Raw genomic sequence first — 55640 nt, forward strand, 5'->3', positions numbered from 1 at the left:
GCCGTCGCACGGTAAACCTGAACTATAAGAGCGGCAACGTTGCCGATTTTCTTCGCCGCTGGGGCCGGCGTTGCAAATACATGATCGTGCTGGATGCCGACAGCTTGCTCAGCGGGCGCACCCTGGTAAAGATGGTTCAGCTCATGCAGCGTGAGCCGGGTACAGGCATTCTCCAGACCAACCCCAACGTGATCAATGGCCGCTCGCTGTTTGCCCGCCTCCAGCAGTTCGCCAATCGGGTCTATTCACCTCTATTCTCAACCGGACTGGCGGCCATACAGATGGGCGACGCCGCTTTCTGGGGCCATAATGCAATCATTCGCGTGGATGCATTTATGGCCCACTGTGGCCTGCGCAAGCTGCCCGGGTTCGGGCTCTTCAGTGGACCGATCATGAGCCACGACTTCGTCGAAGCCGCCTACATGGGTCGGGCCGGTTACGAAGTCTGGCTCGAGCCCGGCCTGGGTGAAAGTTATGAGGAGTCGCCGCCATCGCTGGCGGATGAACTGACCCGGGACGAACGCTGGTCCAAGGGCAACCTGCAACACCTCTGGATCATGCTGTTTGGCCGGGGCATCCGGTTCGCTCACCGGCTTGCCTTTTTCAACGGCATCATGGCTTACGTGGCTTCCCCACTGTGGCTCGCGTTCCTGGTGCTGACGACTGTAGAGGCAGCCCAAATGGCGCTGGCGCCCATCAACTATTTCCCTGAGGGTTATCATGGGCTATTCCCGTTGTGGCCGGAATGGCGACCGATATGGGCCGTGACCCTGGCCCTCAGTACCCTTGCACTGCTGTTCCTGCCCAAGTTCATGGCGATACTGGACGTTGTCGTGAAACGGCAAACCGCTGCGTTTGGCGGTTTCCTCCGGCTCATAGCCAGTGTGTTCGTCGAGATTGGCATCTCTGTGCTACTGGCCCCCATCCGTATGCTGGCCCACAGCCGTTACGTGCTTGGGGCATTGTTTAACCTGTCGCTGCACTGGGGCGGGCAGAATCGTACCGAAGCCACTTCCTGGCGTCAGGCTTTCATGACCCAGCTACCAGGCACCATTGCCGGGCTGGCATGGTCGGCCTTTGCCTGGAATCTGGACATCATGTTTTTCTTCTGGTCGCTACCTGTTGCGATTCCTCTTGTGCTGGCGGCGCCCACCTCGGTTCTGCTGAGTCGGAACCGGCCCGGTGATGCACTTCGGCGGCGCAAGCTGCTGCTGATTCCGGAGGAACTCAGGCCGCCGGTTTTGCTCAATGACACCACGGATGAGCATCAGCTGTTGCCCCCGATAAAGGGGCTGACCCGATTTGAGGAAGCCGTGCTCGCCCCCCGGGTCAATCACATGCACCAGAGTTTTGCCCGCACACACCGGGGCCAACTGCGCCGGGAGACGTTGGGCAAACTGGTCAGGCGCTGCCTGAAGGATGGGCCTGCAGCCCTTACCCGAAGTGAACTGAGTCACCTGTGTCGCGACCGGGATTCGTTACTTGATTTGCACAAAGGCGCCTGGCGGTCCAACCCCGATTCTTTCTGGGGCCGCCGCCTGGCGGTGCTGGCGGATGAGAGCTGAATCCGGGGCTTAACAAATCCGGGGTTTACAAATAAGGACAGGGAGATGCTCTGCAATGGAACGACGTGAGCTATTGAAAATGGCGGCCGCCCTGGGAGCCTGGGGGCTTCCGGTGCCGGCTCTGCTGACCGGGCAACTTGCCTGGGCCAAGCCTTCAGGTGAAGCGGAACCGTTTGATTTCGCCTGGCTCAAGGGGCATGCCCGTGACCTGTCGTCACGACCCCATCAATCCCATGAAGGTGAATTGCCGGAAACTCTCAAGTCCATTTCATGGGACGACTACCAGAAAATCCAGTTTCGGCCCGAAAAAGCTCTCTGGCGGGAGGATGACCTGGCGTTTCAGGCCCAGCTTTTCCACCTTGGTCTGTTCTTCCAGACCCCGGTTCGTATTTACGAAGTGACCGATGGCGAGGCCCGGAAGATTCCCTACAATCCGGATTTTTTCAAATACAGCGGCGAAAATCCGCTCGGGGATCTGCCGGAAGACCTGGGCTACGCCGGGTTCCGGATCCAGTTCCATACCAATTTCAAGCTGGATCTGGCTGCTTTTCTGGGAGCCAGCTATTTTCGGGCGGTAGGGGAGGAGTTGCAGTACGGCCTCTCCGCCCGGGGTCTCGCTATTGATACAGGGCTGCCTGGAGAGGAGGAGTTTCCGGTTTTTACCGCTTTCTGGCTGGAGAAGCCCGAGCCCGGGTCCGGAAAACTGACGGTCTATGCCCTGATGGAATCGCCCAGCGTGACCGGGGCCTACGCTTTTGATCTGTTCCCGGGACGGGACATGGTGATGGACATCAGTGCGGCACTCTACCCCCGAACCAGCATTGAGCGGGTAGGTATTGCGCCTCTTACCAGCATGTATCAGGTCGGCGAAAATGACCGCAGGATGGGTTATGACTGGCGGCCCGAGATCCATGATTCCGATGGGCTCAGTCTCTGGACGGGCGCTGGCGAGTGGCTATGGCGGCCCCTGGTGAATCCGAGATCGGTGATGGTCAATAGCTTCGTCGATCGGAACCCCAGGGGTTTCGGCTTGCTTCAGCGGGACCGGAATTTCGATCACTACCAGGACGACGGCGTGTACTACGACCGCCGGCCCAGTGCCTGGGTTGAGCCTGGTGAAGACTGGGGCCGTGGTCAGGTGATGCTGGTCGAGATTCCCACCACCGACGAGACATTTGATAATATTGTGGCGTTCTGGAATCCGCAAGAGCCCCTGGCGCCAGACCAGGAGCATCTGGTGTCCTACCGCCTGACCTGGGGTGCCGAACCGCCACAGGCGCCTCATAGTCTGGCCAGAACGGTGGCCACCCGAACCGGGCTGGGGGGAGTGGTGGGTCAGGAACGAACCAAGTTTTCATGGCGGTTCGCCATAGACTTCGCGGGCGGGCCATTAACGATGTTGGGGCCGGATGCAGAGGTAGAAGCCGTCATCAACGCAAGCCGAGGAGGGGTGGAGATAACCTCAGCCAGGCCTCTTGAGGAGATCAACGGTTATCGCGCCATGTTCGATCTGGTACCCGGTGATTCAGAAGAGCCCATCGACCTGAGGGTTTATCTGCGCCTGGGTGACCAGCCGCTGACCGAAACCTGGGTCTATCAGTATACGCCGCCCCCGGAAGACGAGCGGACCCTTTACTGAAGCTCAAAGGGTAAACGAAAGCCACCGCCGGCACGGGCTTCATCCTGTGCCGGCCGGGCCTGGTTTAGCCATACTGTCGCTTGGCTTACTGCCTATTTCTGGTAATGACGAGCAGCACTGACAAGCTTTTTCGCCAGGTCGGCATCGTCGCAATGGTCAGCAATATCACTCAGGGTGATAATCCCCGTCAGGTCCTTGTTGCTGTCGTTGTTTAGCACAAGCAAACGCTGAACCTGCTGGTCAACCATGTTCTGGACCACATCGGTTACGTCGTCATTTTCGAAGGTGTACAGCACCCGTTCCGTGGCGATACTGCTGGCTTTGTCATTGGGGTTCTTGCCTTCGGAAAAGGCGCGTAAGGCGATGTCCCGGTCGGTGACCACTCCAACCACCTTGTCGTTGTTAACCAGGGGCTCAAACCCTGTGTTGTTGTCGCGCATGGTCTGCACGACCTCCTGGATGGTGACGTCCGAATCCAGATAATGGGGCCGTTTGGTCATTACATCTCTTACTTTCATGGTTAAGCCTCCTTTCTGCCTGAACCAATGGGGGCGAGAGACACGCAGCCTTGGCCGGCTGCATACTATGAAACTGATGGTTATCTCCGGAATTTCAACCGCCCCAGGCCGGTTTTTTTAACAGGCAGCGGAAGTCTTTTAGGTTAGAATCTGAGCCCGAACTTCGTCAGGACGACTTATCAATGGCCCTTCAGGCAACACCCTACAAGGTAAATCTCAACCTCTCGGATGTAGATCGGGACGTCTACGACAACCTGCGCATGACGGTTGCCCGACACCCTTCAGAAACCGAGCAGCGCCTGGCCTCAAGGGTGTTGGCCTATGGCCTCTGGTATCACGAGCGTCTTGAGTTTGGCCGGGGCCTGTCCGATGTGGACGAAGCTGCCTTGTGGCAGAAAAGCCTGGACGGGCGCACGGAGCACTGGATTGAAGTGGGCCAGCCCGATGCTGACCGCCTTGTCTGGTGCTCCCGTCGTGCCGAGAAAGTCTCCCTTCTGGTCTATGGCAGTACCCGGGTATGGGGCCCGAAAGTGCTCTCTTCAGTAAACACGCTGTCGAATCTGAATATAGCGGTTTTGCCAACTGAGCCGCTGGCGGCGTTGTGCTCCAAGCTCAACCGGACCATAGACTGGGGAGTGATGATTGCAGATGATGTGCTTTATGTAAGTAATGCTGAAGAACAGCACGAACTGCCCATTGAATGGCTGCAGGGAAACCGGCGCTGAGCTGGGGGTACAGGTAGTGAAGCTGGGGTTAATCGCTGGAATTGATAGCTGGAACCGAAATAAGGCATTTGCGGTGGCTTCCGGGTCCTGCTCATGAAGCCGGAAGCCACGCCTGGGTCAGGGACCGCTACAACTTGGGTCCGCCTCCCTTCCTTGAGTTCATGATCAAAGAAACCACGAAAAGAATGAGGAAGATAACGAACAGTATTTTAGCGATTCCTGCCGCGGTGCCAGCGATACCGCCAAAACCGAGTACACCCGCAATTATTGCGATAATAAGACATACGACTGCCCAATAGAGCATAGTTCCCTCTCCTCAGGTCTTCGGTCGCCTGGCGATCCTCGACCTATCCTTTGTGTTTGGTATGCATATTCACCATCGTAAAACCTGCTCGATAACGCAAGCACAAGCTGGGATTCTGACTACCTTTTAATGTGTTATCCATTTACATGTGCGTGCTGCTGGCGCTCAGCCACAGCAACAATACCAGCTCGCAGAACACGACGCTGGCGCCCAGGGCATCGCCGGTATAACCCCCAAGATCGGCTTTCAGGGCGCGACCCCAGGCCAGGAAGACCAACCCAACGCTGACCAATGCCGCCAGCGGCAGTGACGGCGCCCAGGGGGTCAGTGCGATACAGACCATTACGACAAAGGCGATGGCGGCGATCAATCGGGTCGTCGAGAAATGCTCGGCCACCGGCCTGCTCTTGCTGGTGTCCGGGTCTGTTACATACCTTAAGCCCCGCATCAACACCAGGGGCGCCAGACGGGCGATGCAAGGGGAAACCAGCAGAGCCAGCCAGATATGCTCAACCGCAACCAGAAGCGCCACCTTCAGGCCCAGGGCAAGAAACAGAGCTACACTGCCATAGGTGCCTATCCGGCTATCTTTCATGATGCGCAGACGGTCGGCGACGGTGTAGCCTCCGCCCAGGGCGTCGACACTGTCTGCGAGGCCGTCTTCATGGAAGGTACCGGTTAGCCAGAGGTGGAAACAGAGCACAAGCAGCAGGCAGACCAGCGTCGGCCAGAGGGCCGACACCAGGCTGAACAGCGCCGCATAACTGGCGCCCAGCAACAGGCCCACCAGCGGAAAGTAGACGCTGCTCTGGCTCATGAGAGCCGGTGTATAGTCAATACGGACAAGCATGGGAACGCGGGTCAGAAAGCCGACCGCAAGCCAGAAGGCCTGCCATTCTCGCTGCCAGACTGAAGACGGTTGCGTCGGCACTGGATCTACTGCTCCCGAATCTGCAAAAACGGCAGTTTAGTCGAAATGAACCGCTCCTGCTTGCGCGGGCCGGTCTCGGCTCCGTATTAACCCCTGGACAATGACAGTGTAGGATGGCCTGAACAGCGACGTAGAACACCTGGCTGGCATCCGAACTAGCCGGCAGGCAGAGGAATGATTATGGGGCTGGCCGATAACTTGCTGACCGGATTGCAGATTTTTTTCACCACCCTGCTGTTTCTGGCCGGCCTCTGGTTTGCTGTTCGCAACACAGACTGGCGCCGGTTGCGTTCCGATCAGACCCTACAGCATATGTTCTTCGGTTCAGCCGTTGTCCTGGGTTTTCTCTGGCAGTTGCGTGCCGGCATCTCCCCTGGCCTGACCATCCACATATTCGGTATGACCGTGGTGACGCTGATGATGGGCTGGGGCCTGGCGGTCTTTGCGGGTCTTCTGGCTTCCTTGATCGTGGTCATTACAGGGCGCGAGCCCTGGCACCTGTTTGCCGTCAACGGTTTTTTTACCGTTATGGTGCCGGCACTGGTGAGCCACGGCATCATGCTGTGGGAGCGCCGGCGGGATTTCCGTAATTTCTTTGCCTACATCTTTTTCTGCGGCTTCTTCGGGGCTGGCGCCGCCGTCGCGATCGCCGGTTGCGCCATGGTGGTGATGTTGTGGCTCGGCGGAGCCTATACCTGGGAGCACCTGGTCCACGAATACCTGCGTTACCTGCCCCTGATACTGATACCCGAAGGCTTTGTGAACGGCGCCATTGTGACCGGCCTGATGGTGTTCCATCCGGACCGTCTGCTCACCCTCGACCAGCGCCGTTACCGACCACACTGATAGTGCGCAAGTCTGGCTCGTGCCAAGGGGACGGAATCAGACACCCTGCCAGGTTGGGTTGGAGGCAGGGTGTTGTCGGGGTACTGGCAGGGACTTTCCAGGCAAGCCTGGGCCTAGGATGGCTGTGATTCAGCCTCCTGGCGGTGCTTCCAGTCCTGGTAGGCCTGGAGGTCATTTTCCACAACGCCCAGGCAGACAGCGATCACAGCGGCATCGTCCATCAGGCCTACGCCTAGGATCATATCAGGGATCAGGTCGAGAGGGTTGAACACGTAGAGTAGGGCCCCGGCAATGGCTGCAATGCTCAGCCACGGCACGGCCCGGTAGTTTCCTTTCCAGTAGTCTCCCACCATGTCAAACATTAAACGGATGTCGGTGAGAAAACGGTTCAGCCGGCTGCTTTTGCGGGCCTTGCGCTCGACATTCTCCCGGGCCGCCATCACCGCTTCCAGATCTTTGCGGTCTATTTTCGCTGACTCTTGCTCCAGAGCTTCATTGGCTGCGTGGTCGGGGATAGCCATAATCTTTATCCTCCTGATATCAGTGTGCGACTGTGCGCTATCAGGATGATGCCATAGAAGCCGGCTTAGTTCAGTGAAGATTGGCAAGGGTCAGGCCGGACCTTCTGCTCAATGGGGCTTTTTCGGGTCGCTCTTGTGGGAGTCCCGGTAAACGAAGTAGCCAACGCCTCCGAGGAACGCAAACATGAGTAAAACCGTGCCAATGCCTGCCAGAACAACAGTATCCAAATACATGGGTATCTCCTCAGAACATGTGTCTGAGGCCAGATTACGACGCCTGCCGGGGCTGCTTCTTGATCCGGGTCAAGGAATGCCGTCAAATGAAATGACCCTAGACCCCGGCGGGCTCGTCTTCCCGGGTCCTGGCCCGTTTCCGTCCACTGCCGGGCTTGATCAGAGAGCCGATAACACGGTTCCTGCCCTCAGCCTTGCCACGGTATAGTCGCGTATCGGCAGCAGCCAGCAGCGATCTTAGGGAGACGCCGTCGAAGCCATACTCGGCGACACCGACACTCATGGTGAGCTCGATACACCGCCCCTGATTATGGAACGGTGAGTGTTCCAGCGTGTGGCGGAGATCTTCGGCCACCTCCATGGCCAATTGGCCGGAGGTGTCCACCAGGATGATGCCGAACTCTTCGCCGCCGAGGCGGCAGGCGAGATCGGTGGCGCGGAGCCGACGTGACAGCAGGTTGGCAACGTAAACCAGGGCAGCATCGCCCGCTTCATGACCAAAGCGGTCGTTAACCTCCTTGAAGTAGTCCAGGTCAATCACCAGCACTGATAGGGGTGTCTTGTCCCGCTGGGCCCGACTTTTTCCCGCTCGAAAATGTCCTTGAAGCGGGCCCGGTTGGCGAGCCCTGTCAGAAAGTCAGTTTGCGCCATGAGCAAAAGGCGGAGCTCGGAGCGTTCCCGGCTGACTTCGTAGACGTGGGAGAAGGCCAGAATGGCAAACGAGACGATGGTGATATTGGCAATCGCCAGCTCCTCCATCAGGGCCGGGTCGTCGCCATGCTTGAAAAAGAAAATGACGCCGGCGGTAGCCATAAAGAAGAGGGATACGGCAAAGCCGAGCTGGCGCCCCAGTAGGAGGTGGGAAACAATGGGGATCAGCAGGACCCAGGCAAAGACCGTAGCAGACGACCGAGGTACCCACATGGCGAACATCATCGCTATGAAAAAGGGTATGACAAAGGCCAGTATCCAGCGCTCAAGGTGCTGGACGTGCCGGGTTTCGACCAACAGGAAAATGGCATAAGCCGCCATGACAAGCTCGACCATAGCCAGTTCGAATGAGCCAAACAGGATATTGAGCCCGGCAAAGAAAATGCCGGCACAGAGGGTTATCCAGAGGAGCGTCGTGAAAACCGCTTTTCGATGCGGCTGCGCAAGACGAATTGCGGTATCCGGCATGGCATCCACACCCTTTGCTCACTGATTCTTGGCGGTCAAGAGGCTAAGCTAAAGCAGTGCACCTGGCCTGACAAGGGGATAAAACCGGTGCCTCGGCTAAGTCTTTGACTGTCGCTATGAGCGACATAAAATATGACATTTTTTTAGACTAAAGTATTAATCGCATGGGGAAGGTGAACAAGGGCGAGCAGGTAACGGGCTTCAGGGTGAGGGGGTTCATGGTTGACCCGGCCGACTTTTTGCTCAGGGCGCTGGTGATAGCCCTGTTTGGCCTTTTGGTGGCCTGCAGCTCTGCTCCGGACAAGGAACAGCCCGGCGCTTCAGAGGACGCGCCCTTGACCAACACCTACTGGAAGCTGATGGAAATCGGCGGTGATGAGGTACCAGCACTGGAAAAAGCCCGGGAGCCCCACCTGATCTTTCTTGACGATGGCCGGGTCCTGGGCCATACCGGCTGCAATACGTTGAACGGGCAGTACGGGGTCCAGGAGGGTCAGGTGCGGTTTCTGGCCATGGGCGCCACCCGTATGGCCTGTCCTGACTATAGATCAGCCGAGTCGGCTTTTATCCAGGCCCTGGAGCAGACCCGGGCCATGGGGATAGAAGGCCGGCACCTGAAACTGATGGGCAAGGACAACGCTGTACTTGCGGTTCTGGTGGCCACTCATCTGAAGTAGTGTGATCGGGGCTCTGACGGCGGCTTCTGGAAACTCTGTACCGTTCAGTTAGCTGACTGGCTGTATCTGCCGGCAAAGGCTCCGATCTGCAATTATCTCATGGTGAGCAATGCGTCGGGCAGGCTGGCCCTGCGGCGTAGCGCTTCAGTCAACCAGGAGAGTGACACCATGAGTACCGTTAATGGCAGGCTGAAAGCCACCCTAGTAGTCTGGCGGCAGCGTGCCTCGAACCGCAGAAGCCTGCGGGCGAGGCTTCAATGGGGCAATGCAGTACAGATAGAGCGCGACATCGGTGTGGTGCCTGGAACGCTCATCCGCGAGGCCTACAAACCGTTCTGGCAACCATGAGCTGCGTGGGGAAATCAGGGCGGCTCGCTGATTCCTAAATCACCAGGGTTGCGCACTTGGCCGTACTGGCGACCCGATGCGCCACACTGCCAAGGAACATACCGTCCCGATCGCTGTTGGTGCCACGCGTACCCACAACGATGAGATCCACGCCTTTGGACTCTGCAAGCTCGACAATGGTTCTGGAAGGCTTTCCGCTTTTCACAAATCCCCGAACGCCGGTTGCGCCCTTTTCCGTGGCGTGGGTCTTGGCCTGTTCAACCACACTTTCCGCAAACTCTGAAAGTGCTTCGTCGGGAATCTGTATCTGGCTGGGCCGGCCCATCGATAGGGACGCCTCGAACAGGCTGTGATGCTTATAGACACAGAGCAGCAACAGCTCGGCCCCGGTCAGTTTTTGAAGCTCGACAGCCTTGTCCAGCGCCCGGGTGGCGGACTCGGAGCCGTCGATTGCAACCAGTATCTTCTTGAACATCGGTTACTCTCCGTAGACGCTATGGGTGCTTTAACGGAATGCCATGTCACGCAGGAAAAGCGCGATTTGCGGGAATGCGATCAGCAAGCCAGCCGCAGCAACCAGCATGAAGATGAACGGCGGCGTGCCCCGTATCACTTCCCAGTAAGGCCGTTTGAAGATGGCAATGGCAGTGAATATATCGCAGCCAAAGGGCGGTGTTGCCGATCCTATGGCCACCTGAAGCGTAATCAGTACACCCACAAGCACCGGGTCCAGTCCGGTGGCCTGGATAGCCGGCGCAAAGATGGGCGTTAACACCAGAATGACCACGATGGGATCAACAAACATACAAGCCACAAAAAAGGCGATACAGATGGCGATAAGCACACCCGTAGGTCCGGCTTCATTAACGCCGACGGTTTCCAGTATGGCCTGGGGAATCTGAGCAAACGAAATAATCCATGAAAAGCCGTTGCCGACCGCCACCAGAATGAACACCACCGCCGTGATTAAGCCGGTCGATTTGGCGATTCGGTAGATGTCGGGCAATTTCAGAGAGCGGAATACCACGAACTCCAGAAAGAATGCGTAAAGAACGCAGACAGCCGCTGCCTCGGTGGGACTGAAGATACCGCCATAGATACCGCCGACAATGATGACCGGGAAAAACAGCGGCCAGGTAGCGCCCTGAACGGAACGGGCCCGCTCACCCCAGGTGGATTTTTTTTCGGTGGGCACGTTGTGGCGGTACGCATAAATCAGGCAATAGATGGAAAACATCAGCAGGATCATCAGGCCTGGGCCGATACCGGCAATAAACAGCTCGGCAATGGAGGTCTCGGAAATGACCCCGTAGATAATCATCCCGATGCTGGGCGGAATGAGAAACGCAATATCACTGGCGTTGATGATCAAGGCCAGAGTGAAGGAGTCCGAGTAACCTGCTTTGAGCATTTTTGGCCGAAGCGGAGAGCCTACGGCGACCACTGTTGCTTGGGTTGAGCCGGACACCGCGCCGAACAGGGTGCATGAGGTGGCGGTGCTGATGGCCAAGCCTCCTTTTACATGGCCAATGAACGACATGACCATGTTGATCAGCCGGTCTGCCGACTGACCCCGGGTCATAATATCTGCGGCGAGTATGAACATGGGTACGGCGATCAGGGAGGCGGGTCGAATACCCCCCATCATCTGCTGGATAAACGTGCCTGTCTGACCAAAGCCATCGAACATCATCACGAAGCCCACAAGGGCAGCTGTAATGAGAGGGACCATCATCGGGAAGCCTAGCAGCAGCAGCCCGATCATGATGAGCATGAGAGTCGTCGCCATGAATACGTCCTTCCTGTTTACTGGGGCTGAGCGTTCACACTTCTTTTTCTGTATCGGCGTAACCATCCACCACACCGGTGGAGAGGTATACATCCTTGGCCGTGAAATTCTTAATGGCTGTCAGAAAATACTGGATACCGGTAACGGCGAAGCCTATCGGAACCCATACATAGATAGTCCAGATCGGGATTCCCAGGGCAGGCAGAATTCGGCCACGGCCGTACAGGGTCTCTACGTAGGCATAAGACCAGTAGCAGAGGAAAAACATGATGCCGGCGGTAAAGAGCGCAATGAAAATCATCAGAATTTTTCGCCCCAGTGCGGGCAATGCGTCATAAATGGCTGACATACGGATATGACGGCCGTGTCTGGCCGCGTAACCAATACCCGCGAAGGTAATCAGGATAATCAGGATGCGGTTGATTTCACCGGCAAAGAAAAAGCCTTCACCAAACACAAAACGAGCAACGACGTTGACGCAGGTATTGATCGCCATCGCCAGGACACCGGCGGCAAGCATGACTGCCTCGATCTTGCTGATAACTACATCGATGGTACCCAGGATGCCGGGCAGGCCCGACTCGAAGGTTCCCGTATCGTCGTCGGTGGCGGGATTTTCACTCATGGATTCTGCTCCGTGGAATGGCACCCGGCCGTCAGGTTACGGCCGGGCCCCGAAGCACCACTGGGCAAGCTGGTGCCGGGGAATGCGCCGCTTACTTGTCCTGAACTTCTTTCAGATCTTCCTTGAACTGGTTGAGAAGCTCCTTGCCGCTTTCACCAGTCATTTCGATGAACTTCTCTTCGACCTGAGGCGCGCGCTCCTTGAAGGCTTTGATCTGTTCTTCATCAAGACGGGTCACGGTGACTTCGTCGCTGGCTTCCTTGATCTTCTCAAGGGATTCGTCGGCCAGACCGTCGATATGATCGATGATTTCCTCAAAGGCGTAGTCGGCTGCGTCCTGGATCAGCTTCTGGTCTTCCTCAGACAGGCCGTCGTAGAAATCCTTGTTGGCCATGGAAGCGGTGGTGAACCAGCCATGACCGGTGAAAACCAGGTTCGGCGACACCTCGTAAAGACCGCCTGACTCGATCCAGAAGATCGGGTTTTCCTGGCCCTGGATCATGTTGGTCTGCAGAGCACCGTAGACCTCGCCCCAGGGCAGAGGGGTTGGGGTGGCACCAAAGGCACTGTAGGTTTCAGAAAGAAGCGGGTTGGTCATGACCCGTATCTTCTTGTTATTAAAGTCTTCAGGCTTGGTCACCTTCTCATCTACGGTTACAACCATTTCGCCTTCCGGATACATCTTCAGAAGCTCAAGCCCTGCTTCTGCATAGAGCTCGGGGAAATCTTCATTGATCGCTTCGCTCTCACGGAAGAACTCGATCACCGTGTCCATGTCCGTGGGCATCAGATAGGGAATGAAGAAGATCTGGGCTTCGGGAATCAGTGAGCCGGTGAAGCCGGGTGACTGATTGACGAACTGCAGGATCCCGGACTGGGTCTGCTCCATGATGTCATCGGACTCGCCCAGCTGGCCAAAACGGTAGACTTCCAGCGTGTGGTCGGAATTTTCCTCGATGTATTCCTTGAATTTATAGGCGTACACATCCTGAACGTCGCCCTCGTATTCTTCGTGGGCATAGCGCCAGTTGGCAGCGTTAACGGAATTGGCAGCACTGACGGCTGCAAACGCAAACGCCGAAATCCCCGCGAGTTTCTTCAGTTTCGTTAGGTTACTCATCTGATTTTTCTCCGCTGGTTATTAGTAAAGTTACCCCATACATTTGTTAAGAGTGGTAAAAAAATGACGTTTCCGCAAGAAAACTGTGAAATTCATTAACAGAACGTCAGACTTCGACTCATCAAAAATCCTGATTTCGGCTTTAACGTCCGGCTGCTGACCGACACCCATTCTCTGGCTGGCATTCACCAGGTAACTCGGCTTAAGCTAGGGCAGGGGCAGATCACAGCGTTCCTGTCTTACTCGACTCGCAAGCGGATGTCGTCGACCATGACCACCAATACGATCGAAATTAACCGGCTTCGCTACCCCATGGACGATGGCAAGCCGGTGTGGCTGTTCGGCTACGGGTCGCTGATTTTCAAAGCCGACTTTCCTTACCTGGAGCGCCGCGAAGCGCGCATTGAAGGCTGGTCCCGCCGCTTCTGGCAGGGCTCCTATGATCACAGGGGCACGCCAGAAGCCCCGGGCCGGGTAGTAACCCTGATTGAAGAAGAAGGCGCCTGCTGTCGTGGCATGGCCTACCGGGTATCGCCTGAAGTTTTCACTCATCTGGATTTTCGGGAAAAGAACGGTTATCTCCGCTTCATGGTTGCCATGCATTTTGCCGACAACCGACAGACCCAGGGCTTGCTTTATATTGCTGCCCCGGACAATGCGGCTTTTCTGGGCCAGGCCCATGAGAGCGAGATTGCGGCCCAGATTGCCCGCTCACGGGGGCCCAGCGGCCCCAATGACGAATATGTGCTGAAACTGGCTGAAGCCCTGCGGGAGCTGGGGGATCACGACTCCCATGTGTTCGAAATAGAGCGCCATCTGCTGGGTGAGGAGTAACTCTGGCTCTGGGTCGAAAAGTGGGTGCACCCCGGGCGCCTTTTTTCGCTATGATCCATGGCTAAGAGCCGGATGCCCCCGAAACGGGCAGGGCCCTGAACATCTGAAACAAAACCCAAAACGGATGTCATCATGAAACGCATAACAACTCTGGCAATGCTCGGGGCCATGCTCTGGGCGACGGCAACCTTCAGTACCTCGGTGCTGGCACAAGAAACCTACACGCTGAAACTGGCTGAAACCTGGGGACCGAATTACCCGATTCTGGGCGAGGCTTCGCGCAGTATGGCCCAGATGGCCGAAAAAATGTCCGGCGGCCGTTTGAAGATCCGGATTGATTCATCCAACAAGCACAAGGCGCCTTTCGGTATTTTCGACATGGTGAAAGCCGGTCAATACGACATGGGGCATACCGCGTCCTATTACTACAAAGGCAAGATCCCCAACGCGATGTACTTCACTACCGTCCCCTTCGGGATGCTGGCCCAGGAACAATATGCCTGGTTCTACTATGGCGACGGCATGGACCTGATGCGCAAGGTCTACGAGCCCCATGGCATGCTGTCGTTTCCTGGTGGCAACACCGGCAATCAGATGGGCGGCTGGTTCCGTGAAGAAATCAAGGGCCTCGACGACCTCAAGGGCCTGAAAATGCGTACGCCCGGTTTTGCGGGCGAAGTCATGTCAGAACTGGGCGTGGCCGTGACCAATATACCCCCCGGCGAACTCTATACTGCCCTTGAGCGTGGCACCATCGATGCCCTCGAGTGGGTAGGTCCGGCGCTAGACCTGGATATGGGCTTCCATCAGATAGCCGACTACTATTATTCCGGCTGGCAGGAACCGGGTGCTGAGGTGCAATTCCTGATCAGCGAGAAGAGCTGGGCGAAGCTGCCGGAAGAGCTGCAGGAAATACTCCGGGTGGCCATGCGCACAGCTGCTTACGATATGTATGCCCAGAGCATGCACGTCAGTGGCCAGAACTGGAGCAAGATGCGGGAGGACTACCCTAGCGTCCAGGCCAAAACGTTCCCGCCCGAGGTGATTGATGCCCTGAGGGAAGCGACCGCGAAGCTGCTGGCGGAAGCAGCAGAAAAAGATCCTCTGGCCAAGGAAATCATCGACTCCCAGCGGGAGTATCTCCAGAGTATCCGCAAGTGGACCAATATCTCCGATCGCGCCTACCTGAACACCATCTCCATTATTGAATAGCCCGGCCCGTTGCTTGACCTGAGCAACAGCTAAAGTCGGGCCTTCTCCACCCATTCCGGTTCTGGAATGGGTGGAATTCTACCCATTTTCCCTCCCGGTCTGCCTGCCTCCCACGTCGGCCCCGTTGTCCTGTAAGGTTTTTTGGCATCTGGCCCAGCCATTGCTTTGGTAGGGACACGAACGTCTCGTCGACGTCGGTTCATCCAAAACAATGACAATCTCTGGAGCCAGATATGAACAGGACCCTCGCCTTTACCACTGCTGCACTCGTAGCCTCTGTTACTACCTCCGGACTGGCTAACGCCCAGGACCGCTCCGGTTGGCCTGATAATTTCACCGTTGGCACCGCTAGCCAGGGCGGAACCTATTTCGCCTATGGTTCAGGCTGGGCCAACTTCGTGGCCGAGAACCTGGATGTGTCCGGCGGCGCCGAGATAACCGGGGGCCCTGTGCAGAACATGGCATTGGTACACACCGGCGACGTGGGTTTTGGCCTGACCACCATGGGCCCGGCCCGGGAAGCCCTGGAGGGCAACAGCCCGCTGGCTCCGGGCATGAAAATGGACAATGTTTGCGCCATGTTCCCCATGTACCAGACCCCCTTCTCGGTAACGGCACTGAAGGACTCCGGCATTACCTCTATCTCTGAGATTCCGGATGGCTCGACCATTGGCTTCGGCCCGTCAGGGTCCACATCAGACAGTTACTTTCCCCGCATGATGGGCACCCTGGGTGTGGAATATGAACGCCGTAACGGCAGCTGGTCTGATCTGGGCGCCCAGTTGCAGGATGGCCTTATCGATGTGGTTGCCTTCGCCGCCGGCATTCCCATTCCCGCCGTCAGCCAGCTCGAGGTCCAGACGGACATCAACATCATCGAGTTCACCGAAGAGGAGATGGAGAAGATCACCGCTGAATTCCCGGTATCGGAATTCACTATACCTGCCAGTACCTACAGTTCGCTGGAAGAGCCGGCCCGTGCCGTCTCCATGTGGAACTTCGCCATTGCCAACTGTGATCTGCCGGAAAGCTTTGTCTATGAAGTCACCAAGCTGACCATGGAGAACAACGACAAGATGATGTCCATCCATAAAGCCGCGCGGTCGACGGTGCCAGAGAACGTGGACAAGAACACCGTGCTACCGTTTCACCCGGGCGCTGCCCGCTGGTTTAACGAGAATGGCCACGAAATCGAAGACAGCATGATCAAGTAAATTCTTGGGCAAGTCACGGGGCCACAGCGGTGGCCCCTGGATTTTATTCTGACCGGCAAAGACCGGTGAGCCGTCATTTCTGTCAAGCCAGGTGAGCCATGACATCCGAAAAACAAGATCTGCCTCCAGCAGCCACCGCAGACGACCTGGTTATTGTGCAGGGGGTAGATGAAGAGCCAATAGAGCCCAACCGCCGCCTGTACAGTGGCTGGCAGCTCAAGGCGGTTGCCTTTCTGGCCATCGTCTATTCCTCGTTCCACCTGTACACGCTCAATGTGTCGCCCTTGGAGACCTGGTCGTTCCGGATCATCCACGTGTGCGGCGCCCTGATTCTCGGCTACATTCTGTTCTCCGGGGCGCGCTTCACCGAGGAGGGTGTGAAACGCCGCAATGCCTGGACCACCCCTGCCGGCCTGGTTCTGCTCCTGCCCGCACTCTATGCCCTGTGGCAGACGGGGGTCATGTACCGGATGATTCTGGAAGGCACCATGCGGCTGCCGCCAGAGCTTGAAACCTGGCATTTCGGCTGGCCCCTGCTGGCGGCTACGGGCCTCGGCATCATCGTGAGCTGGTTCCACCAGCGCGACCGTTCCCTGTTCAGCTACCCGGACCTGGTGCTGATCGTCTGCTCCATCGCAACCGCGGCCTATTTCCTGGTGGTGTATAACACCTCCATGCGCATGACCACCGGTACCTCCTTTGCGCCCATTGGTATCTCCTTTGCAGCCATAGCTGGCACCGCCCTGATCATGGAGCTGACCCGGCGCCTGACCGGCCTTGCACTGGTAATTATATCCCTGGTGTTTCTGGTGTATGTGTTCGCAGGCCCCTACCTTCCGGGCTTCCTGGGCTATCCGGGGCTGTCGGTGCAGCGCTTTTTCAGTCAGGTGTATACCGACGCCGGTGTCCTCGGGCCAACCACGGCGGTGTCCTCGACCTACATTATCCTGTTCATTATCTTTGCGGCGTTTCTGCAGGCATCGAAGGTGGGCGATTATTTCGTGAACTTTGCCTTTGCTACCGCGGGCCGCTCCCGGGGCGGGCCAGCCAAGGTCTCCATCTTTGCCTCCGGCCTGATGGGCATGATCAACGGCACCAGTGCCGGTAACGTGGTCTCAACCGGGTCCCTGACCATTCCGCTGATGAAAAAGGTGGGTTACAGCCGCAAGTCGGCAGGTGCTGTCGAGGCGGCAGCCTCCACCGGCGGGCAGATCATGCCGCCGATTATGGGCGCGGGCGCGTTCATCATGGCGGAGATCACCGGCATTCCTTACACCGAGATTGCCATTGCCGCAATCATACCGGCGATACTCTATTTCGCCTCGGTATACTTCATGGTGGACTTTGAGGCCGCCCGTACAGGGATGCGCGGCATGCGCAAGGACGAGTTGCCACAGCTGCGCAAGCTGATCAAACAGGTGTACCTGTTCATCCCGATCATCATCCTGATCTACGCCCTGTTCCAGGGTTATTCAGTGATACGCGCCGGTACCCTGGCGACGGTTTCTGCTGCGGTGGTGAGCTGGCTGTCGCCCAACAAGATGGGCATAAGGGCCATTCTGCGCGCCCTTGATCTCGCCAGCATCATGGCGATCCAGATCATCGTGGTATGCGCGGCGGCCGGGGTGATCGTCGGCGTGATTTCACTGACTGGCGTGGGCGCCCGGTTCTCATCCCTCCTCCTGGGCGTGGCCGAAACCAGTCAGCTGCTGGCGCTGTTCTTCGCCATGTGCATTTCCATCCTGCTCGGCATGGGGATGCCAACCACAGCCGCATACGCGGTGGCAGCCTCGGTGGTGGCGCCCGGCCTGGTGCAGTTGGGGATTGATCCGCTGACCGCCCACTTCTTTGTGTTCTACTTTGCTGTGGTGTCTGCCATTACGCCCCCGGTGGCCCTGGCGTCCTACGCCGCAGCAGGGATATCCGGTGCCAATGCCATGGAAACCTCGGTGGCGTCGTTCCGGATCGGGCTGGCGGCGTTTATCGTGCCCTTCATGTTCTTCTACAACAGTGCGCTATTGATGGATGGCACCTTCATGGAAATCGCCCGGGCCCTGGTAACCGCCACTTTCGGAGTCTACCTGTTGTCCGGTGCGGTGCAGGCCTGGTTCATGAGCCAGCTTGCGGCCTGGTATACCCGTATCCTTCTGCTGGTCGCCGCCCTGCTCATGATTGAGGGCGGGCTGGTGACGGATCTGGTCGGCATCGGCGCCGCTGTTGCCGCGTTCCTGCTCCAGAAACAGCGAGGGAGGCAGCAGCCGCTTACCCAGGCATAGCAACAGACTGCCTGCAGGTCAGCCCTGCAGGCAGGCTCCGCTACTGGTCGTGATGCCGCCCGCCTTGTGCCATATTTGCGCAGTGACTAGTCTATCGGCTGTTCCTGACCACTGAGCATTCATGAACTATCGAATCTGGGCATTGCTTTTTTTGTGTCTTACTGCGGTGCTGGCCTGGCAGCTTGGGGCCTGGGTCGGCTACCGTCTGGTGGAGCAGGAGGCCCTGGAAGAATCTTTCCGCTACCGGCAACTGGTCGCCAACGAACTGAATCGTTACCGGCCAATGCCGGAACTGATGGCAGAACATCCGCTGTTGCAAAGGCTGCTGGAACGCCCGTCAGACCAGCGGCTGATCCTCCAGGCCAATGAAGAAATGAAGCGTATGGCAACCATCGTGGACAGTTCCGACGTTTACCTGATGGATCGGACGGGGCTCACCATCGCGGCCCACAACTACGACCAGAGCAACAGTTTTATCGGCCGGCGTTTTGACTACCGTCCCTATTTCAGTGAGGCCATGGCGACCGGCGAGTCGGCCGTGTACTTTGCGCTTGGCGTAACCTCCGACCTCCGGGGGTTGTACTTCTCTCATCCGGTCAAGAACGACGCGGGGGAGATTCTCGGTGTGGTGGCGGTCAAGATCCAGGTGGATGAGCTTGAGTCCCAGTGGCTGCGTCCGGCCTCGTCGGCCAATGCCGAAATGGTGGTGCTGGACGGGGATGGCATCAGTTTCCTGGCAAGCCGGGCGGAGTGGCTCTACCGGGACTTCACCCCGGACACCTCCAGTGCCGATAATCCCGCCCTGCAGCAGCGTTACCCGGGCCGCGAGCTGACCAATATGGACGTGCTTGAGGTGAACAGGAAGCTGACCATGACATCAGGAAGCTCCAGTCTGGTACTGCTCAATCTGGACGGGGTCAGGCGGGAATATCTGAGTACCCAGACGCCGCTGCCCAGGCTGGACTGGAATCTGCGGGTCCTGATTGGTACCGGTCCGGTGCTCTGGACCCAGATTCAGTTCCTCACCGGCGGCCTGATGCTGTTCCTGGGTGGTTTCCTGACCTGGTTGTATGTTCGGGAGCGTTACCGCCGGGAAGCTGAACTCGCCCAGCGGGGCGAGCAGCTGGAGAAGCGGGTCACAGAGCGTACGGCGGACCTGGAAGCCTCAAACAGGCGGCTGCTGGCCGAGATCCGTCAGCGGGAGGCGACCCAGAATGAGTTGAAGGCAACCCAGCAGGAGTTGATCCAGGCAGCCAAGCTGGCGGTGCTGGGGCAGATGTCCGCGGGCCTTAACCATGAAATGAACCAGCCCCTCACTGCCATCCAGGCGTACGCCCGCAACAGCCGGCGCTTCCTGGAAAGGGGCAATGCCGAGATGGTGGACGCCAACCTCGCTGAAATCGTCACCCTGTGCAATAAAATGGCGGAGCTTACCCGGCAGTTCAAGGTGTTCGCCCGCAAATCCGAAGGCCCGCCTGCCACCGTAGACCTGCGCCTGGCAGTGGATGCCGCACTCAAGATCATCACCGCCCAGGATAGCAGTGAGGGTGTCCGTATCCGCTGGCGCCGACCCGACCACGGGGTTATGTGCCACGGGGACCTGATACGGATAGAACAGGTATTGGTCAACCTGATGGCCAACGCCATCCAGGCGGTTGAAACCGTGCCGGAGCCAGGTATAACGATCAGCATCCACGACGGCGGCGACCACTGGCAGTGTTGTGTGGAAGATAACGGTTCGGGGTTGCCGGCAGACAGCGACCAGGTATTCGAGCCGTTCTTCACCACCAAATCCGTGAAGCAGGGCCTGGGCCTGGGTCTGTCGATATCCCGCCAGATCGTGGACGCCCTGGGGGGCACACTCACCGGTCATAACCGCGCCGACGGACCCGGTGCAGTGTTTGTCCTGACGCTGGCCAAACCAAGGAAAACCCCATGACACGAGCGACGGTAATTTTCATTGATGACGACCCCGACATCCGCCAGGTCATGGCCCAGACCCTTGCCCTGGAAGACCTGGCGGTGGCCTGTTATGCCGCAGGCGCCGATGCCCTGCCGGAGATCACAGCGGACTTTGAGGGCGTGGTGCTGTGCGACTACAACATGCCCGGTATGGACGGGCTGGCGGTTCTGGCGGCGGTACGCAGGGTGGACGACGCCATTCCGGTTATCATCCTCACCGGGCAGGGGGATATCAGCACCGCTGTGAATGCCATGCAGTCAGGGGCCTACGATTTCATCGAGAAACCGTTCGAGCATGATGAGCTGATCGAACTGCTGGCCAGGGCCCGGGAAAAGCGCCAGCTGGCCCTGGAAAACCGACGCCTGAAAGCCCAGTTGCGCATGCTTGCCCGGCCTGGGCCACGGTTGTTGGGGGACTCGCCAGTCATGCGCAAGCTGATGGCGACCATAGATCCCCTGCTGGGCATTTCCGCAGATATCCTGCTGCGCGGGGAAACCGGCGTGGGCAAGGATGCCGTCGCCCGTTATATCCACGAAAACAGCCCGCGGCGGGATCATAACTTTGTCGCCATAAACTGCGGTGCAGTGCCGGAGAACCTGATCGAGAGTGAGCTTTTCGGCCATGAGCACGGAGCCTTTACCGGGGCGGACAAGCGCCGCATCGGCAAGTTCGAGCACGCCCATAAAGGCACCCTGTTTCTGGATGAAGTCGAGAGTATGCCGATGCCCCTGCAGATCAAACTGCTAAGGGTAATTGAGGAACGCAAGGTCGAGCGCCTGGGCAGCAATACGCCGCTGGCGGTGGATGTGCGGATTCTGGCGGCCACCAAGACGGATCTGAAGATCCTGAGTGATGAGGGCGATTTCCGGGCTGACCTTTACTACCGGCTGAACGTGGTCCAGCTGGATATTCCGCCGTTACGGGAGCGCAAAGAGGACATTCCTGTCCTGTTTCACCACTTTGTGCTCATTGCCGCGGCCCGGTACGATCGTGAAAGCGTGCCTCTGAATGCCAGCCAGGCGGCCCGGCTGATGCAGCACAGCTGGCCGGGCAATGTCCGGGAGCTGCGTAACCTGGCTGAGCGTTACGTACTGCTGGGCCCTGCGGCGCTCATTGAAGACCAGAGGCTCCCGGCCCGGGATCTGACAGGCCTGCAGACCCTGGCGGAAATGACTGACAGCTTCGAGCGTGCTGCCCTGATGAGTGCGCTGAACATCGCCCAGGGCAGCATCAAGGACACCATGCTGCAACTGGGCCTGGCCCGCAAAACCCTGTACGACAAGATGAAAAAGCATGGTCTGGATAAAGCCGATTTCAAGGACTAATAATGACCGATTTCGATACGCCCCTGTCCCGGAACAATACCCAGGCGGTGAAATTTGATGCCCGCAAGGCGGTGTTCGGTACCGACGAGGTGATTCCCCTGTGGGTCGCCGATATGGACTTCCCCGCCCCGGCGGCGGTGACCGAAGCCCTGGTCAACCGGGCCCGGCACCCGGCTTACGGCTATACCCTGTTCCACGAAAGTCTCTATCAGTCGTTGATGGGCTGGTTCGAACACCGCCACAACTGGTCCATAGACCGGAGCTGGCTGATGATGGCGCCGGGCGTGGTGCCGTCGCTGCATGCGGCGGCGCTGGCCTTTGCGCAACCCGGGGAGGGCGTAATCGTGCAACCGCCGGTGTACTTCCCTTTCTTCTCGGCGGTGACCCAGACCGGGCGACGGGTGATTGAAAACCCCTTGCGCGAGCGTCCCGGCGGCGGCTATGAAATGGATCTCGAGCATCTTGAGGTCTGTGCCCGGGACGGCGCTCGCGTGCTTTTCCTGTGTTCACCCCACAACCCGGTGGGCCGTGTCTGGACCAAAGACGAGCTCCAGTCTGTACTGGCAATCGCCCGACGCCATGGGCTGGTGGTCATTTCCGACGAAATTCACTGCGATCTGGTTTATCCGGACAAGCCCAGGCATACCGTTCTGGCCACTCTGGCGAGCGAGCAGGATCAGCTGATAACAACCGTTGCGCCCAGCAAGACTTTCAATATTCCCGGTCTGGGGCTGTCCAGCCTGGTGGCTCCAGACCCTGCCCACCGGGCGGCCCTTAAAAAGGTGTTTGACAGCCTGCACATAGGCCAGTGCAATCCGTTCAGTGTCGCCGGCTTCGAGGCCGCCTACCGGCAGGGCGAAGCCTGGCTGGACGAGCTGATGCACTACCTGAAAGGCAATCGTGACTTTGTGGCGGCGTTCGTTGCGGAGTATCTGCCGGATATCCGACTGGTGGAGCCTGAGGGGACCTATCTGCTCTGGCTCGACTGCCGCGCCCTGGGGTTAACCGATGACGGGCTCAAGGCCTTTTTTGTACACGACGCGGGGGTTGGCATGAACCCCGGGTTACAGTTCGGTACCGGTGGCTCGGGCCATATGAGGATGAACATCGGAGCACCGCAGGCCTTGCTTGAACAGGCGCTGGTTCAGATCAGGGAGGCCTATGGCAGGCTCTAGGGCTCTACGGCTTGGCACGCCACTTAATCGCCCATGGGCTTCTGTAATGCATAAGGCCCGGCATCTGTACTGCCGTAATGCCGGTGATCTCTGGCATGATGGGCGGATGCCTACTCTACTCAATACTAGCGGACGAGACCTGTGACGCTGGCCAGCGATAGTATCTGGCTCAGGCTGATGCCGGTCACCTTTGTGCTGCTGTGGAGCACCGGCTTTATCGGTGCCAAGTTCGGCCTGCCTTATGCCGAGCCGTTTACCCTGTTGTTCTACCGCATGCTGCTGACGCTCACCTGTCTGGCAGTACTGATGGCATTTCTCAAACCGAGCTGGCCGGCAAGCCTGCGCCAGGCTCTTCACCTTGGGGTGACCGGGCTGCTGGTGCACGGGGTGTATCTCGGCGGCGTGTTTTCGGCCATTGAGGCCGGTATGCCCGCCGGACTGACGGCGCTGGTGGTTGGCCTGCAGCCTCTTCTTACCGGCGTGCTGGCGGTGCTGGTGTTCCGGGAACAGATAGGCGCAAGAGTCTGGCTGGGTTTGTTGATGGGCCTTGCCGGTGTGGTCATGGTGCTCGGGGAAAAAGTGGCACCGGACTCCGCCGGCCTGTTTGATGGCTTCCCGTTATGGGCGGTATTCTTTGCCCTGGGGTCCCTGGTGGGTATCTCGGCGGGCACCCTTTACCAGAAACGATATTGCGGCAATACCGATCTGATCACCGGCGCTTTTGTGCAGTACTGTGCGGCGGCCATGGCCTTCGGGCTGCTGGCGGTTACTCTGGAAACCATGGAAGTGCAATGGACTCCCCAGCTGTTTTTCGCCCTGGGCTGGCTGGTGCTGGTGCTGTCCCTGGGGGCCATCGGCCTGTTGCTGGCCCTGATTCGCCGCGGCGCTTCAGCCCAGGTGGCCAGTCTGTTCTATCTGGTCACGCCGGTTACGGCACTGGAAGCCTGGCTCCTGTTCGATGAACAGCTGGGCTGGCTGGCCCTGTTCGGCACAGCCATAACGGTGGCCGGCGTCTACCTGGTCATGACCCCCCGAGCATTGCCCCGGGCGGCATCGCCGGCGAAAACCGAATAGCCACAACCTGGAAACAGGCCTGATCAGGTCTCGGTATTTGACGAGGCTTCGTTCAGCAACTCCGGCTTCTTGAGGGCCCGGGCAAAAAGGTCTTTCTCTTCAGCAATGGCCAGAGCACATTGCTCGGCCAGTTCTTCGGACAGACCACTGACGCGTTTCTGCAAAAACACGGTCACTTCCTCCGACAGCTCCAGGATGCGGTCACGGGCATCGGCCTCGGCCTTGGAGGAAAACAGCATCTTGTCGGCATTTTTCAGCGCCATTTCCAGCCCGTCCCTTTCCGAGTAATAAAGTGCTTTAACTGCCATGCATTGAATCTCCGGTGGGTTACCGGACACAGGCGTGCCGGTAAGACAGTTCATTCAGGACGGCAGTGTATCATACTGTTTTTATATACAGCATCCCCAGAACAAGCCTGAGCGAACTCAGGGCCCCCGGGGGTCACTCTGCCTGGCCACGCTCCGCCCCGGCCTTCTTCTTGAGTTTCTCTATACACTCGGCAAAGGTCCGGCTGATGCGGATCTGATCCCGAATCATGGGAATACGAGGCCAGGTGGCCTGTTCGCCCAGGCGGATGTACATGGCCAGATCCTCCATGCTCGGATTGGACAGGATCTTGCGGTACAGGGCAGGTCGAAACGGAAAGTGAATGTTGATGTCACCGAGGTAACTCTGGGTGGTCATGGCATGGGCCTGCTCCAGATACGGCCTGACCAGGGTGGAGGACCAGGTATTGCGGGTCAGCTCCAGTGCGACCGATACCTGCGAATGGAGCAGCGACAGGCCTGCCTGTTTGAGTGACGCCTTTACACCACGCTCATGGTGATGGCTGATAAACGGTACCACGTGGGGGTTGGCCTGGCTTACGATGGTCTTGTTGATATTGTGCAGTCGTGCCATGCGCATCAATGGCAGATCGCCATGGACGCTACCATCCATCCAGCGTTCTGTCGGCATGTAAGGGCGGACGGCGTCGCCGCCCTTGAGCCGGTCCCGGGCCTTGAGCATGACCGAGGGATAGATGCCCGGCACGGCACAGGACGCCAGCACGGCGGAGTCCACCAGCACTTCAGGCGATGCCAATTCGTTTAGCAGCCTGGGCTTTTGCCGGGTCCGAGTGGGAGAGACAGATATGTTAAGCGTACGTCCGCTTCGTTCCGAGGCCTCCCCGAAACTCCGGCTGCCCAGGTTGGTAAGGATATGCTTATGAAGGTGCGACTGGTCCATGATCGCGCCTTTATTCCAGATCTTTCTCGGGGATAGCCAGTCAAAGGCATCCCGATGAAGCGTCTCGGGATCTTCGAAAAAGTCCTCGAGCTCGTCTTCGGTCCGGTTGCAGATGGCGCCTGCGATGATCGCTCCCATGCTGGAGCCGGCAATAACCCGCGGTAGCAGATCCTGGCGCCAGAGTGCCCGCGTGACTCCCAGGTGATAGATGCCGAACGCAGCGCCGCCGCTGAGCATCAGGGCCGGCCTGCCATACACTCGTTCAGCAGCGCGGAACAGGCGGAGGCTTTGCTCTGAGGACATGCCTGGCATCGGGTTGTCGCAGATAAAGCGCATCGACCGTTCCACTTCCAACAGAAACTCGGTCGCCAGATACTTGGTGCCGGTGCGGGCAACCGCGTAGAGGTCCGGATTGGACAGCTCGCCCAGGTGCCGGTACAGGCTCTCCTGCAGAACCCGGGTCAGGGTCCGGGTCTCGCCGTTTTTCCGGTGCCGCCGCATGGCCTTCATGTGATCACGGATGAGTTCTTCGTGAAGTAACTCGGTGCCAGTCTCCTCCCGCCAGGCGAGGTGCCCGTCCAGCTCATCCAGAGCCTCGGCGGCAAAGAACCATTCTTCATATGTCTGGGCGTCATCAAGCTGACGTTGAAGCCTTTTGTAGCGTTTATCTGTGTTAGCCATGACGCCACCTTAACCCACCAGGGTGTTGACTGGTATGTCGTCAAAAAGATCCTACCGCTGTGGCCCTGCCCGGGCTCCGACAACACCTGGTTACCCGGAGTTAACACAAACCACACAGCGATTTCGGAACGCTTGTGCATAAAATCCCGATAATTGTCCTTAAGGAGCATTATTAATGAATTTTCTAAGCCGCCTGCGTATCCGGTCCCGGCTACTCCTCGGAGTCCTGGTCCCTGTTATTATTACAGCGGCAGCCCTGGCGTGGATCGCTGTTGCCCAGATTCAGGCCAATGGTCAGGCTGAGCTTGAGCGCCTAGGCAGTGAGTTGCTCGAAGCCCGCAAGGAAGGCCTGAAGAACGTGGTCGAAAGTGCCCGGGCGGTGGTCTATGACGCGATAAACAACCCTTCGCTGACCGAGGCCGAGGCCAAAGAGGAAGTCCGTGACCGGATCCGGGCCATGACCTTTGGTGATGAAAACTATGTATTTGCCTATGACCGGGAACTGATTAATCTAGCCTACCGGCCCAATCCGGCAGCGGAAGGCCCGACCACCAAGCCGGTGGTGCGCGACCTTGTCACCAATATCTTCGCCGCCGCGCGCAAGGACGGTTTCTACGGTTACAACTGGCCTAACCCCGGTTCCGGTGCAGAGGAGCCCAAGGTGTCCTATTCCATCGAAATCCCGGAATGGGACTGGATGATGGGCGCAGGCATCTACACTACCGACATCGAGCGCGTTCTCGCTGTGGTGCAGGAAGATATCGATAATCAGACCGAGGCAGCTCTGGGCTTCTTTGTCATGGCAGCCCTGGTGATTGGCCTGGTTGCCATAGCGATTGGCGTTCTAGTGGGCCGCTCGGTCACGGTGCCGCTGAACAGGGTAAGTAACCTGATGCAGGGGATAGCCGCAGGCGAAGGCGACCTGCGCCAGCGTCTGCCGGCTGAGGGCAATGACGAGCTTGCCGAGCTTGGCCGCCGCTTCAATGCCTTTGTGATCAAGATCCAGGACACCATCCGCGAAGTGGGCGCCACCACCGAGCAGGTGGCTTCCGCGGCGGAAGAACTGAGCCGCGTGGCTACCGAAACCCGGCAGTCTGTTCAGGTGCAGGGATCGGAAACGGATCAGATTGCCGCTGCCATCAACGAGATGGCTGCCACTGTCCAGCAGATTGCCGCCAACGCCAACGAAGTGGAAGGCGCCGCCTCAGACGCGGACCGACTGGCACGGGAAGGCGGGGCAACCATCACCAACGCCCAGGCTTCGGTCAATAAACTGTCTGAGGAGATCGCCAGCACTGCCAAGAGCATTGATGCCCTGGCGGCCAAATCCGATGATATTCAGCAGGTGCTGGACGTCATTCACGCGGTGACCGACCAGACCAACCTGCTGGCGCTGAACGCTGCCATCGAAGCGGCCCGCGCCGGGGAACATGGCAGGGGCTTCGCGGTGGTTGCCGATGAGGTGCGTCAACTGGCCCGTCGCAGCGCCGAGTCGGCCACCCAGATCCGCGACATGATCGATGGCTTTGTCACCGAAACCCGCAGCGCCGTTGAGCGAATGAAAGGGTCCAGAAGCCGGTCTGACGAAACCGTGGAGCGTATCAATCACGCTACCGACGCCTTGCGTACTATAGAGCGCTCTGTCGGCACCATTCACGAGCAAGTGACCCAGATAGCCACGGCTGCCGAGCAGCAGGGCCAGGTAAGTGAAGAGATCAACCAGAGCGTAGTGCGCATTGTGGATGCAGGCCAGCAGAGCGATACCGGTGTCACCCAGACCAACGATGCCAGTCTGGAACTGGCTCGCCTGGGCGAGAACCTGCGCCATCTGGTCACCCGCTTCAAGGTTTAAAGATACCGTGGGAGAGCGGGCCAGAGTCGTCTCTGGCCCGGCTCAAAAATCGATTACGACGGGTGGGTTCAGGGGCTTTAAACTGGCCAGACAGGTGCTGGCGTTGATAAAAGCCGTGGCCTCTGTCTCATGGCGGCCATAGCCTTCGTGAATATGGCCGAAGACATGCAGTCTCGGTCTTACCCGCTCAACAGCTGCAAGCAGGTCGGCGCAGCCAACGCTCTCGTCGTGGCTGCCGTTTGAAACCTTGTCCAGGATGCCCGCGGGCGGCCCGTGGGTGATCAGTACCTCGGTATCGTCCGGTATCCGGGCCCAACGTTCGGCCAGGGCATCGCCCCGCTCAAGGTTGAAGGCCCAATCAAAGAATACCGGTGTCCACGGGCTGCCCCAGAGTTTCAGACCTTCAATGGTTGTGCCGCTGTCTTCCAGGTAGACCGCCTCGGTCAAACGTTGCCTGGCGGCTTCGGGATCCGTCTGGAAACACCAGTCATGGTTGCCGGCAATCACCACTTTGTGGCGGTGGGGTAGCGTCCCGAGCCAGTCATTCAGATCCTCCACTTCTTCCAGTGTGCCCACGCCCAGGCAGTCGCCGGCGTGAATGAGCAGATCGCCATCAGGCACCTTCACTTGCCGGTGCATGCTATGGGTGTCGGAGATCATGACAATTCTCATGAGTACCTCATGTCGCACAATCATGGGTTCAGGTTGATCTGTGAGTCTATCATCCCCGGCTAAGGCTCTTAAGTGGCCAACTGCTACCGGAGTAGGGGGTAAATACCCCGGAAGTAGCGTTGTGAGTCGCTCGGGGGGTGTTGAGACTGAAAGGCGAAAAGAATAAAAGCCTGGAGCCTGGCCGTGCACCTCTCTAACCTGAACGCCCTGTTGATTATGGTGCTGATCGCGCTCCTGGGCATGCCTGCCAGTGCCGAAGTGCCTGACGGGCAGCAGGCTCTGATCATGGAGCTGTTCCCCAAGGCTACCCGCATCGATCCCAGGCGGGACGATTACCCCGTATATCCTGTCTATCAGCTCAACGAATTGCTGGGCTATGCCTATGAGTCCCGGGATGTCACCAATCTGGCCGGCTACTCCGGCAAGCCCATCAACCTGTTGATCGGCATCAGTGTGGATGGGCTGTTCGCCGGTGTGCATGTGCTGAACCATCATGAGCCGGTGTTCCTCCACGGCCTGGGCGAGGAGCCCCTGTTTGGTTTTGTGGATCAGTACACTGGCCGGTCTCTTACCGAGCACATTGTGGTCAACAGCAAAAAAGCCGGCACCGACGCAGCAGGGGAAGGCGGCGTGGTCTACTTCGATGGTGTCACTTCGGCGACCATCTCCGTCATTATCATCAACGATACCATTCTGTCCTCGGCTCTCAAGGTGGCCCGCAACACCCTGGAGGCTTTCGCCCAGGCACCTGCTGCCCGCCCCAAAGCAGACCTGTATGAGAAGCTGAGCTGGCAGGAGTTGCTCGACCGCCATTACATCGGTCACTGGCGGCTATCTGTCGAGGAGGCGGAAGATAGTATCGGCAGCGGGCTGGACCGATACCCGGCTGTGCCACAGCCAGAGCCGGGCGAGCCATTTACCGAGATCTTTTTCGGCTACGCCAACGCCCCCATGGTGGGGCGTAACCTGCTGGGGGATGAAGCCTATGGGCGCCTGATGGCTGATCTGAAGCCCGGTGAGCAGATGCTGGCCGTGATGTCCCGCGGGCTGTTTACCCATGTGCCTGACGACTTCCAGCCTGGCACCTCGGCCGGACGTCTGTTTCTGGAGCAGGGCCAGCTGGTGGTAGAGCTTCGGGACATGAACCGGCTCGACAGTGATACCCGCTTTCAGGCCGGCGGCATGCCCGCTTTTGACAAGGCTCACCTGTTCAAGATGGGCGGCAGCGGCGGGTTCAACCCCGGCGCTGAGGCCTCCCTTGTGCTGAGCCTGGCCTTGCCCCGGAACCACCTGGTGGTTGACCGGGCCTCGTTCCGAACTGGGCTTGACTTGCCCCAGGAGCTGTTCGAGCCGGTTGAGGCCACCCCAGAGGTGGTGCGTCAGGCGGCCTGGGTGGGCCTGTGGCAGGACCGTTGGGTCCAGATAACCATCCTGGTGGTCAGCCTGGTGGTACTGACCGTGTTTTTTGCGCGCCAGCAGTATTTCAGCCGCTATCCCAGGCTTCTTCACCGGTTCCGCTGGGCCTTCCTGTTTTTCACCCTGTTCTTCATCGGTTTCTACGCCCAGGGCCAGCTGTCCGTGGTCAATATATTCACGCTCTTCCTGTCGATCTACGATGGTTTTGACATTGGCGTGTTCCTGCTGGACCCGGTCATTTTCCTGTTGTGGATCTACACCTTTGTTACCCTGTTTATTTGGGGCCGAGGCCTGTTCTGTGGCTGGCTTTGTCCCTTTGGAGCCCTTCAGGAAATGGCCTCCTGGCTGGGCAAGAAGCTGTCCATCCGGCAACGACGGGTGCCGGAACGCTGGCATCGGCGACTGATCGGCCTCAAATATCTGATCCTCATAGGTCTGGTCGGCACCTCTTTCTATTCCCTGACACTGGCAGAGCAGCTGGCGGAAGTGGAACCCTTCAAAACCAGCATCACACTCTTTTTCTGGCGCTACTGGCCCTTCGTGCTCTACGCAGTGGGGCTCTTGGTGGTGGGGATGTTCGTGCACAAGTTCTTCTGTCGCTATTTGTGTCCGCTGGGTGCGGGCCTGGCGGTGCTGGGCCGGTTACGCCTGTTCAGCTGGCTGGAACGGGTGGACCTGTGCGGGTCGCCCTGTCAGATGTGCAAGCGCAAATGCGAAATCAACGCCATCCGCAGCGATGGCCGGATTGACTACGATGAGTGCATTCAATGCCTCGAATGCGTGGTTATTCTGCGTGATGACACCCAGTGCGTGGACAGCCTGCTCAAGGCCAAGCAGCAGCGGCCCCGGATCCAGGCCGTAAACGTTGGCTGAGCCGGGCCAACGCAAAGAGCCAAACGTCGCGCTAGAAAAACAGGCCTTTCACCACCAGGCCTGCGCCGGACACAAGTAACAGCACACGGCAGATCCGGGTAAAGGTGGCACCGTCTACCCGGCCCTGAATGCTGTGCCCCAGCTTTACCCCGACCCAGGCTGCCGGCAGCAGCAACAGTGAGATGAACAGCAGGCGCCACTGCCAGAAGCCGTTGAGGCTGTAAGGCACGATTTTCACCAGGTTCATCACCCCGAACAGAACGGCCGCTGTTCCCAGCCACGCTAGTTTCGGCAATTGCCTGCCCAGAAAATAGACGTTGATGGGGGGCCCGCCTGCGTGTATTAAGGTACTGGTGAGGCCGGATACCGTGCCCCAGAACCAGCCGGCTTGCTGAAAGCGCTGCAGGGAGCTGGAAATGCTCTGCCAGCTGGCGAACAGGATGGAAATAACCCCGGTGATCAGCTCCAGAGCCGACGTCGCCAGAACGCCCATGGCCAGGCCACCTAGCACGATGCCCACAAGCGCCGCCGGCACAATGCGTTTGAGTGTTTCCAGGCTGGCATGCCGACGGTACAGCTGTATGGTTTTGGCATCCATGAACAACAGCACCGGCAGCATGATGACCGTCGCCATGGGCAGGGGAATGACCAGCGCCAGCAGCGGCACAGCCAGTACCCCGGCTCCGCCGGCGAATCCGGATTTGGATATGCCGGTAAGAATGACGCCCACCACTGCCAGCAGCCAGAATAGGAGGGTATCGAAGGGAGCGGGCATGTCGACAACCTCGTGGCATTTTCGAAAGAGGGCTGGTCAAGCGCCTATACTGATAGTTAGCCTGCAACCTGTCCAGGCGAACACTCCCGCCTGCCCGTAGAGATTGAGCCAGGAGGTTGAATGAATACGTCGAAATCACTGTTTGAGGCGACGATGAAAAATCCGATGATCAGGAATCTGCTGTGCGTACTGGCGGGCTGTATTGCGGCGGCGGTGGCCTACTGGATCATTTCGCGTCCGGCCTTTGCTGAGCTATTGCCCTCTGCGGCACCCTGGATGGCGGCAGCCCTGCACTTTGTCCTTGGCATTCTCTGGGCCCACCAGAAACTGTCCCCCCCGGTTGAAGAAAAGCATCAGACCTGAAAAAGCCTGCTTTCGATTGGACGCTTGCGCTCCGGCTATTCTAGGATAGCAGGACGTTGGTGGGATTCTGCAGTTACCACTGTAACTCCACGTGAACAGGATGATCACGATGCCGACAAATCATATTGCCCATGAGTTTTCCAACCAGCCCCGAAAAACCTGCCTTGCCACGTTGATACTTGGTATCTCATTAGCCGTATCTGCCCCCGTCCAGGCCCAGTCTGAAGACAAAGAGCCACCTAACGAGGTGGGTATGCAGGGGGGCACTATCGAAATCGAGGAACTTGCGACCCTGGAATTTCCCTGGGGCATGGCGATACTGCCCGGTAACCGGATGCTGATTACCGAGAAACCCGGGAACCTGAGGGTATGGAGCGATGGCGAGTTGTCCGACCCGGTCAAGGGCGTTCCAGAGGTGCACTACGAGGGCTCCGGGGACCAGGGCGGCCTGCTGGATGTGATTCTGGATCCGGAGTTCGACAGCAATAACCGAATCTACCTCTCTTACACTGAAGCGGCCGACAAACAGCCTGAGGACCTTCGGGATACCAAAGACGTGCGGTTTGCTGATTACATCGACACCTCCCGGTCCACCCTTCGCGGCGGTGCGGTTGCCCGGGCCACGCTTGACGGCAACCAGCTGAAGGATGTTGAGGTGATCTGGCGCCAGGAGCCCAAGACCATCGGCCGTGGTCACTTTGGCCATCGCATGGTGTTCGGACCCGATGACAAGCTCTTCATCATGTCCGGTGATCGCATGCGATTTGAACCGGCACAGAATCTGAACACCAACCTTGGCAAGGTCATACGGATCAACCGGGACGGCTCGAACCCGGAGGACAATCCCTCCTTTGATGAAGAAGACGCCCGGGGTGATATCTGGTCCTATGGCCATCGAAACATATTGGCGGCCGCCTTTGACCCGGAGACAGACAAGCTCTGGACATTCGAGATGGGACCGCTCGGCGGCGACGAGGTCAACCTGATAGAAAAGGGCAAGAATTACGGCTGGCCAACGGTCAGTAATGGCGCCCAGTACAACCGCGACCCCATTCCGGGCCATCCTGGCACCGATGAGTTTGAAGATCCGATACGCACCTGGACACCGGTGGTTTCGCCCTCTGGTGCCATGTTCTACGACGGCACGCTGATTCCCGAATGGCAGGGCAGCCTCTTAGTGGGAGGTCTGTCGTCCAAGTCTATTGTCCGTTTGGAACTGGACGACGAGCGCATCGCAGTTGAGGAACGCATCGACATGCAACGCCGGATACGGGATCTGAAGCAGGCCCCCGATGGCTCCATCTATGCGCTTGTGGACGCAGAAGAAGGCAAGCTGCTGCGGCTTATCCCGGAGCGGACCGATGCCGGTCGCCCGGTAGCGGCTCCTGAAGCTGAAGAAGACGCGCAAAACTGAAGACCAGAGGTGTAACCGACTAAAGGGCTGTGTAAACAGCCAAGCCCACTTCCACAGTGGGCTTTTTTACGACTTCTCTTCGGAAAGCATCCAGCCAGCAGCCTTCTCGGCAATCATCAGGGTGGGTGAGTTGGTGTTGCCACTGGTAATGGTGGGCATGATGCTGGCATCGGCCACCCGCAAGCCGGTGACACCGTGAACCCGAAGGTGCGAGTCCACGACCGCCAGCGGGTCGTCCTCCCTGCCCATCTTTGCCGTACCGACCGGGTGGAAGATCGTTGTGCCAATGTCCCCGGCCAGCCGCCAGAGATCTGCGTCGGTCTGATACTGAACCCCGGGTTTGATCTCCTCCGGCTCGTAGCGGGCAAAAGCCGGCTGCTGGGCGATGCGGCGGGTCAGGCGGAGGGAATCTGCAGCGACCTGCCGGTCTTCATCGGTACTCAGGTAATTGGGTGAGATGGCCGGTGCCTGGGTCGGGTCGGCGCTCCGGATCCGCACATGGCCGCGACTGGTCGGGTTGAGATTGCACACGCTAGCGGTGATGGCCGGGTAGTCGTGCAGGGGCTGGCCAAAGGCTTCCAGGCTCAGGGGCTGGACGTGGTATTCCACGTTGGGAAACTCGTGCTCGGGCGAGCTGCGGGTGAAGGCACCCAGTTGCGACGGTGCCATGCTCATGGGCCCGGTTCGCCTGGCGAGATACTCCAGGCCGATGCCCAGCTTGCCCCACAGGGTAGACACCATGGTGTTAAGGGTCTTGGCATTGCTCACTTTATAGACTGACCGTATCTGCAGATGATCCTGCAGGTTTTCGCCCACCCCGGGCAGTAGGTTCACCGGCTCGATGCCATGCTGGCGAAGGAGCTCTTCCGGTCCGATACCCGAGAGCTGGAGCAACTGGGGTGTACCGATGGCCCCGGCGCTGAGCACGGTTTCCCGGGTTGCCGACACCCTCAGGGTTTCACCTTGGTGAACGAGCTCGAGACCAGTGCAGCGTGGTTTCTGGCCTTCAGAGTGACTGAACAGGAGCCGCCGTACTGGAGTGCTGTGCCACAGGGTGAGGTTGGGGCGCGAGTTGAGCACCGGCCGCAGGAAAGCCTTGGCGGTATTCCAGCGCCAGCCACTGCGCTGGTTCACATCGAAATAGGCCACGCCTTCATTACTGCCGCGATTGAAATCGTCAGTGGCCGGAATACCCTCCTGCTGGGCCGCTTTGGCGAAATCATCGAGCACCGCCCACTTCAGCCGCTGGCGCTCGACCCGCCATTCACCGCCATGACCATGGAAGGGCTCGAAATCTTTCGAGGTGGTCGGGTCGTCCAGCCGGTAATGGTCTTCGTGACGAATAAAATCCGGCAGGCAGTTCTGCCAGCGCCACGCCTCGTCGCCGCACATCTCAGCCCAGTGGTCATAGTCCCGGGCCTGGCCGCGCATGTAGATCATGCCATTAATGCTTGAGCAGCCACCGAGGACCTTGCCCCGGGGGTAGATCAGCGATCGGCCGTTGAGTCCGGGTTCCGGCTCGGTCTTGTAGAGCCAGTCGGTGCGGGGGTTGTTGATGCAGTAGAGGTAACCTACAGGAACATGGATCCAGTAGTAGTTGTCCCGGCCGCCGGCTTCCACGAGCAACACCCGGTTGGCGGGGTTCTCGCTCAAGCGGTTGGCGAGCAGGCAGCCCGCGGTACCCGCGCCAACGACGATGTAGTCAAACTCATGCTCGGGCATTGTTACCGGGTCTCGCTTGTTCTGGCGTTATTGTCTTGTTGTGCAATTCTCGTTTGGTTCAGTCTAGCGGAATGCAGTCACGGATGCTGAACTCCCGACCGATACATTAGTTGGAAGGCCGCGCCCTTGACCACCCGTACCCACTCAGCCAGACTACTGTCTAAATATACAGTTTTCATGAGCAGCATGCCCCAGGTCCAGCCCATCAGTTTTATCACCATCAGGCGCCGGTTTGACTTTCGCAGTATAGAAATCGGGCGCTGGGTAACGGAGCCCGAACGTGACCGGGCTGCGGTCCTGTTCTACCAGGCCCTGTGTGATCTGATGGGTCTGCTGCAGGCACCGGAAAAACTGATTTCGTTACGGCAGAACCTGGGGCTGCAATATGGTATTGGCGGCAGGCCAGGGGTCTCAGCTCACTATATCCCCGCGACAAGGCAACTGGCGCTGGCCAAGAACGCCGGGGCCGGAAGCCTGGCCCACGAATGGTTCCACGGATTTGACCATTATATCGCCGGCAAGGCTTTCCCCGGCAGCCCTGGCCAGACCTTTGCCAGCAAGGCCTGGATAAACAGCCGGACCATGAGTCCACACCCCCTGAACACCTTGTTGGCGGAGTGCTTCAAGGCGATCCTCCTGAATAAAAAGGGCACCGACCCCAGCGAGCTTTTCCTGTGCTCGCGACAGGCGGACCGGGCCTGTGGGGTGCTCTACTACGCCAGGCCGGAAGAGCTGGCGGCCAGGGCTTTTGAAGCCTTTGTGGAGGATGCCCTGCCACATAACCGGTTTCTGGTCTCGGGAAGCCGGTTTTCCCGGGAAGCGAAGGAGGGGCTTTACCCACAGGGAGAGCAGCGTGGGCGAATCAATGGCGCCTTTGGCCGATACTTCGCAACGCTGGGAGCCGCACTTTATCGACAGCAGGGCAAAGCCGGGTAAGGTTTCAGGGTATGATTGGGCACGTGTTCGGCCCGCTCATGATTGGAACCGGTTATGAATCGCAGACAGAAACTCGCCCAGTGCCTCGGATGCTTCCTGGTACTCTTCCTTATACTCCCGTCTGCTCAGGCCCGGGAGAGCAGTGACCGGTGGCACGATCTGCGTTCCGCCTTTGAACGCGGGGCCAGCCATGGCACTGCCTGGAGCGTCGGCTGGGGCTCGGTCTATGGTATTTCCCTGGCCCACAGTGTCTATGTAATCCAGGATCCCTCGGATTCTGAAGCACGGCTGGACGCCCAGGTGGCCGGAGTCAAATCCGCTCTGGCCTTGGCAGAGACATTTCTGAGTCCACAACCCCATGCAGAGGCTCTTGAACGGTTTAACCGGCTGGCTGACGAAGGCGACCCGGAGGCGCTGAAGCAGGCAGAGCAGCTAAGGGCTGAGGTGGCAGCAGAAGAGCGCCGGCTTCGCAGCCTGGATGCCCGCATTCGCCCGCTGGTGGTCAACCTGCTCGGCGGCCTGGTCATTGCCATCGGAGATGACCGCCCGGGCGACGGCGCGATCAGTTTCGCCACCGGCATGCTGGTCAACGAACTCACCCTCTGGAGCCAGCCCAGGTCGCTTTCCCGCCTGGGAGCCGCACCCGGAGGCGAGCTGAGCCTGCAGATGGGCAGGGGCCGGCTTGACGTGCAGTACAGCTGGTACGTCAGCCCACAGCAGGCGGGTTTGCAGGTCAGGTTCTAGCAGCGCCATTGCTTACCGGCGGCTCTTCGTGACCAAAGCAGCCTACCTCTGGTGCTCAGAACTGAAATCTCGGGTAAAGAACATCCTGCTCCAGGTGAACCTGGGTGGTGAGGCTGAGGTCCAGATCCTGGAGTCCATTAAACAGGCGCTGCCAGGACCGGCATGCCCCTTCCGGAGCTCGATAGCCATCGGTGAGCGCTCGGATTTCATCCAGTATTCCGTTCAGGACTTCGTGCTCTGTGATCATCTGGCTGATCGGCGTGCTTGGCTGAGGTGGCTGGTCTCCGGCCATCTTGGCGAATACGTGTTCCCGCTCCCGTTCCAGGTGTTCCAGATATTCCTGCTCGAAACGTTTAATCAAACGGGTCAGGCCATGGGGCGCATCAGCGTGTTCGCGGTGTACCACTTCAACTTTTCGAGCCAGTCTGTGTAGCTCCTCAAGCTGTTCAGTGTGCTTGGCATGGTACTCATCTGTAATTAAACCAAGAAGCGAGTCCGTGTCCAGCTTGGCCATGGCGTGGTCATCGATGCTGGTGGAGGTTGTCTCAGGGCCATTCTGTGAAGCTGTCCGGTCTGTCATAGCTGCGTCCTCATGTCGTCTTCGTACAAAGATATATTTAGCATGAATCTTAATGAGCGGCAAGCGGGCTTTGCTGGATCTGCGGGGAAACATGATATAGCTGGTGCCGAAACAGCGACGCTAGCTGTCGACCTTGCTCAAGGCGCTGTCCTTGTGCATCGCGATATGATCGGTTTTATCACTCTTGATCTCGTATTGCGGTTCGTCTTCGCTGGCTCGCCTGTTGTGGCCTTTGTATTCCGTATCACTGGTGTGAACACGAATGATCCGTCCACTGACGTGGCCGGCTTCGGAATTCCAGGTGACGTGGTCGCCCACTTTGAAGCGTTGTGCCATGGCTTGCCCCTTGCACATGATAGCTTTCCGGTATCGTTTCCTTATGACCTTACAGCGCTCGCTTACAACTGGTCAAGGTTACGTTCTCAAATCTCCTTGTCTTGAGCAATGGACCAAAACCCGACCATCATCAGCCGAACCATTAAAGTTGTGATGGCGTTATTTGCCTATCGACAGTTCCTGGTCTAAACATACATGTCAGGGTTTGGTTAACAGCATGGGCCGTCTGAGCCAGCTGCTTGAAAAATAAAAAGTCCACATTTGACAGGAGGTCGGATGCAACAGAAAAAATTCTACGGACCGCTACGGATAGTCAGCTATCTGGTTCTGCTCCTGATGGGGTCGGGCATTGTCTACGCTGCCTCCATTTCAATTATGCATTGGACCGGCATCACCGTTTAGGGTGAGGGATAGCCATGACTAACCGACAGGCCCGGATTTTCGCGATTGCCTCTACCGCCATAGCAGCACTGGCGTTTCTCGTGCTGACCCTCGACAGTCACCGCCAGTTCGGTGAGCTGACGAATGCCGACGCGATTACGCCGGAAGTGACCCACGGCAAGGATGTCTGGCACAAATACAACTGCATCAACTGTCATACCCTGTTTGGTGAAGGCGCTTACTATGCACCTGATCTGACCAAGATCACGCAGCATCGTGGTGATGCCTACCTTACCGCCTACATGCGTGACCCCTCGAAATTCTATGACGAGAAAATCCATCGTCGTCTCATGCCGACCCAGGATCTGAGTGAGAAAGAGATAGCGGACCTGATCAAGTTTCTTGACTGGGTTGCGAATGTGGACAACCAGGGGTGGCCTCCACGCCCCATTACGGTCACGGGCAGTGGTATGTCATCGGGTGTGGTTGCGCAGCGCCAGCCCGAGGGCACCACACCGGTGGACGCGGAAGACGACCCGCGGGCCAAGGGCGAGCAGATATTCCGTACCGCCCAGCCGGGCTGTACTTCCTGCCATTCCATTGAACCGGGTGTCGATATGGCCGGCCCGTCGCTGGCAGGTATGGCGACCCGTGCTGAGGAAACCCTCAATTCACCGGAGTATGAGGGTGACGCAACGGACATTGAAGGGTACATCCGTGAGTCCATTGTGGCCCCCAGTGCACATCTGGTTCCGGGCGAGATGTACTCTTCAGGCGGCACCTCCTTCATGCCCACCGGTTACGACGAGAGCCTCTCCGAGGATGAGCTCAGCCAACTGACCGCCTATCTGGCAACGCTTAAATAACGCTTCACCGTATCTCGTCAACATACGAGGCAGGAAGCCAGAAACTTCAAGGAGAATAAGAATGCGGTACAAATCGCAATCCGTCGCCTACTGGTACTTTGCGGTCGCCATGGTGCTGTTCGGGCTCCAGCTGGTATTTGGCCTGTTGTCAGCCGCAAAATATCTGGGCCCGGATCCGCTACTCTATATTCTGCCGTTTGACGTCACCAAGGTGATTCATACCAACTTGCTGATTGTCTGGGTGCTGACAGGCTTTATGGGCGCCACCTACTGGTTGATTCCGGATGAGTCGCGGACTGAACTGCACAGCGTCAAGCTCGCCTACCTACAGCTGATTCTGTGGACCGGCATGGGTGTGACTGCGATCATCGGCTATCTGTTCCGCTACGGCACCGGCAACAAACTGCTGGAACAGCCATTGCCTCACAAGATCGTGATCGTTATCTGCATGCTGATCTTTCTCTACAACATCAGCATGACCATCAAAAAGTCAGGCCGTTTCACCACCACAGAAGGTGTTCTGCTGATCGGGCTGTTCAGCTCGGCCGTGCTGTTCTTCCCGGCTTTGCTGCACTACGAGAACTATACCGTCTCTATCTTTTACCGCTGGTGGACTATCCACCTCTGGGTGGAGGGCGTCTGGATGATGATCATGGGCTCGTTCCTGGCCTATCTTCTGATCAGGCTGTCGGGGGCGGACAGGGAAGTGATGGAAAAGTGGCTCTACGTCATTGTCGGGCTGGTGTTCATCGCCGGCATACTCGGTACAGCTCACCACTATTACTGGGTTGGTGTCCCCCAGTACTGGCTGCCCATCGGCGGGCTGTTCAGTGCTCTTGAACCTGCGGCCCTGGCGGGTATGGCGGCCTTTGCCTACGCTGCCATGCGTCGGTCAGGTCTGGCGCACCCCAACACCCTGGCTCTGCACTGGACCATCGGAAGCGCCGTCTTCGCGCTCTTTGGTGCCGGCCTGTTAGGCTTGGCCCATACTTGGCCCGCGGTGAACAAGTGGACCCATGGCACCCTGATAACGGCCATGCACGGTCATGCGGCGTTTTATGGCGCCTATGCCATGATCGTGCTGGCGATGATCACTTATGTGCTGCCGAAGATGACCAACCGTGCGGAGAACGGCACCACGCTTGGCTACTGGGCGTTCTGGCTGCAACTGGCCGGTATGTTCGGCATGACTCTGTCGTTCGCGACTGCAGGCCTTGGCCAGGTCTATCTTGAGCGAATCATGGGCATGGGGTATCTGGATGCCCAACTGAAGATCCAGGTTCATTTCCTGATGCTGATCGCTACGGCCTCGGTGTTCACGGTGGGCGTGGCATTGTTTATCTATGATTTTTTCCGGTACCGGCCTCACTTTGAGACTTCTGAGGAGACGCTTGTGACGACCACCGGTCACGAGCGAACGGCGTGATCGTTTCTACCGAAACGCTGCATAAAATCCGTGACAAGAGTCCGGGCGCAGAGCCTTTCTACCTGCCAACCGGTAATGAAATCGAGATATTTGAGCAGTGCCATGCCCAAAATCTCGCTGTCATGCTCAAAGGTCCCACCGGGTGCGGCAAGACCCGCCTGGTGGAGCATATGGCCTGGCGGCTGGGGCGGCCGCTGGTCACCATTCCCTGCCACGACGATCTGGCTGCCAGCGATCTGATCGGTCGCTTCCTGATCCGCCATGACGGCACTCACTGGCATGACGGACCCCTTACCAGGGCCGTCCGGGAAGGCGCCATCTGTTACCTGGACGAGGTGGTTGAAGCACGCCAGGACACCATCGTTATTCTCCATGCACTGACGGATCACCGGCGGATATTGCCAATCGACAAGACCGGTGAAACCGTTAAGGCGGCGCCGGGGTTCCAGTTGGTCGTTTCCTATAACCCAGGTTACCAGCGCATGCTGAAAGATCTTAAACCCTCGACACGCCAGCGTTTCGTCGCGATGGATCTGGACTTCCCTGTGGCCGAGCGGGAGCTTGCCATAATCAGGGAGGAAAGCGGGGCAGACCATGCCACTGCCCACGCCCTGGTGTCGCTGGCCCATCGGATCCGCGTCCTGCGGGACCGAGGTCTGGCAGAAGTCCCGAGTACCCGCCTGTTGATAGCGACCGCGTTGCTGGCAGCGAAAGGTATACCCATCCGCGAAGCCTGCTATGCAGGACTTATCTCTCCGTTATCTGATGACGAATCGCTGGTAGGAGCCATGCGTGATCTGGTTGACGCGACCTTTGTCTAGCCTGTCCCGGAGCAGGCACGCCCTGGTGGCAAACCATGGCTGAAGCCGAGGAAGTCGTCAGTGACGCGGCCCGGTATGCTACGGTATATGCTCAGAAACTCTGGCGTAAACACAGGCGTCCGCCGGACCAGCCACAGACCGTGATGCTGGTTGATGTAGCTTCCCGGCTGGATCTTCTAATTACAGCCGTGTTTGACCGCAGCTACACCCTGCGCGCGGCACAGCTGCCTGCCCGGGCCACCCTGCTTGCCATGCTGTTCCGTTACCACCGCCGGCCCCGGCGACAAGGTGCCATCCCCGCCACAAACGGCGACTCTCTATGGTTACCGCCTGATTCCGGCATAGTGGATACTGCCTTCGGCGCCGAGCTATACCGGGCAATGGCCTTGCAGCAGATAGTGCGGGCGCGCCGGGGCGGGGCTGAGGTGCCGGTCACCCAGCTGAGCCCATTATTGGCGGATGTCTACCTTCTGCTTGAGGCCTACGCGGCTGACGAGCAACTGGCAGAACTGCTGCCGGGGCTGAAACATTCGGTAGACACCCTGCGCCGGTACGCACTGAAAGCGCGACCGGCACTCGACCAGTTCCCTGACTCCCGAAAGCCTCTTGAGCTGTTCCTGCGCAGGCTTCTTGGCAGTGAATGCGGCGCGCCGGACAGCGCCATTCCCATTGCATCTGAACCGCAGGAGTCTTTGGTCAACGCCCGTCGGGTGATAGAAGACTTTCACCTGCTACCCACCGGCATCACTGAACACCAGCTCGGACCGCTGCCGCTGGTGAAGGATTGGTGGACCGGGGAGTTACGTCCGCCACCTGGCACTGTTGAAACACTGCCAGTGGCCGGCGGAAACGATCAGGCAGCTGAGCCGGAAGACAGTGCCCCCAGGTCCGCCCGGCTTGCACGACGGCCGGATGAGCGCGAGGCCACCGAAGAGGAAAAGGAAGAGAACCCGGAGCCCGGCATCTGGATGGTGCAGGCGGACGAACCTCATCAGCATGCTGAAGACCCCTTTGGTCTCCAGCGCCCGACAGATCGGGACCAGGAAACCAGCGCTGATGAATTTGGCGATATGGTGTCTGAGCTGTCCAACGCGCGTCTGGTATCGACACCGGGCCGACCCAAGGAAGTGCTTTTGTCCGATGACCCGCCCGACGCCCGTGCCCGCCAGGAACTCAAGGCTGCCATAGCCGAGGGTAAGGGGTTCAGCTATCCGGAATGGGACTGCCGTAGGCGTATCTACCGTGAGCCCGGTTCGACCGTTCGGCTGCTCTCGTCACAGGCAGGCTCACAGAAATGGGTGGACACAACCCTCGCGGCTCATGAGTCCATGCTGACCGCCATTCGCAAACGTTTCGAGATGCTCCAGGCGCGGCGGGTAACTCGGCGGAAACAGCTCGACGGAGACCATATCGATCTCGATGCCTATATCGACAGCTACGCGGATTTTCGCGCTGGCAAATACATGGCGGAGGGCCTGTACCAGACCCGGCGCACGGCTGAACGCAACATGGCGATCACCCTCCTTATCGACATCAGCGGTTCCACGGACAGCTGGGTATCGGCCAACCGACGGGTCATCGATGTCGAGCGGGAAGCACTTCTGCTGGTATGTGCTGCGCTGGAGGGTCTGGGCGAACCCTATTCGGTGCAGGCCTTTTCCGGTGAAGGACCTGATGCTGTCACCGTGCGCCAGATAAAGGACTTTGGGGAGCACTACAGCAACGAAGTAGCGCTAAGGATCAGCGCACTGGAGCCCCAGCACTACACCCGGGCGGGCGCTGCCATACGCCATGCCACCGCCGGCCTGATGCGCCAGCCTGCAGCCCATCGTCTGCTGCTACTGATATCGGATGGCAAGCCCAGCGATAAAGACGATTATGAAGGTCGGTATGGGGTGGAGGACATGCGCCAATCGGTTACCGAATCCGGCCTGCAGGGCATTCACTGTTTCTGTCTGACCATTGATCGCCAGGCCGCAAACTATCTTCCCAGGGTTTTCGGGGCGCATGGCTACGCCTTGCTGACCCGACCTGAGTTATTGTCCTCGGCTTTGCTGAACTGGATGAAACGGCTGGTGACAGCTTAGCGCCAGGGCTTCCCTACCTGGCCACGCTCTATCCGCACCCTGCTCTTAGAGAGAGCTGATTCTTAACAGGATATTACAATCGCCACGGAACCGGTCGGCTTCCGGCTGCGTATCTTCTATTTCACCCTGGAAGAGCGATACTCAAAGCGATGGGTTCGGTACATGAGGTATCAAATAATTGCTTTGTCTAATGTTCAGGCTGGCCTGAAGCGGCCGATAACCAAATATATCCATATTTTTGGTGTTCAGTATGCAGCAAGACCTCAGTTCCAACGATGCCTCCACACTGACTGAAATACGCCAGCAAGCTGACTGGCACATGCTGTTGCTTCTGCTTGCCCATATCCCCGTGGTGGCTGGTCTGATCCCGATCGGCTACGGCACCTTCGGTTTTGCCCTAGTCAGCAGCGTGCTGGTAGGGCTTGCCTCGACAGCTGTTTATGCGCTCTGCCGTGGAACCCGCCTGGCGGGGGTACTGAATGGCTGTCTGCTGATGGTCTATTCCGCCATCATGATTCAGAGCCAGCTCGGCGTGACGGAGATGCACTTTCATATCTTTGCCGCCCTGGCCCTTGTGATTGTCTACCGGGACTGGCTGCCGGTAGTCGCTGCAGCTGGCCTGATCGCGGTTCACCACCTGTTGTTCACCGCCATGCACATGGGCGGGGTTACCCTCGGAGACATGCCCATCGTCATCTATGACCATGCCCCAAGCTGGGGAATGACCTTTGTCCACGCCGCCTTTGTGGTCTTCGAAGCAGTCATCCTGATCCTGATTGCACACCGGATCGGTGCCGAGCAGGCCCGCTCCATGGCCATGGTGGATATTGTCAACCGCTTCGCCCTGGACCATGACCTGCGGGGTCGCCTGCCTGGGAACCCGAACGACCGGGCAGCGCTCTCCTTCAATGCCATGATGGACCAGTTTTCAGCCGTGGTGGGTGAACTGGCTGGCCTTTCCGAAAAGCTCCGTTCGAGCTCCGGTCAGCTGAGTGTTATCAGCAGCCAGACCGGTGAGGCTGCCGATGAGCAGCGGGCCCAGACCGACCAGGCCGCCACCGCAACCGATGAAATGGTGGCAAGCATTCAGGAAGTGGCCGCCAACGCCCAGTCGGCCTCCCAGGCCGCGGGGAATTCCTACAAGGCTGCGACCAGTGGCGACGAGTCCATGGGATCGGCCGTGACACTGATGGATTCCCTCAATGCTTCCCTCGACCAGACCATCGGCGCGGTGAAATTGTTGGCTGAAAATGTTGAGGAGATTGCGTCTGTATCGAGCTCCATCAATGCCATTTCTGAGCAGACCAATCTGCTTGCCCTGAACGCGGCTATTGAAGCGGCCCGGGCCGGGGAGCACGGGCGCGGCTTTGCCGTGGTGGCAGATGAAGTGAGGCAGTTGTCAAAACGGACCCAGTCATTTACTGATCAGATCCGCAAGACCACCGAACGTTTGCAGGAAATGTCCGGCAAGACCCTGGCGTCCATGGAAGAAGGCAAGGCACGTTCGGGCGAGACCACCGCCGTCATCACCTCTGCCAAAGAAGTGATTTCAGGCATATTTACATCTGCCGGAACGGTGCGGGATATGAATGACCAGATCGCCGCCGCGGCCGAACAGCAGGCTGCCACTTCCCAGGAAATCAACCAGAACATCCACATCATTCTGGCCAAGAGCCAGGTCGTCATCGACGGCGCAGAAGGCGCCCGCCGGATGGCCGGAGAGATGAATGCCAGCATCGAGACCATCGACGGGATTGTGAATCGGTATAAGGTCGGGTAATCGTCCCTTGGCTATGTCGGACAGCGTACGCTATTCATCAACTGGCGCAGGACCCTGGTGCTCCTGCTCTTTTTGAAAGAACTGATAGCTGTTACGTCCGTGGTTCTTGCTGATGTACATGGCGGAATCTGCGGCAGCCATTAGGGCGTCTCCATCGAGGCTGTCGTCCGGGTAGATGGCGATGCCTACGCTCATGGTTATGCTTAGCTCATGACCATCAATAAGCCGGGGAGACGCAAATTGTGCCAGCACTTTTTCAGCGACCTTGGCGGCATCCTGTTTCTCTTCGATTTCTGAGAGCAGGACGACGAACTCGTCACCGCCGTGGCGACTCACGGTGTCGGTTGCCCGCACACATTCTCCAATCTCCGCGGCAATTGCCTGCAACAGGTGGTCGCCCACACTGTGGCCGAATGAGTCATTGATCTGTTTGAAGTAGTCCAGGTCGACGAACAGCAGGGCGATCTTTTTGCTGTGGCGGTCGGCCATGCCGATGGCCTGGGTAAGGCGTTCCGTCAGCAGCATTCGATTGGGCAGGCCGGTGAGGAAGTCGTGCTGGGCCTGGTGACTCATCCGTTTGATTTCGGGTTCTGACTGGCGGGCGTCATGGAAAACGATCACCGCGCCGGCGGTTCTGCCCTGGCGATTATGGATGGGCGCAGCGGAATCCTCGATTGCCAGGTCCGCACCGTCCCGGCGAATAAGCACGCTTCCCACCGCCAGTTCCACGATCCGGTTTTCATCAATTGCCCGCTGGGAGGGACTCTGGGCCCGCTCCCGGGTGACCCCGTCAAAAATGAAAAACACCTGTTCAATCGGGCGCCCGAGCGCCTCTTCCCGCGGCCAGCCGGTCATGGTCTCGGCCACCTTATTGAGGTAGATCACCTTATCTCGCGGGTCCACCACCAACACGGCATCGCCAATGGCATCAAGGGTAATCAATGCCATATCCTCGAACGACATGCTCTCAAGGGATGCCAGGGGAGGTCGGTTTATACCACTACCACGACGGCGGCCCGACCCCGTGTAAGAGGCGGAGCGGTGGTCATCGGTCGGGGTGGTCATCGGCATGTGTCCATGAAAAGGCCATACCTGCAAAACTAAACTTACCCTTCAGCCAGGTCTGTGCGGAAGCGCACACTTGTGATGCAGAGAAACGGGATGGGTTTCGGGAAGTGCGAGCTTCAGGCGGGCTGTCCGGTTGGGGAAAAGCCCGGTTTTAGCAGGCGGTCCGTCTCTTTCTTGACCACGGCGTAGCATTCGCAGCTCATTTGTTCGAGGCGGGGACGATCCATTACCTCGATGTGCCCGCGGCGGTATTCGATCACCCCAAGTTTCTGCAGCTTGCCCGCCGCCTCTGCTACCCCTTCCCGCCGTACGCCGAGCATATTGGCAATCAGCTCCTGGGTCATGACCAGGTGGTTGGAGTCCAGCCGGTCCAGAGAGAGCAACAGCCAGCGGCACAACTGCTGGTCAATGGAATGGTGGCGGTTGCAGACCGCGGTCTGGGCCATTTGGGTGATCAGTGCCTGGGTGTAGCGCAGGACCAGCGACATCAGTTCGCCGTGGCGGTTGAACTCATCGACCAGACGTTGGCCCAGTAACCGGTAACCGGTGCCCCCGCTCTGGACAAGGGCGCGGCTTGAGGTACTTTCGCCGCCCATGAATAACGAAATGCCCACCAGGCCTTCATTACCCACCACGGAGATTTCAGCCGAGGCGCCACTCTCCATGACATAGAGCAACGACACAATGCAGTCGGTGGGAAAGTATACATGGCGCATTTTATCGCCGGGCTCGTAGAGTACCTTGCCCAGGGGCATGGGTGTTTCTTCGAGATGGGGGAAGAGCCTCTCCTGGACACCCTCAGTCAGGGCCGCGAGGAGAGTGTTCTGCGCCGGGTTTGGGGCCAGGGACATGGTAATGCCTTCCTTTGGTGTGCAACGTATCCTGCTTCTACTGTACCTGACTTACGCCTGCTAATGTGCGAAACCGTACTTAGGTCTTATTGGCGAAAAGCAACAGACCCTGGAGATCGCCAAGCGGACACGTAAAAGTTCCCGTTACGAGTAATGCGTTTGATGCACAAGGCTGGAGGCGAAGCTTGAAGGCAGGGTCAGTCGTTTATCAGGTAATGGATTATCAGTTTACCGGGCACACCTGGCGGATGACGGGTGCTTTTCCAGACTCAGGGAAACATGCTGTTGTAATGATCAATACTTGCCCTGTAGCAACCGCAGGAGGCTGCCTCCAGGCCCGGGCGATCAATTACGGAGATCTTGCCTCGCCGATAGCGGATGATGCCTGTCCTCTGCAATCTGATGGCGGCAATGGTGACGGCGCCCCGCTGAACACCGAGCCTATCCGCGAGCAGCAGGTGGGTCAGCGGTAGTTTGTCAGTGCCTGCGCGATCGTGAGCCAGTAATAATCCCCGAGCCAGGCGCTTGCCGGCATCATGAAACCGGAGGCAGCCGGCAGATTGCAAGAGTTCCGCGACCACCACGTAGAGATAGCGCTGCAGGATAGGCAGCAATGCGGGGTAATCGATCAGCGCTGCCTGCAGGTCCCCGGCGCCTATCCGCAGGGCCTGACAGGGGGTCTGGACAATGCCCTGCTGGGACGCCCGGTTGATATCCAGTATCAGCGCCAGGCCAAGCATGCCTTCGCTGCCGATGCTTTCGGTCTCAAACGGCTGGTGGTCATCGAAGGCGTTGACCAGAGAAATATTTCCGTTAACGGGAAAATACGCGTACTCGAAGGGCAGCCCTGCCTCGCAGAGCACTGAGTCAAACGCAAGTTCAACACGGTCGCAGCGGGCCAGAACATCAATGCGTTGCCTGGCCGGCAAGCCGTTGATCAGGCGGTTTCCCTCTGGCGGAATGCCAGCAGTGTCCGCTTTTTCTTTCGGCGACATAGGGTCCTCCCTGGCATGAATTGCCGGGCATGCACAGAAGGTGACATGACCGGTCCACAGGCCAATGTCTATTAATAGAAGTACTTCCTCTGTGCGTTACACCGCTAACTCATTACATAACGCTGCTTTAGCTTTTATCCGAGACGGTCTGATGCTTATGGGTTCCTCTATAAAATGTAACGTTGGTGCATGTTTAAAGCGCGGTAGCGTACATACCAGGGTGTTTTCTGAGCACACAATGCTCGATGACGGCACAGACATTTGCGTATGTGAGTTTCCGTCTCATGTAAACGCGCTGGCGACGGCGCCACAGGAGAAAGCAATGAATAAGGACATTATTGAAGGCAACTGGAAAGAGCTCAAAGGCAAGGTAAAAGTCCAGTGGGGAAAGCTCACCGACGACCGCCTGGATGTGATGGATGGCAAGCGCGATCAGCTCAGCGGCGAAATTCAGCAGGCTTACGGCATTACCAAAGACGAAGCCGAAAAGCAGCTCAAGGCTTTCGAAGATTCCAACAGAGTCTGATCATCACGATTTGCAGAGCCTGATTGTAATGCCTGCGGTTTGACGCTGCAGGCAGTCAACCCATCCCTTCTTTGTGGGCGTGTAGGACCGCCCACGACCAGGGCAAGCACCAGGCTGAACTGCATGTTCACTGTCAGGCCGGTTTTCAGGTTTGCAAGAACTGAGATGCCGCCCAACAGTGCCCCGAACACATTACCGTCGCCCGCTCGCTAGCCTACCGAAGCAGCGCCCGTCCGGCGTCACAGTTGCACTGACGAAGTCAGGCTTCAGAAGGACCCTTGACATGAACCAGCCAAATCACCGTTATTTCACCCGCCGCGTCTCAAGTGCCTTGAGCCTGGCAGTGGCCGTTGTCCTTTTAAGTGCATGCAGCTCGGCCCCGCTGCCGCCGACCAACGCCTTGACTGAGGCCCGAGACGCTATCGACAGCGCCGAGCAGGAAGGTGCCCGCCAACACGCAGGCGCTGAACTCGACGACGCCCAGCAGAAACTGGAAATGGCGGAAAAATCCATCAGTAAAGAACAGATGGTTGAGGCCGAGCGTCTCGCCCGGGAATCGGCCATCGTGGCAAAGCTTGCCTCGGCGCGCACCGAATCCGCCAAAGCCGCAGCCATCAACAGGGAAATGGGCCGTGGCGCTGACGCCCTGACCGAAGAAATGCAGCGCACAGGAGATCAGCAATGAAAACGTCCCTAATGCAACCTCGCAAACGTGTAAAGCAGGCTACTGCCCTGACCGGGCTGCTGTTGTCCTCGCTGGTACTGGTGTCCTGTGCTTCTGCCCCGGGTGCGCCACAGGGCTCCGAACAGGTACGTGGCAAACTGACAACCCTGCAGGGCGACCCCAACCTGGCCGAGCGGGCCCGGGTCGAATTCAGGGAGGCTGAAGCGGCTGTTCGTATTGCAGAGCAGCCATTGCCCGAAGCCGATGCAGACCTGGGCAAACACCGGGTCTTCATGGCAGACCAGGCTGTTGCAATTGCCGAAGCCAAAGCAACCACCCGCTACGCGGAAGATCAGCGCCTGCGCCTGGGCGAGGAGCGTGACGCGGAGCGGTTGAGGGCGCGGACACTCGAAGTGAGCAATGCCCGTGACGATGCCACCGAGGCACGAGACGCAGCGGATGCAGCAGAGAGTTCGCAAGAGCAGGCGGCCGCCGGAGCAGCGCTGAAGGCAGAAGAGTATCAGCGCCAGATCGACGCCCTGGAAGCTGAGATCACCGACCGTGGCGTGGTCCTGACGCTGGGCGATGTGCTGTTCGCGACCGGAAGTGCGGAGCTTCAGGGTGGCGCCAACGGCAATCTCAACAAGCTGGTGAGTTTCCTGAACCAGTATCCCGACCGGCGTGTGCAGATTGAAGGACACACCGATAACGTCGGCAGTGCCTCACTCAACCAGGGACTGTCCCAACGTCGCGCCGACTCGGTTATGTCTTATCTGACTCAACAGGGCATAGCCTACCAACGACTGACCTCGGCAGGTATCGGCATGGACCGGCCGGTGGCAAACAATGACACCGCCAATGGGCGCCAGCAGAACCGTCGGGTAGAGATAATTGTAGAGAACCCTCCGCGGTCCTAGTGGGATGTCAGGGTCTGACCCAGGCATCCGGGGACAGGTTCTGTAGGATAAGAATGGTTGGAGTGTCAGGGCTTACGTTGATTGCGTAGGCCCTTTTTTATATGGCACCAGCGAGTTTTTGGGATCAGTGAGTTTATGAGGTAGACCGGTGAGTATTGCTTAGCCCTGCTGTGCACGGCAAAAAAATACGACGGAAAGCCGATACACCGGAGCTTTCGCGTCGCATTTTCTGCCGGCCCCGATGAGCGGGTGCCGGCCTGCTGCTGCGATTGCCAGCAGTTAACGGCCACCGCTGTGGCTGTTTTGCCCGCCTTTCTTGCCGGCCTTGCGGGCTTCTTCCGAGTCGAACTCGTGGGCATTGCCGCTTTCGTGGGCAGCCTTGCCAGCTTTGCGAGCCTCTTCGGAATCAAACTCGTGGGCATTGCCGCTTTCGTGGGCGGCCTTGCCAGCCTTGCGGGCTTCCTCGGAATCAAACTCATGGGCGTTGCCGCTTTCATGAGCTGCTTTGCCGCCTTTCCGGGCAATCTCTTCCTGCTTGTCCTTGTCCATTGAGGCGAATCCGCGGTTGTCAGTCCGGTTGTTAGCCATATGAGCTCTCCTTTTCTCTTGCGTCCAGTAACTATTGACGTAGTAACTGAGTTTGACGTAGTAACTGAGTTGTCACAGTAGCTTGGTGCCGGGTGCTGTCTTTTCTCTGGTTGAGCGGACATAAGCTGAAAAGCAAAAACACTTCTTTGCTCCCGACAGGTAAAAACTAACAACGACTCGGGCATCAGATCAATTACAATTAATTAAGTAAAAATGCAATTAAATCAATTACATACTAAAGCTCTTCCATAAAAGGCGATGTCACGACTGAGAGAAAGCTGTCATCATCGGAGGTGTAGGCTGGAGAATCCGAGGAGTGGCTTGCTAAGGTTTTGGCAACGGCCCAAGCATAGAGGAGTCGTCCATGTGCGGATATATCCGCCGCGTCACAGACAGCCCTGAAGTGGGAAATCTTCTGGAAGAAATCGGCCTTGGGGATCTGGTTCCGCCACTTTTCCGCCAGGCCCCCGGGGAAATGGAACACTTCTACCCGGCATTCGGCGGCAACGCAGAGCGCCGGATTCGTGGGCTGATCATCGCGGATGAAGGGCGGCCACGCCTGGTGGACGCAACCTGGTGGTTTGATTGTGTGGCCAGGGACGACCGGCTCGAAGTGGGCAAGCGGACGACCTTCAACGCCAGGAACCTCGATTCGCCCTTCTGGCGGGAACCCCTTCGCCATCACCGCGGCATTGTGGTGGCGACCGGTATTGGCGAATCCAAAAAAATTGGAGGGCGAAAGCACCAGTACCTGATGGAAGGGACCCGGCCCTTCCTTCTTGGTGCGTTATATTGCCCTTTCCCGAATGGGCAGTTCAGCTGCGCGGTTATAACCCGTGATGCCCACCTCAAGTTCGAGTCCTACCATGACAAGGCCTTTCCGCTGTTTCTGCCACCGACGCCGGAGTTCGTGGACCTGTGGCTGGACGAGACGATTACCCAGGCCCGGGAAATCGACCAGCTGCTTGAGCATCCCAGGCTATATGCGAATCTGGAAGTCGAGGAAGTGAAAACCTTTAAGAACGGCACAGTTTCACCCGTCGCCACTTTGCTTGAGGCTGATGAAGAAGGGGATCTTGCCCACCCATAACCCATAACCCCACGCCAGACGGTTGCTTTGTAGCTACAATTTGCCCGAGCCGGCCGGCACTGCGAATAGGGAGGCCTGTTCAGCTTCGGGGTTATGACCGACTGACCTGTTGCCATGGGCATAAAAAAGGAGGCTCGAAAGCCTCCCTTATTTACGCATGCTCGGCTAAATGCGGCGCTTAGGTCGCAGCGTGCTTCTCCTGCCGGTTAGACCACCATACCAGCGCCAGGGCTGGCGCAAGCAGAACCGCACTGATCATCGACAGCTCCAGGTTGGTGAAGGGCACTGGCCCGCCACCGGGTATCGCCAGAAGCATACCGCCGGCAATCAGCGCCAGACGTATTGGCCATTGAAGCACACGGTAAAGCGACAGATTGCCAACACCCAGCAGGTACCCCTGCATGCCGCCGGCAATCAATGCAACGCCGACAATGGCCTGGGACAACACCACCAGAATCTCGTCCCAGGCACCCTGGAGGATCAGTGCCGGGTTCAATACGAACAGGAACGGGATGAAGTAGATCACGCTGCCGAGCTTCATGGCCTGGAACCCTGTCTCCATTGCCCGCGCACCCGCTACTGATGCAGCAGCAAAGGCGCCCAGTGCCACCGGCGGCGTGATGAAACTCAGCATGCCCCAGTACAGGATGAACAGGTGGACAGCCAGCGGGTCCATACCGCCGCCGTTGATCAAGGCTGGTGCCAGAGCCACCGCCAGGAAAATATAGGCGGCCGTAACGGTCATGCCGATGCCCAGAATAAAGCTGGTTGCCGCGCCCATGAACAGCAGCACCAGCGTATTGCCGCCAGCAAGGAAAATCAGGTCATTGGCAATGGTGCCTGACATGCCGGTCACAGACAGCGCCCCGACCAGCAGCCCCACGCCCGCCAGGATCGCAATAAGTTCTGCGAACAGCTTGCCCGAACTGGAGAAAAACCCTTTCACTTCGTTCCAGCCCCAACGCTGGTAAGGCAGTATCTGGTTAATCACCAGCAACAAAGCAGTGGCGTAGAAAGGCGCAATTGCTTCCCGCCGAAGGAAGAACAGCAGCCAGATCAGCAGCACGAAAACGAAGATGAAGTACCAGCCTTCTTTCAGGGTCTGGCGCAGGGAAGGCAGCTCATCTGCGGGCAAACCCTTGAGTTCGTGACGGGCGGCGTAGGCATCGATCTGGATGAACAGCCCCATGAAGTACAGGAATGAAGGCACCACCGCCGCCAGCGCAATCGTACCGTAGGGAATATTCAGAAAGCTGGCCATGATAAACGCCGTTGCACCCATGACCGGCGGCATCAGTACGCCACCGGTGGAGGCACAGGCTTCAACACCGGCTGCGTATGAGCGTCCGAAGCCGACCCTGCGCATCGCCGGGATAGACAGCACACCGGTGGTGAGCACGTTGGTGATGACGCTGCCGCTCATGGAGCCCATCAGGCCGGAGGAGAATACAGCCACCTTGGCAGGACCACCCCTGACATGGCCCAGCAGGGCAAACGCCAGGTTAATGAAAAACTTGCCGCCGCCGGTCTGCTGAAGAGCCACACCGAAGAGCAGAAAGCCGATGACCAGATTGGCAAAGGCCTGCAGCGGAATGCCCATAACGCTTTCACGACTCATGGCGTGGTAGATGGCGGTCTGGGAGGGTGAGGATGGGAAACCCTGGATCGGCCCCGGCATCACATCAGCGAAGATCGGATACAGGCTTGCGAACCCGACAATGATCCCGATCGGCCAGCCACCGGCGCGTCGGGCTGTCTCAAGGACGACGCCCCAGAACAGAAAGCTCATCACAAGGGCGTACTCCGGGGCTTCGTATTCCCAGCCGCTGTCGAGAATACGCTCGGCATTGAACACGAAGAAGCCGCACACGGAGGTAGCAAACAAATACAGGATAATGTCGTACCAGGGCACACGGGTATGGGAAGCCTTGCGAGAGGCTGGCCAGAGTACAAAAACCAGCGGCAGCATCAGTGCTACCACGGTATAGAAGAATTGGCTTTCCACCTCGGTTACGAAAGTAAAAAGCCCCAGGTTGAACAGGTAGTCAATCGCCAGCAGGGTCAGAGCCAGGGTCGCGACCCTGGGCACCCAGAGCCAGAACCCATCGAGCTGGCGGATACCGGATATTTTAGCCGGACTAACGGGTTGTGCCTTGGGCAAACTCATGTGATCAGAGGCTCCGGAGAATATTTGAGGGTGACAACTGAAACGCCGGAGTATCGAAGCCTGAGCCCCGGTACCCCGGCGTAGCGGGAGGTCTTAGCGGAAAACCGGTTCCATTCCCTCGGCTTCAAGAGCTTTGGCACGGGCTTCCATCCAGCTGCTACGGAATTCGTCTTCGTCTTCCGGCGGGTTGGAGTCCATGAAGTCTTTCCAGGTGCTCTGCAGGACTTCCTGGCGTTTAACCAGCTTATCCTGATGCGCCTGCATGTCCTCGGTCCAGTGATCGATTTCCTTGTAATACTCCACAACCGCTTCGTGATAAGGGATTACCCACTGCATGTTCTGGTTTTCCAGCGAGTAACCGGCGTTACCGGGGGCAGCGTCCTTGTACTTGTCGTGATCCTCAATCAGCACCCGGATCAGGCTGCCTGCGGTTTTGTCGTCCAGGTCCTCATTGCCGACCAGTATCGGGTACGGATAGCTCGCGCCGATCCACGGGTCGTCCTTACCATAGCCCTCGCCAGCGGCAGCCGTGACCTTGTGAGGCTGGAAATACGGCGCTACATTCCGGAGACGCTCCCAACCTTCTTCGTTATCCGGGTCGAGTTTCGGCCATACGATACCCCTTGGGCTGGCAGCCAGCTGCTGGGCTGGCGGTGCCACACTCATGGTGAACGCAGCGTCAGCCTGATTGGCCACGATGCCCTCGAACGACCGGCCGTAACCGGGGAATTCAACCCGCTCAACGTCATCCCAGGTCAGATCGCCGAAAGCCAGGAAGGCCTCAGTGCCGACATTCAAGGCGTCATCACCGCGGATATAGGCCACCCGCTTGCCTTTGAGATCTTCCGGGGTTTCGACGTCGATATCACCGGCAACCGCGACACCCAGGCCAAAACTGGCAGTTGAGGTGGCAATCAGGCGGATCGGCTGTGGTCCCCATTGCGGGTCGGCGAAGAGGAGTACACCTTCGGCCCCGTAATAGCTGGCTATACCGCAAGCGCAGAGCGGCACTCGCCCGGTTCGCAGCGGAGTCATCCGGGAAACGTCATTCTCACCGGGCAGGATACGCAGGGAGGTACCGTATTCGTTCTTCAGGAGGTTGCCAATGGAAACCATTTGAGTGTAACCGGCCGACCCGGTCCCGTACGCCGTCATTGCGAGGGTGTCGGGCAGTTCGACATTGTCGGCACTGTGGGCGAACAGCGGTGTGGCACTTAGTACACCGACGAGCAGACTTTTGTTGATTTTATGCATCGTACTTTGTCCTGTGTGGTTGTCCGGATCTCCGGCCTGTGACCAGAAATGGCACTGGGGCCAGTTGCCGGATCAAAACGTTTGTCAGAGCAAATTCAGTATAGTCAACCTGTGGCATTGTCCTAAAAACCTGCTCTTTTTAATCACCCGGGTGTGGTGGCCCGGTTGAATCGACGACTCCGGCACCGCGGGCGCTGGATGACGCTACAAAATTCAGCCAGGTGGTTTCGGATAACCTACCTGTTTTGCATTGCGGTACTAAATATTGTCCAGTTTCGCCATGCAATACTGATTTTTGTAATTTGAGAGTAAACAAAGTCCGATCCGACAACAACCCGTTCAGGAAAATTCGGAAATCAATTCTACGCAACAGCGCAACGGGGACCAAAAACGCTGCGAATAGAATGAGTAAATGCGGGATAGGCTGTAAGTCAGGTGAATTAGCGGTAATACTCGCCCGGCAGGGAAGCTTCA

The 55640-nt window shown here is 58.3% G+C and carries 54 protein-coding genes (1 of these 54 running past the window's edge); 30 read left to right on the plus strand and 24 right to left on the minus strand.

The window, feature by feature from the left end:
* Positions 1-1565 carry the 3' portion of a glucans biosynthesis glucosyltransferase MdoH gene (gene mdoH, locus G7W63_RS18400; RefSeq protein WP_166261858.1) on the plus strand. It extends 553 nt beyond the left edge of the window, so only the last 1565 of its 2118 coding nucleotides appear in the window; its start codon lies off the left edge, out of view; its stop codon occupies positions 1563-1565.
* Between the two features lie 55 nt (positions 1566-1620).
* Positions 1621-3204: an OpgD/OpgG family glucan biosynthesis protein gene (locus tag G7W63_RS18405; RefSeq protein ID WP_207308996.1), complete on the plus strand. Its 1584-nt coding sequence runs from the start codon at positions 1621-1623 to the stop codon at positions 3202-3204.
* A 92-nt stretch (positions 3205-3296) separates the two neighbouring features.
* On the opposite strand, the gene G7W63_RS18410 is transcribed toward G7W63_RS18405, so the two are convergent.
* Entirely contained in the window at positions 3297-3722 is a 426-nt protein-coding gene (locus tag G7W63_RS18410) for a CBS domain-containing protein (RefSeq protein ID WP_166261860.1), read from the minus strand.
* 182 nt (positions 3723-3904) lie between these two features.
* Here G7W63_RS18410 and G7W63_RS18415 point away from each other — a divergent pair, with 182 nt between their 5' ends.
* Entirely contained in the window at positions 3905-4447 is a 543-nt protein-coding gene (locus G7W63_RS18415; RefSeq protein WP_166261862.1) for a YaeQ family protein, read from the plus strand.
* A gap of 127 nt (positions 4448-4574) precedes the next feature.
* On the opposite strand, the gene G7W63_RS18420 is transcribed toward G7W63_RS18415, so the two are convergent.
* Complete coding sequence (locus G7W63_RS18420) at positions 4575-4751, minus strand: DUF1328 domain-containing protein (RefSeq protein ID WP_166261864.1); 177 nt, start codon at positions 4749-4751, stop codon at positions 4575-4577.
* Positions 4752-4893: 142 nt separating this feature from the next.
* Positions 4894-5682 carry an adenosylcobinamide-GDP ribazoletransferase gene (locus G7W63_RS18425; protein ID WP_242634491.1) on the minus strand — a complete coding sequence of 263 codons (789 nt, stop codon included), beginning with the start codon at positions 5680-5682 and terminating at the stop codon, positions 4894-4896.
* A gap of 180 nt (positions 5683-5862) precedes the next feature.
* Between G7W63_RS18425 and G7W63_RS18430 the strand changes: the two genes are divergently transcribed.
* Positions 5863-6528, plus strand: a complete 666-nt coding sequence (locus tag G7W63_RS18430) for an energy-coupling factor ABC transporter permease (RefSeq protein ID WP_166261866.1) — start codon at positions 5863-5865, stop codon at positions 6526-6528.
* A 113-nt stretch (positions 6529-6641) separates the two neighbouring features.
* Here the strand turns inward: G7W63_RS18430 and G7W63_RS18435 are convergent, their stop codons facing one another.
* From G7W63_RS18435 to G7W63_RS20065, 4 genes are all read right to left on the minus strand, one after another.
* On the minus strand, positions 6642-7049 hold the full coding sequence (locus tag G7W63_RS18435; RefSeq protein WP_166261868.1) for a YkvA family protein: 408 nt from the start codon (positions 7047-7049) through the stop codon (positions 6642-6644).
* Between the two features lie 108 nt (positions 7050-7157).
* Positions 7158-7283 carry a cytochrome c oxidase subunit CcoM gene (gene ccoM, locus G7W63_RS20140; protein ID WP_278185433.1) on the minus strand — a complete coding sequence of 42 codons (126 nt, stop codon included), beginning with the start codon at positions 7281-7283 and terminating at the stop codon, positions 7158-7160.
* Positions 7284-7380: 97 nt separating this feature from the next.
* Positions 7381-7830, minus strand: coding sequence for a GGDEF domain-containing protein (locus G7W63_RS20060; RefSeq protein WP_242634492.1), 450 nt, complete (start codon positions 7828-7830; stop codon positions 7381-7383).
* Positions 7821-8462 (minus strand): hypothetical protein, encoded by a 642-nt coding sequence (locus tag G7W63_RS20065; protein WP_242634493.1) that lies wholly within the window; start codon positions 8460-8462, stop codon positions 7821-7823. Before G7W63_RS20065 ends, G7W63_RS20060 begins: the two co-directional genes overlap by 10 nt.
* Positions 8463-8626: 164 nt before the next feature.
* Here G7W63_RS20065 and G7W63_RS18445 point away from each other — a divergent pair, with 164 nt between their 5' ends.
* The gene (locus tag G7W63_RS18445; protein ID WP_166261870.1) at positions 8627-9139 is read left to right on the plus strand and encodes an META domain-containing protein; all 513 of its coding nucleotides are present in this window, start codon (positions 8627-8629) and stop codon (positions 9137-9139) included.
* A gap of 168 nt (positions 9140-9307) precedes the next feature.
* Positions 9308-9487, plus strand: coding sequence for a hypothetical protein (locus G7W63_RS18450; RefSeq protein ID WP_166261872.1), 180 nt, complete (start codon positions 9308-9310; stop codon positions 9485-9487).
* Between the two features lie 34 nt (positions 9488-9521).
* On the opposite strand, the gene G7W63_RS18455 is transcribed toward G7W63_RS18450, so the two are convergent.
* The 4 genes from G7W63_RS18455 to G7W63_RS18470 form a co-directional block, all read right to left on the minus strand.
* Entirely contained in the window at positions 9522-9962 is a 441-nt protein-coding gene (locus G7W63_RS18455) for a universal stress protein (protein WP_166261874.1), read from the minus strand.
* 30 nt (positions 9963-9992) lie between these two features.
* Entirely contained in the window at positions 9993-11276 is a 1284-nt protein-coding gene (locus tag G7W63_RS18460) for a TRAP transporter large permease (RefSeq protein ID WP_166261876.1), read from the minus strand.
* Between the two features lie 34 nt (positions 11277-11310).
* Positions 11311-11901, minus strand: a complete 591-nt coding sequence (locus G7W63_RS18465; RefSeq protein WP_166261878.1) for a TRAP transporter small permease — start codon at positions 11899-11901, stop codon at positions 11311-11313.
* A 91-nt stretch (positions 11902-11992) separates the two neighbouring features.
* Entirely contained in the window at positions 11993-13021 is a 1029-nt protein-coding gene (locus G7W63_RS18470) for a TRAP transporter substrate-binding protein (protein ID WP_166261880.1), read from the minus strand.
* A 270-nt stretch (positions 13022-13291) separates the two neighbouring features.
* On the opposite strand from G7W63_RS18470, the gene G7W63_RS18475 reads away from it, so the two are divergent.
* The 8 genes from G7W63_RS18475 (at position 13292) to G7W63_RS18510 (ending at position 24094) form a co-directional block, all read left to right on the plus strand.
* On the plus strand, positions 13292-13855 hold the full coding sequence (locus tag G7W63_RS18475) for a gamma-glutamylcyclotransferase (RefSeq protein ID WP_166261882.1): 564 nt from the start codon (positions 13292-13294) through the stop codon (positions 13853-13855).
* Between the two features lie 156 nt (positions 13856-14011).
* Positions 14012-15067, plus strand: coding sequence for a TRAP transporter substrate-binding protein (locus tag G7W63_RS18480; protein ID WP_423202304.1), 1056 nt, complete (start codon positions 14012-14014; stop codon positions 15065-15067).
* A 233-nt stretch (positions 15068-15300) separates the two neighbouring features.
* On the plus strand, positions 15301-16281 hold the full coding sequence (locus tag G7W63_RS18485; protein ID WP_166261886.1) for a TAXI family TRAP transporter solute-binding subunit: 981 nt from the start codon (positions 15301-15303) through the stop codon (positions 16279-16281).
* A gap of 98 nt (positions 16282-16379) precedes the next feature.
* Positions 16380-18557 (plus strand): TRAP transporter permease, encoded by a 2178-nt coding sequence (locus tag G7W63_RS18490; RefSeq protein ID WP_166261888.1) that lies wholly within the window; start codon positions 16380-16382, stop codon positions 18555-18557.
* Positions 18558-18678: 121 nt separating this feature from the next.
* Positions 18679-20496 (plus strand): sensor histidine kinase, encoded by a 1818-nt coding sequence (locus tag G7W63_RS18495; RefSeq protein ID WP_166261890.1) that lies wholly within the window; start codon positions 18679-18681, stop codon positions 20494-20496.
* A complete protein-coding gene (locus G7W63_RS18500; protein ID WP_166261892.1) occupies positions 20493-21845 on the plus strand; it encodes a sigma-54-dependent transcriptional regulator in 1353 nt (450 codons plus the stop codon). The genes G7W63_RS18495 and G7W63_RS18500 overlap by 4 nt, the downstream gene beginning before the upstream one ends.
* A 2-nt stretch (positions 21846-21847) precedes the next feature.
* Positions 21848-23020, plus strand: coding sequence for a MalY/PatB family protein (locus G7W63_RS18505; RefSeq protein ID WP_166261894.1), 1173 nt, complete (start codon positions 21848-21850; stop codon positions 23018-23020).
* A gap of 177 nt (positions 23021-23197) precedes the next feature.
* Positions 23198-24094 carry a DMT family transporter gene (locus G7W63_RS18510; protein WP_166262403.1) on the plus strand — a complete coding sequence of 299 codons (897 nt, stop codon included), beginning with the start codon at positions 23198-23200 and terminating at the stop codon, positions 24092-24094.
* Positions 24095-24117: 23 nt separating this feature from the next.
* Here G7W63_RS18510 and G7W63_RS18515 read toward each other — a convergent pair whose 3' ends face one another.
* Together G7W63_RS18515 and G7W63_RS18520 are read right to left on the minus strand one after the other, a co-directional pair.
* Positions 24118-24402: a YebG family protein gene (locus G7W63_RS18515; protein ID WP_166261896.1), complete on the minus strand. Its 285-nt coding sequence runs from the start codon at positions 24400-24402 to the stop codon at positions 24118-24120.
* 133 nt (positions 24403-24535) lie between these two features.
* On the minus strand, positions 24536-26002 hold the full coding sequence (locus tag G7W63_RS18520; protein WP_166261898.1) for a DUF3336 domain-containing protein: 1467 nt from the start codon (positions 26000-26002) through the stop codon (positions 24536-24538).
* A 175-nt stretch (positions 26003-26177) separates the two neighbouring features.
* Here G7W63_RS18520 and G7W63_RS18525 point away from each other — a divergent pair, with 175 nt between their 5' ends.
* On the plus strand, positions 26178-27854 hold the full coding sequence (locus G7W63_RS18525) for a methyl-accepting chemotaxis protein (protein WP_166261900.1): 1677 nt from the start codon (positions 26178-26180) through the stop codon (positions 27852-27854).
* A gap of 42 nt (positions 27855-27896) precedes the next feature.
* On the opposite strand, the gene G7W63_RS18530 is transcribed toward G7W63_RS18525, so the two are convergent.
* On the minus strand, positions 27897-28526 hold the full coding sequence (locus G7W63_RS18530; protein WP_166261902.1) for a metallophosphatase domain-containing protein: 630 nt from the start codon (positions 28524-28526) through the stop codon (positions 27897-27899).
* A gap of 183 nt (positions 28527-28709) precedes the next feature.
* Between G7W63_RS18530 and G7W63_RS18535 the strand changes: the two genes are divergently transcribed.
* Complete coding sequence (locus tag G7W63_RS18535) at positions 28710-30815, plus strand: 4Fe-4S binding protein (protein WP_341273696.1); 2106 nt, start codon at positions 28710-28712, stop codon at positions 30813-30815.
* A 31-nt stretch (positions 30816-30846) separates the two neighbouring features.
* Here the strand turns inward: G7W63_RS18535 and G7W63_RS18540 are convergent, their stop codons facing one another.
* Complete coding sequence (locus G7W63_RS18540) at positions 30847-31590, minus strand: sulfite exporter TauE/SafE family protein (protein ID WP_166261904.1); 744 nt, start codon at positions 31588-31590, stop codon at positions 30847-30849.
* A gap of 120 nt (positions 31591-31710) precedes the next feature.
* Here G7W63_RS18540 and G7W63_RS18545 point away from each other — a divergent pair, with 120 nt between their 5' ends.
* Positions 31711-31953, plus strand: coding sequence for a hypothetical protein (locus G7W63_RS18545; RefSeq protein WP_166261906.1), 243 nt, complete (start codon positions 31711-31713; stop codon positions 31951-31953).
* A 109-nt stretch (positions 31954-32062) separates the two neighbouring features.
* Positions 32063-33367, plus strand: coding sequence for a PQQ-dependent sugar dehydrogenase (locus tag G7W63_RS18550; RefSeq protein ID WP_207308997.1), 1305 nt, complete (start codon positions 32063-32065; stop codon positions 33365-33367).
* Between the two features lie 66 nt (positions 33368-33433).
* Here G7W63_RS18550 and G7W63_RS18555 read toward each other — a convergent pair whose 3' ends face one another.
* Positions 33434-35089, minus strand: coding sequence for a GMC family oxidoreductase (locus G7W63_RS18555; RefSeq protein ID WP_166261908.1), 1656 nt, complete (start codon positions 35087-35089; stop codon positions 33434-33436).
* Between the two features lie 177 nt (positions 35090-35266).
* On the opposite strand from G7W63_RS18555, the gene G7W63_RS18560 reads away from it, so the two are divergent.
* Together G7W63_RS18560 and G7W63_RS18565 are read left to right on the plus strand one after the other, a co-directional pair.
* Positions 35267-36025 carry a CLCA_X family protein gene (locus G7W63_RS18560; protein WP_166261910.1) on the plus strand — a complete coding sequence of 253 codons (759 nt, stop codon included), beginning with the start codon at positions 35267-35269 and terminating at the stop codon, positions 36023-36025.
* Positions 36026-36079: 54 nt separating this feature from the next.
* A complete protein-coding gene (locus G7W63_RS18565) occupies positions 36080-36769 on the plus strand; it encodes a hypothetical protein (RefSeq protein WP_166261912.1) in 690 nt (229 codons plus the stop codon).
* Between the two features lie 55 nt (positions 36770-36824).
* On the opposite strand, the gene G7W63_RS18570 is transcribed toward G7W63_RS18565, so the two are convergent.
* Positions 36825-37349: a hemerythrin domain-containing protein gene (locus tag G7W63_RS18570; RefSeq protein ID WP_166261913.1), complete on the minus strand. Its 525-nt coding sequence runs from the start codon at positions 37347-37349 to the stop codon at positions 36825-36827.
* A 120-nt stretch (positions 37350-37469) separates the two neighbouring features.
* On the minus strand, positions 37470-37685 hold the full coding sequence (locus G7W63_RS18575) for a hypervirulence associated TUDOR domain-containing protein (protein WP_166261915.1): 216 nt from the start codon (positions 37683-37685) through the stop codon (positions 37470-37472).
* 276 nt (positions 37686-37961) lie between these two features.
* Here G7W63_RS18575 and G7W63_RS20145 point away from each other — a divergent pair, with 276 nt between their 5' ends.
* The 6 genes from G7W63_RS20145 to G7W63_RS18600 all read left to right on the plus strand — a co-directional run bounded on the left by G7W63_RS20145 (position 37962) and on the right by G7W63_RS18600 (position 45046).
* Positions 37962-38087, plus strand: coding sequence for a hypothetical protein (locus G7W63_RS20145; RefSeq protein WP_278185434.1), 126 nt, complete (start codon positions 37962-37964; stop codon positions 38085-38087).
* 14 nt (positions 38088-38101) lie between these two features.
* Complete coding sequence (locus G7W63_RS18580) at positions 38102-38932, plus strand: c-type cytochrome (protein ID WP_166261916.1); 831 nt, start codon at positions 38102-38104, stop codon at positions 38930-38932.
* 61 nt (positions 38933-38993) lie between these two features.
* On the plus strand, positions 38994-40358 hold the full coding sequence (locus tag G7W63_RS18585; protein WP_166261918.1) for a cbb3-type cytochrome c oxidase subunit I: 1365 nt from the start codon (positions 38994-38996) through the stop codon (positions 40356-40358).
* Complete coding sequence (locus G7W63_RS18590; protein WP_242634494.1) at positions 40355-41179, plus strand: CbbQ/NirQ/NorQ/GpvN family protein; 825 nt, start codon at positions 40355-40357, stop codon at positions 41177-41179. Before G7W63_RS18585 ends, G7W63_RS18590 begins: the two co-directional genes overlap by 4 nt.
* Positions 41180-41214: 35 nt before the next feature.
* Complete coding sequence (locus G7W63_RS18595) at positions 41215-43266, plus strand: nitric oxide reductase activation protein NorD (RefSeq protein ID WP_166261920.1); 2052 nt, start codon at positions 41215-41217, stop codon at positions 43264-43266.
* A 250-nt stretch (positions 43267-43516) separates the two neighbouring features.
* A complete protein-coding gene (locus tag G7W63_RS18600; protein ID WP_166261922.1) occupies positions 43517-45046 on the plus strand; it encodes a methyl-accepting chemotaxis protein in 1530 nt (509 codons plus the stop codon).
* Between the two features lie 30 nt (positions 45047-45076).
* On the opposite strand, the gene G7W63_RS18605 is transcribed toward G7W63_RS18600, so the two are convergent.
* The 3 genes from G7W63_RS18605 to G7W63_RS18615 all read right to left on the minus strand — a co-directional run bounded on the left by G7W63_RS18605 (position 45077) and on the right by G7W63_RS18615 (position 47960).
* Entirely contained in the window at positions 45077-46111 is a 1035-nt protein-coding gene (locus G7W63_RS18605; protein ID WP_207308998.1) for a diguanylate cyclase domain-containing protein, read from the minus strand.
* 119 nt (positions 46112-46230) lie between these two features.
* Complete coding sequence (locus G7W63_RS18610) at positions 46231-46965, minus strand: Crp/Fnr family transcriptional regulator (RefSeq protein WP_166261936.1); 735 nt, start codon at positions 46963-46965, stop codon at positions 46231-46233.
* A 269-nt stretch (positions 46966-47234) separates the two neighbouring features.
* Positions 47235-47960: a Crp/Fnr family transcriptional regulator gene (locus G7W63_RS18615; protein WP_166261938.1), complete on the minus strand. Its 726-nt coding sequence runs from the start codon at positions 47958-47960 to the stop codon at positions 47235-47237.
* Positions 47961-48282: 322 nt separating this feature from the next.
* On the opposite strand from G7W63_RS18615, the gene G7W63_RS18620 reads away from it, so the two are divergent.
* From G7W63_RS18620 to G7W63_RS18630, 3 genes are all read left to right on the plus strand, one after another.
* Positions 48283-48486: a CsbD family protein gene (locus G7W63_RS18620; protein WP_166261940.1), complete on the plus strand. Its 204-nt coding sequence runs from the start codon at positions 48283-48285 to the stop codon at positions 48484-48486.
* Positions 48487-48769: 283 nt separating this feature from the next.
* Positions 48770-49171, plus strand: a complete 402-nt coding sequence (locus tag G7W63_RS18625) for a DUF4398 domain-containing protein (RefSeq protein ID WP_166261942.1) — start codon at positions 48770-48772, stop codon at positions 49169-49171.
* Positions 49168-50067, plus strand: coding sequence for an OmpA family protein (locus G7W63_RS18630; protein ID WP_207308999.1), 900 nt, complete (start codon positions 49168-49170; stop codon positions 50065-50067). Before G7W63_RS18625 ends, G7W63_RS18630 begins: the two co-directional genes overlap by 4 nt.
* A 279-nt stretch (positions 50068-50346) precedes the next feature.
* Here the strand turns inward: G7W63_RS18630 and G7W63_RS18635 are convergent, their stop codons facing one another.
* On the minus strand, positions 50347-50655 hold the full coding sequence (locus tag G7W63_RS18635; protein WP_166261944.1) for a KGG domain-containing protein: 309 nt from the start codon (positions 50653-50655) through the stop codon (positions 50347-50349).
* Positions 50656-51019: 364 nt separating this feature from the next.
* On the opposite strand from G7W63_RS18635, the gene G7W63_RS18640 reads away from it, so the two are divergent.
* The gene (locus G7W63_RS18640) at positions 51020-51745 is read left to right on the plus strand and encodes an SOS response-associated peptidase family protein (RefSeq protein ID WP_166261946.1); all 726 of its coding nucleotides are present in this window, start codon (positions 51020-51022) and stop codon (positions 51743-51745) included.
* Between the two features lie 178 nt (positions 51746-51923).
* Here the strand turns inward: G7W63_RS18640 and G7W63_RS18645 are convergent, their stop codons facing one another.
* Positions 51924-53912 (minus strand): TRAP transporter permease, encoded by a 1989-nt coding sequence (locus tag G7W63_RS18645; protein WP_166261948.1) that lies wholly within the window; start codon positions 53910-53912, stop codon positions 51924-51926.
* A gap of 93 nt (positions 53913-54005) precedes the next feature.
* On the minus strand, positions 54006-55166 hold the full coding sequence (locus tag G7W63_RS18650; RefSeq protein ID WP_166261950.1) for a TAXI family TRAP transporter solute-binding subunit: 1161 nt from the start codon (positions 55164-55166) through the stop codon (positions 54006-54008).
* Between the last annotated feature and the right edge of the window lie 474 nt (positions 55167-55640).

The sequence above is a fragment of the Marinobacter salicampi genome, assembly GCF_011074795.1.
GTDB classification, from domain to species: Bacteria; Pseudomonadota; Gammaproteobacteria; order Pseudomonadales; family Oleiphilaceae; genus Marinobacter; species Marinobacter salicampi.

Excerpts from the sequence above, each read along its gene's own strand:
- G7W63_RS18405 (WP_207308996.1), top strand. The coding sequence starts at position 1,621 with ATGGAACGACGTGAGCTATTGAAAATGGCGGCCGCCCTGGGAGCCTGG.
- G7W63_RS18410 (WP_166261860.1), bottom strand. The coding sequence starts at position 3,722 with ATGAAAGTAAGAGATGTAATGACCAAACGGCCCCATTATCTGGATTCG.
- G7W63_RS18415 (WP_166261862.1), top strand. The coding sequence starts at position 3,905 with ATGGCCCTTCAGGCAACACCCTACAAGGTAAATCTCAACCTCTCGGAT.
- G7W63_RS18420 (WP_166261864.1), bottom strand. The coding sequence starts at position 4,751 with ATGCTCTATTGGGCAGTCGTATGTCTTATTATCGCAATAATTGCGGGT.
- G7W63_RS18430 (WP_166261866.1), top strand. The coding sequence starts at position 5,863 with ATGGGGCTGGCCGATAACTTGCTGACCGGATTGCAGATTTTTTTCACC.
- G7W63_RS18435 (WP_166261868.1), bottom strand. The coding sequence starts at position 7,049 with ATGGCTATCCCCGACCACGCAGCCAATGAAGCTCTGGAGCAAGAGTCA.
- ccoM (WP_278185433.1), bottom strand. The coding sequence starts at position 7,283 with ATGTATTTGGATACTGTTGTTCTGGCAGGCATTGGCACGGTTTTACTC.
- G7W63_RS20065 (WP_242634493.1), bottom strand. The coding sequence starts at position 8,462 with ATGCCGGATACCGCAATTCGTCTTGCGCAGCCGCATCGAAAAGCGGTT.
- G7W63_RS18445 (WP_166261870.1), top strand. The coding sequence starts at position 8,627 with ATGGGGAAGGTGAACAAGGGCGAGCAGGTAACGGGCTTCAGGGTGAGG.
- G7W63_RS18450 (WP_166261872.1), top strand. The coding sequence starts at position 9,308 with ATGAGTACCGTTAATGGCAGGCTGAAAGCCACCCTAGTAGTCTGGCGG.
- G7W63_RS18455 (WP_166261874.1), bottom strand. The coding sequence starts at position 9,962 with ATGTTCAAGAAGATACTGGTTGCAATCGACGGCTCCGAGTCCGCCACC.
- G7W63_RS18460 (WP_166261876.1), bottom strand. The coding sequence starts at position 11,276 with ATGGCGACGACTCTCATGCTCATCATGATCGGGCTGCTGCTGCTAGGC.
- G7W63_RS18465 (WP_166261878.1), bottom strand. The coding sequence starts at position 11,901 with ATGAGTGAAAATCCCGCCACCGACGACGATACGGGAACCTTCGAGTCG.
- G7W63_RS18470 (WP_166261880.1), bottom strand. The coding sequence starts at position 13,021 with ATGAGTAACCTAACGAAACTGAAGAAACTCGCGGGGATTTCGGCGTTT.
- G7W63_RS18475 (WP_166261882.1), top strand. The coding sequence starts at position 13,292 with ATGACCACCAATACGATCGAAATTAACCGGCTTCGCTACCCCATGGAC.
- G7W63_RS18480 (WP_423202304.1), top strand. The coding sequence starts at position 14,012 with ATGCTCGGGGCCATGCTCTGGGCGACGGCAACCTTCAGTACCTCGGTG.
- G7W63_RS18485 (WP_166261886.1), top strand. The coding sequence starts at position 15,301 with ATGAACAGGACCCTCGCCTTTACCACTGCTGCACTCGTAGCCTCTGTT.
- G7W63_RS18490 (WP_166261888.1), top strand. The coding sequence starts at position 16,380 with ATGACATCCGAAAAACAAGATCTGCCTCCAGCAGCCACCGCAGACGAC.
- G7W63_RS18495 (WP_166261890.1), top strand. The coding sequence starts at position 18,679 with ATGAACTATCGAATCTGGGCATTGCTTTTTTTGTGTCTTACTGCGGTG.
- G7W63_RS18500 (WP_166261892.1), top strand. The coding sequence starts at position 20,493 with ATGACACGAGCGACGGTAATTTTCATTGATGACGACCCCGACATCCGC.
- G7W63_RS18505 (WP_166261894.1), top strand. The coding sequence starts at position 21,848 with ATGACCGATTTCGATACGCCCCTGTCCCGGAACAATACCCAGGCGGTG.
- G7W63_RS18510 (WP_166262403.1), top strand. The coding sequence starts at position 23,198 with ATGCCGGTCACCTTTGTGCTGCTGTGGAGCACCGGCTTTATCGGTGCC.
- G7W63_RS18515 (WP_166261896.1), bottom strand. The coding sequence starts at position 24,402 with ATGGCAGTTAAAGCACTTTATTACTCGGAAAGGGACGGGCTGGAAATG.
- G7W63_RS18520 (WP_166261898.1), bottom strand. The coding sequence starts at position 26,002 with ATGGCTAACACAGATAAACGCTACAAAAGGCTTCAACGTCAGCTTGAT.
- G7W63_RS18525 (WP_166261900.1), top strand. The coding sequence starts at position 26,178 with ATGAATTTTCTAAGCCGCCTGCGTATCCGGTCCCGGCTACTCCTCGGA.
- G7W63_RS18530 (WP_166261902.1), bottom strand. The coding sequence starts at position 28,526 with ATGAGAATTGTCATGATCTCCGACACCCATAGCATGCACCGGCAAGTG.
- G7W63_RS18540 (WP_166261904.1), bottom strand. The coding sequence starts at position 31,590 with ATGCCCGCTCCCTTCGATACCCTCCTATTCTGGCTGCTGGCAGTGGTG.
- G7W63_RS18545 (WP_166261906.1), top strand. The coding sequence starts at position 31,711 with ATGAATACGTCGAAATCACTGTTTGAGGCGACGATGAAAAATCCGATG.
- G7W63_RS18550 (WP_207308997.1), top strand. The coding sequence starts at position 32,063 with ATGCCGACAAATCATATTGCCCATGAGTTTTCCAACCAGCCCCGAAAA.
- G7W63_RS18555 (WP_166261908.1), bottom strand. The coding sequence starts at position 35,089 with ATGCCCGAGCATGAGTTTGACTACATCGTCGTTGGCGCGGGTACCGCG.
- G7W63_RS18560 (WP_166261910.1), top strand. The coding sequence starts at position 35,267 with ATGAGCAGCATGCCCCAGGTCCAGCCCATCAGTTTTATCACCATCAGG.
- G7W63_RS18565 (WP_166261912.1), top strand. The coding sequence starts at position 36,080 with ATGAATCGCAGACAGAAACTCGCCCAGTGCCTCGGATGCTTCCTGGTA.
- G7W63_RS18570 (WP_166261913.1), bottom strand. The coding sequence starts at position 37,349 with ATGACAGACCGGACAGCTTCACAGAATGGCCCTGAGACAACCTCCACC.
- G7W63_RS18575 (WP_166261915.1), bottom strand. The coding sequence starts at position 37,685 with ATGGCACAACGCTTCAAAGTGGGCGACCACGTCACCTGGAATTCCGAA.
- G7W63_RS20145 (WP_278185434.1), top strand. The coding sequence starts at position 37,962 with ATGCAACAGAAAAAATTCTACGGACCGCTACGGATAGTCAGCTATCTG.
- G7W63_RS18580 (WP_166261916.1), top strand. The coding sequence starts at position 38,102 with ATGACTAACCGACAGGCCCGGATTTTCGCGATTGCCTCTACCGCCATA.
- G7W63_RS18585 (WP_166261918.1), top strand. The coding sequence starts at position 38,994 with ATGCGGTACAAATCGCAATCCGTCGCCTACTGGTACTTTGCGGTCGCC.
- G7W63_RS18595 (WP_166261920.1), top strand. The coding sequence starts at position 41,215 with ATGGCTGAAGCCGAGGAAGTCGTCAGTGACGCGGCCCGGTATGCTACG.
- G7W63_RS18600 (WP_166261922.1), top strand. The coding sequence starts at position 43,517 with ATGCAGCAAGACCTCAGTTCCAACGATGCCTCCACACTGACTGAAATA.
- G7W63_RS18605 (WP_207308998.1), bottom strand. The coding sequence starts at position 46,111 with ATGACCACCCCGACCGATGACCACCGCTCCGCCTCTTACACGGGGTCG.
- G7W63_RS18610 (WP_166261936.1), bottom strand. The coding sequence starts at position 46,965 with ATGTCCCTGGCCCCAAACCCGGCGCAGAACACTCTCCTCGCGGCCCTG.
- G7W63_RS18615 (WP_166261938.1), bottom strand. The coding sequence starts at position 47,960 with ATGTCGCCGAAAGAAAAAGCGGACACTGCTGGCATTCCGCCAGAGGGA.
- G7W63_RS18620 (WP_166261940.1), top strand. The coding sequence starts at position 48,283 with ATGAATAAGGACATTATTGAAGGCAACTGGAAAGAGCTCAAAGGCAAG.
- G7W63_RS18625 (WP_166261942.1), top strand. The coding sequence starts at position 48,770 with ATGAACCAGCCAAATCACCGTTATTTCACCCGCCGCGTCTCAAGTGCC.
- G7W63_RS18630 (WP_207308999.1), top strand. The coding sequence starts at position 49,168 with ATGAAAACGTCCCTAATGCAACCTCGCAAACGTGTAAAGCAGGCTACT.
- G7W63_RS18635 (WP_166261944.1), bottom strand. The coding sequence starts at position 50,655 with ATGGCTAACAACCGGACTGACAACCGCGGATTCGCCTCAATGGACAAG.
- G7W63_RS18640 (WP_166261946.1), top strand. The coding sequence starts at position 51,020 with ATGTGCGGATATATCCGCCGCGTCACAGACAGCCCTGAAGTGGGAAAT.
- G7W63_RS18645 (WP_166261948.1), bottom strand. The coding sequence starts at position 53,912 with ATGAGTTTGCCCAAGGCACAACCCGTTAGTCCGGCTAAAATATCCGGT.
- G7W63_RS18650 (WP_166261950.1), bottom strand. The coding sequence starts at position 55,166 with ATGCATAAAATCAACAAAAGTCTGCTCGTCGGTGTACTAAGTGCCACA.